The organism is Bradyrhizobium sp. CCBAU 11386, from assembly GCF_028128955.1.
Classification (GTDB): domain Bacteria; phylum Pseudomonadota; class Alphaproteobacteria; order Rhizobiales; family Xanthobacteraceae; genus Bradyrhizobium.
Map to the genome: position 1 here is coordinate 111,744 of NZ_LBKA01000256.1, position 55,910 is coordinate 167,653.

Sequence of the window (55,910 nt, forward strand, 5' to 3'; positions counted from 1 at the left end):
ATCCCGAAGCGTCCGTGAAACTAGCTCAGCGCCTTGTAGGTCATGTAGAGCGCCATCAGCGAGACGAGGGCGATCATGACCCGGCGCAGCACCGATTTGCTGACACCATTGGCCATGCGTGCGCCGAGATCGGTGCCGATCCAGAGGCCGGCAACGATGCCGATGACGGCCGGCCAACCGACCATGAGCCCCTTGCTCCAGTAGATCCACGCCGCTGGAATGTTGGTCGGGATCACCGAGAAGACGAGGCTGACGAGTTGCGCCTGATGTTGCGGCACGCGCAGGCCCGCGGCGAGGCCGACAGTGATTGCCAGGCCGCCGCCGATGCCCATGAAGCCGGAGGAAAAGCCGGCCAGCGTGCCGATGAGGAACAGCGGAAGCCACGGCAATTCGGCGGGATCGCCGGCCGCGCCAGCGCCGTCCTTGCGGTCACGGCGCAGCAGCAGTGCCGCGATCAGCAGAGCGAGGTAGACGACGTAGGTCCATTGCAGGACAGCATCGGATACGGCGGCCGCGGCATAGCCGCCGCCCGCGCCACCGACGAGAAATCCGATGCCGATCCAGGCGATCCATTGCAGCGGACTGCGATTGCCGCTCTGCCAGTAGCGGCGCACACCGGCGAGGCCGGTTGGCGGGACCTGCGTGATCAGCGACGTGCCCTGGGCGACATGTTGCTCGGCCCCGAGCAGCAGAACGGAAAAGATCACGAGACCGCCGCCCGGGCTCGTGCCCATGAAGCCCGATGTCACGCCGCCGACGAGGCCGACGCCGATGCCTGCGAGCAGTTCGAAAATCCAGGACATGGCTCAAGCCCGGGTTCGTCGCTTGACGTCCGGCTTCGTCGTGCGGAAGCCGTCGATCACGGCATCGATAGCCGCCATGCAGGCATCGAGGTCAAAGTCCTCGCCCCAGCATTTTTGCAGCACGAAGCCCTGGAAGATCGCGATCAACACGCGCGCGATGGCGTCGGCGCCGAGGTCGCGCTTGACGAGGCCGTCGTGCTGGGCGCGCTCGACCAGCGCCACGATCAGGGCACGCGGCATCTCGATGCCCTCGACGATGCTGGTGCGGACGCGGCGGTTGCGCAGCGCTTCGGCCCAGCCATGGATGCCAACGCGCCGCCGCGCTTCGCCGGCGGGATCGGTGAGCCATTGCGCGTAAACGCGGACCAGGGCGTGAAGTCCTTCGATCGGATCGCCCGATCCCTGCGCGACCGAGTTGAGCACGGCTTCACGGCGATGCCGGTCGTCAGCGAGCGCCTCGATCAGGTCGTCCTTGCTCTGGAAGTAGAGATAGACCGCGCCATGGCTCAGCCCCGACCGCTTCACGATGTCGGCCATGCCGGTCTGGTGAAAACCGTTCTCGGCGAAGCAGGCGAGGGCGGCCTCGAGGATCTGCTGCCGCCGGCCTTCACGCTGCTTGTCGCTGATCTTGGGCATCAGGGCGTCCGTCAATAACTGACTGATCGATCGTTTTAGTGGTTCGTCGGGAACAGCCTGATTGTTGGCTGTTATAATAAAAAACGATCAGTCAGTCATTTTTAAATGAGCGACGGGTTTTGGTCAAGTCCGGATGGCCCCGGGGCCGAAAACCAGGAGGAGTAAACGGCTGGCGAGCCGAAGCGACGGCTCGGCTCGCGATGATGTGCCGCTAGAACAGCCGTCCGCCGTTCGGCACGGGCTGGCCCGGCTGCACCAGCACGACCTTGCCGTCGGCATCGGGGAAACCGAGCGTCAGCACTTCCGACACGACCGGCCCAATCTGGCGCGGGGGAAAATTGACGACGGCCGCGACCTGTTGTCCCACCAGCGTCTCCAGCGGATGGTTCTCGGTGATCTGCGCCGAGCTCTTGCGCACGCCGATCGCCGGGCCGAAATCGATCCACAGCCGCCAGGCCGGCTTGCGCGCCTCCGGAAACGGTTTGGCATCGACGATGGTGCCGACGCGGATATCGACCGCGAGGAAGCTGTTGAAGTCGATGGTCGGCGACGGGGCCGCGCCGGGATCGTGAGTGACGTGCATGGTGTGTCCGTTGGCAGAGTTCGAAAGCTTGGCTCGCAATATTGTCGCGCGAACCGGAGTTTCGTACAACGCCGCAGCCGAAGCATCACGCATGCGCGAGGAACGTCTTGCCCAACATCATCTACGGCATCAAGAACTGCGACACCATGAAGAAGGCGCGCGCCTGGCTCGACAGCCATGGCGTTGCCTATGAGTTTCACGACTACAAGGCGGCCGGCGTCGAGAAGGACAAGCTCAAGCAGTGGAGCGACAAGCTCGGCTGGGAGACGCTGCTCAATCGCGCCGGCACGACCTTCAAGAAGCTGCCCGACGCCGACAGGGAAGGCCTCACCGAGAAGAAGGCGTTGGCATTGATGCTAGCGCAACCATCGATGATCAAGCGTCCGGTGCTGGAAGTCGGCGGCAAGCTGCTGGTCGGCTTCAAGCCGGACATCTACGCCAAGGAAGTCAGGACGAAGTAGGCCGGCGCCAAATCGCGCTGAAGGCTAGTTCAGCTCGATGATCTCGGTGGCGTCGGCGGGGCCGGACCGGTCCGAGAACTCGACGACGTCGGCGGCCGCGATACGGCCGGGGGCGCGATGAAAGAGGTCGCGATCGATCACGGCGCGCAATTTCTGGCGCGGCAGCGCGTCATTTCCGCGCATCAGATTCTTGATCTCGAAGCCGCCGTCCTCGCAGAAGGTCTTGAGCGAGGCGATGATGTGACAGACCTTGCCGTCGGTCAGGAACGGCAGCAGCAGTCGTTCGTAGGCGACGATGCGCCCGTAGATGTCGTCGACATCGGCAACGCTGTAGACCGGAAGCCCGCGCGCGACGCATTCGTAATAGATCGGCATCACGGAGGGCACGAGCTGCGGCCCGATATATTCATCCAGCGGCACGCCCTTGCCGGTGTGTCCATAGGCGCGCGAGATCCGCGTGCCTTCGCTCTGGATGACGAGGCGCGGCGCCGGAGTTGAGGTATCCACCGTGTAATAGATGAGGTCGGACAGCTCTTCCTCGAGCCGCGCGGGCTGGTACTCCCAGATCGCCGGCGCGATCTGCTGGCGCGCATAGAGTCGCAGCCACGTGTTCAGGAGATCACGCTGCCTGATCGACTTGACGACGGAGGGAGCGGCGCTTGCGAAATCCAAAACAATATTCCCGGCAGATCAAAACCCGCGCATCATCCATGCTGCGGGAAAATTTTCTATGAAGGCTGGCGCGCGGGACGAAAGACCGTTAACGACGGCTTGATGACCGGTGCTTTCGCGAACCGGAAGGCCGGGCAGGCGTGACATCAAAACATCTCCGACTAAGGGAGCATTTGTATCCCAGCCGGAGACCTGATCTGCTCAGCTTTCCGCCTTGCCTAACCCCCGTCACCTCCGGCATATTCCGCGCCCGGAGGCGGCGTTCCGGGAAGGCTTCAAGGCCTCCTGAAAGCCGAAGCAACAAGGACAGCCACGCGGGTCGCGCGGGCAGGGGGAAATCTGTTTGGCCGATGAGTTCATTCTCGAAACGGAAGGCTTGACCAAGGAGTTCGCGGGCTTCTTCGCTGTCCGCGACGTTGCGCTCAAGGTCCGCCGTGGGAGCATTCACGCGTTAATCGGCCCGAACGGCGCCGGCAAGACGACGTGCTTCAATCTTCTGACCAAGTTCCTCAAGCCGTCCGCCGGGAAGATCCTGTACAAGGGCCAGGACATCACCGCGATGGCGCCGGCCGACGTGGCCCGCATGGGACTGGTGCGATCGTTCCAGATCTCGGCGGTGTTTCCGCACATGACCGCATTGGAAAACGTTCGCGTCGCGCTCCAGCGCCAGCACGGCAGCTCCTTCGATTTCTGGCGCTCCAAGTCCGTGCTCAACCGCTTCAACGATCGCGCACGTGATCTGCTGAACGATGTCGGCCTCAGCGAGTTTGCCAATACGCCTGCGGTCGAGATGCCCTACGGGCGCAAGCGCGCACTCGAAATTGCAACCACGCTCGCACTCGACCCCGAGATGATGCTGCTGGACGAGCCGATGGCCGGCATGGGCCACGAGGACATCGACAAGATCGCGGCGCTGATCAAGCGCATCTCCGCGAAATACACCATCCTGATGGTCGAGCATAATTTGAGCGTCGTGGCCAATCTCTCCGACATCATCACCGTGCTGACGCGCGGGCAGGTGCTCGCGCAGGGCCATTACAGCGAGCTCACCAAGGACGAGCGCGTCAAGGAAGCCTATCTGGGAGCCGGTCATGCCTGACACTGCGATCGCCGAGGCTCCGGCAAAGGCTGCGAGCGGCGGAAACATCCTCCAGGTCCGCAACCTCGAAGCCTGGTACGGCGAGTCCCACATCCTGCATGGGATCGATTTCGACGTGAACGCGGGCGAGGTCGTCACCCTGCTCGGGCGCAACGGCGCCGGCAAGACGACCACGCTGAAGTCGATCATGGGCATCATCGGCAAGCGCACCGGCTCGGTGAAATTCAACAACCAGGAGATCATTCGCGCGACCTCCGACAAGATCGCGCGCATGGGGATCGCGTTCTGCCCGGAAGAGCGAGGGATATTCGCCAGCCTGGACGTGCGGGAGAACTTGTTGTTGCCGCCGGTCGTCCGCGAGGGCGGACTGCCGCTCGAGCAGATCTTCGACCTGTTTCCGAACCTGAAGGAGCGGCTCAACAGCCAGGGCACCAAGTTGTCCGGCGGCGAGCAGCAGATGCTGGCGATCGCGCGGATCCTGCGCACCGGCGCGAGCTTCCTGATGCTGGACGAGCCGACCGAGGGCCTTGCGCCCGTCATCATCCAGCAGATCGGCCACACCATTGCGCGGCTCAAGAAGGAGGGCTTCACGATTCTCCTCGTCGAGCAGAACTTCCGCTTCGCATCGACCGTGGCCGACCGCTATTACATCGTCGAGCATGGCAAGGTGATCGACGGTTTTGCGAACTCGGAACTGTCTGCGAACATGGACAAGCTGCATACCTATCTCGGCGTCTGACGCCCCGAGGCATTCAATAGAGGATTTCCCGGAGGAAATATGAAACAGCATTTTTCTGCACTTATTCTCGGCATCGCGTTGGGATTCGTCGCAAGCGGCGCGTCGGCACAGGACAAGACCGTCAAGATCGGCGTGCTGACCGATAATTCCGGTCTCTATTCCGACCTCGGTGGCGCGGGCTCCACGCTTGCCGCCCAGATGGCGATCGAGGATTCCGGGCTTGCCGCCAAAGGCTGGAAGATCGACTTGATCTCCGCCGATCATCAGAACAAGCCCGATATCGCCACCACCATCGCGCGCCAATGGATCGACGTCGAGAAGGTCGACATCTTCATGGACGTGCTGAACTCCGGTGTCGCACTCGCGGTCAACAATGTCGTCAAGGAGAAGAATTCGATCCTGATCGACACGGGTGCGGCGACGTCGGATCTGACGAACGCCCAATGTTCGCCGAACACCATCCATTGGGTCTATGACACCTACATGCTGGCCAACAGCACCGGTCAGGCGCTGGTGAAGGCTGGCGGCGATTCCTGGTTCTTCCTGACGGCCGACTATGCGTTCGGCGCGGCGCTGGAGCGCGACACGGCGGCGGTGGTGCAAAAGGCGGGCGGCAAGGTGCTCGGCAGCGTCAAGCATCCACTCAATTCCTCAGACTTCTCCTCGTTCCTTTTGCAGGCACAGGCATCGAAGGCGAAGATCGTCGGACTTGCGAATGCCGGCGGCGATACCACCAATTCGATCAAGCAGGCCGCCGAGTTCGGCATCGTCGCTGGCGGGCAGAAGCTTGCCGGGCTGCTGTTGTTCATCACCGACGTTCACTCGCTCGGCCTGAACGTGGCGCAAGGGCTCAATTTCACCGAAACCTTCTATTGGGATCTCAACGACGGAACGCGGGCCTTCTCCAAGCGCTTTTCGGAGCGCATAAAGAACAAGGCGATGCCTTCGATGGTGCAGGCCGGTGTCTATTCGGGACTGATCCATTACTTCAAGGCGCTGGAGGCGACGGGCGGCAATCCGCATGACGGCGCCAAGGTGGTCGAGAAGATGAAGTCGATGCAGACCGACGATCCGCTGTTCGGTCAGGGCAGTATCCGGGTCGATGGCCGCAAGATTCACCCGGCCTACCTGTTCGAGGTCAAGAAGCCTTCGGAATCGAAGGGGCCGTGGGACTACTACAAGCTGGTGGGCACCGTTCCCGCGGATCAGGCGTTCCGGCCGCTCTCCGAGAGCGTCTGTCCGCTGGTGAAGAAGTAACTCTCGTGGCCCGCCGGGCGGTCGTGCCGCCGGCGGGCTTTCATTTTGGTGGCGGAAGCTAATCCTGATGCAGGCTCTCTACGCACAGCTACTGGTGGGACTGATCAACGGCTCGTTCTACGCGCTGCTCAGTCTCGGGCTTGCCGTGATCTTCGGCATGCTCAACATCATCAATTTCGCCCATGGCGCGCTCTACATGATGGGCGCTTTCGTCGCCTATTTCCTGCTGAACCTCGGCGGCATCAACTACTGGTGGGCGTTGCTGCTGGCGCCTGTCATCGTCGGCATCTTCGGCATGATCCTGGAGCGGACCATGCTGCAATGGCTGACCGGGCTCGACCATCTCTACGGCCTGCTGCTGACCTTCGGCATCGCGCTGATCGTGCAGGGCGTGTTCCAGAACTATTTCGGCTCCTCCGGCCTGCCTTACGCCATTCCGGACGAGCTCAAGGGCGGCATGAATCTCGGCTTCATGTTCCTGCCGATCTATCGCGGCTGGGTCGTCGTCTTCTCGCTGGTCGTGTGTCTGGCGACCTGGTTCCTGATCGAGAAGACGCGGCTCGGCGCCTACCTGCGCGCCGCCACCGAAAATCCGACGCTGGTCCGTGCCTTCGGCATCAACGTGCCGCGCATGATCACGCTGACCTACGGTCTCGGCGTCGGTCTGGCCGCGCTCGCGGGCGTTCTCTCGGCACCGATCAACCAGGTCCGGCCGCTGATGGGCGCCGACCTCATCATCGTCGTGTTCGCCGTGGTGGTGATCGGCGGCATGGGATCGATCATGGGCTCGATCATCACCGGTTTCGCGCTCGGCGTGATCGAGGGCCTGACCAAGTATTTCTACCCCGAGGCCTCCAACACTGTCGTGTTCGTGCTGATGGTGCTGGTGCTCTTGGTGAAGCCAACGGGATTGACGGGAAGGGCGGCCTGATATGACAGCCTTGACAGACGATACGCTGCCGGCGACCCCGCGCGCGATGCGTGACGAGATGATCGTGTTTGTGGTGATGGCGCTGCTGCTGGCGTCGGTGCCGTTCACGGGGGTCTATCCGTTCTTCGTGATGCAGGCGCTGTGCTTCGCGTTGCTCGCCTGCGCCTTCAATCTTCTGATCGGCTATGGCGGCCTGTTGTCGTTCGGCCACGCGATGTTCCTGGGGACGGCCGGCTATTGCAGCGCGCATGCGCTGAAGGTGTGGGCGTTGCCGCCGGAGCTCGGCATCCTCGTCGGTATCGCCGCGGCTTTCGTGCTCTCGATCGTCACCGGCTACATCTCGATCCGCCGCCAGGGCATCTATTTCTCGATGATCACGCTGGCGCTGTCGCAGTTGCTGTACTTCATCTACCTCCAGGCGCCGTTCACCCATGGTGAGGACGGCATCCAGGGCATTCCGCAGGGGCGCATGTTCGGCGTCCTCGATCTCACCAAGCCGACGGTCCTGTACTATGTCGTGCTGGTCGGCTTCCTCGCCGGCTTCCTGCTGATCTTCCGCATCATCAACTCGCCGTTCGGCGAGGTGCTGAAGTCGATCCGCGAGAACGAGCAGCGCGCGATCTCGCTCGGTTACCGGACCGACCAGTACAAGTTCATGGCCTTCGTTCTGTCGGGCACGCTGGCCGGCTTCGCCGGATCGCTGAAGGTGTTCGTGGCGCAGAATGCCTCGCTGACCGACGTACACTGGTCGATGTCGGGCGAAGTCGTGCTGATGACGCTGGTCGGGGGGCTCGGCACCATCTTCGGACCGGTGGTCGGCGCCTTCGTGATCATCGCCATGCAGCAATATCTGGCGAGCTTCGGCCAGTGGGTGACGGTGATCCAGGGCTCGATCTTCGTGATCTGCGTGCTCACCTTCCGCCGCGGCGTCATCGGTGAAATCGCGCATTACTTCCGGCGTTCGCTCTAAGTAGTTGATCTAAGGTCAATTTACCTATTGGGTGAAAGTGGTGGATGATCCGGCTCCGCGGGCGTGAGGTAGTGCGCGCACGGATCGAAAATGGTCTATGACAGTTTTGTGACGGCCCTCCCGGGCCGGGCCATTTCCAACCGGTAGTCTATCCCCATGATGCGATGGTTTCGCGCTTTCCTGCCCAAGGAAGAACGGTTCTTCGACCTGTTCGACCGCCATGCCCAGACCGTGATCCAGGGCTCGATCGCGCTCCAGGGCATGCTCAACGGGGGCGAGGAGACGCCGGTCTATTGCCAGCGCGTCAACCAGTTCGAGAACGATGCCGACAACATCACCCGTGAGGTGCTGACGGCGGTGCGCCGCACCTTCATCACGCCGTTCGACCGCGGCGACATCAAGAACCTCATCACCTCGATGGACGACGCCATCGACCAGATGCAGCAGACCGCCAAGGCCGTGATGCTGTTCGAGGTCCGCGCCTTCGAGCCGCCGATGCGCGAGATCGGCGGACTGCTGATCGAATGCGCCAATCTGGTCGGCCGTGCGCTGCCCCTGATGCAGCAGATCGGCAAGAACGTGGCCATGCTGACCGCGATCACGGAAGAACTGACCAAGCTGGAGGGCCGGGTCGACGATCTCCACGACATCGGGATGAAGGAGCTGTTCCTCAAGCATCGCGACGGCAACGCGATGGATTTCATCGTCGGCGTCGAGATCTACGACCATCTCGAAAAGGTGGCCGATCGCTTCGACGACGTCGCAAACGAGATCAACAGCATCGTCATCGAGCAAGTTTAGGGCAGGGGCCTCGCCGTGGATGCTGCGTTGGGTCTTCCCGTCCTGGTCGGACTGATCGCCGTCGCGCTGCTGTTCGACTTCCTGAACGGCCTGCACGACGCCGCCAATTCGATCGCGACCATCGTCTCGACCCGCGTGCTGCGGCCGCAATTCGCGGTGTTCTGGGCCGCGTTCTTCAATTTCGTTGCCTTCATGGTGTTCGGGCTGCACGTCGCCCAGACCATCGGCACCGGCATCATCGATCCCTCGATCGTCGATGCCCAGGTGATCTTCGCGGCCCTCGTCGGCGCCATCGTCTGGAACCTCGTGACCTGGGCGCTCGGCATCCCGTCTTCGTCGTCGCATGCGCTCATCGGCGGGTTGTTCGGTGCGGGCGTGGCCAAAGCCGGGATTTCGGCGGCGGTCTGGAGCGGATTGTCCAAGACGGTGATCGCCATCGTGCTGTCGCCGCTGGTCGGCTTCCTGCTGGCGATGTTGCTGGTTGCGATCGTGTCCTGGGCCTCGGTGCGCTCGACGCCATTTGCGGTCGACCGCGCCTTCCGCATCCTGCAATTCGCCTCCGCCTCGCTCTATTCGCTCGGCCATGGCGGCAATGACGCGCAGAAGACCATGGGCATCATCGCCGTGCTGCTCTATTCGCAGGGCCAGCTCGGCAGCGAGTTCTCGGTGCCGTTCTGGGTGGTGCTCTCCTGCCAGGCGGCGATGGCGCTGGGCACGCTGATGGGCGGCTGGCGCATCGTCCGCACCATGGGCCTGCGCATCACGAAACTGACGCCGATGCAGGGCTTTTGCGCCGAAACCGGCGGCGCCGCGACCCTGTTCATGGCGACCTTCCTTGGGGTTCCCGTCTCGACCACCCACACCATCACCGGCGCGATCGTCGGCGTCGGCGCGGCCCGCCGCCTCTCGGCGGTGCGCTGGAACGTCGCCAGCTCGATCGTCTATGCCTGGGTGATTACGATGCCGGCCTCGGCGATCGTGGCGGCGCTGACCTGGTGGGCGGTCAGGATTTTCGTCAAGTAACGAGCTTCAGCCCGACAATCCCGGCGACGATCAGCCCGATGCTGGCGAGGCGAAACGCGGTCGCCGGCTCGCCGAACAGGATGATCCCGAGCGTCGCTGTGCCGACCGCCCCGATGCCGGTCCACACCGCATAGGCGGTTCCAATCGGCAGCGATTTGAGGGCCAGCCCGAGCAGGAGGATGCTCCCGGCCATCGCGGCGAGCGTCAGGACCGACGGGACGAGCCTGGTAAAGCCCTCGGTATATTTGAGGCCGATCGCCCAGCTGACCTCCAGCAGACCGGCGACGAACAGGATGCTCCAGGCCATGACGACCCTCCGTGCAAGGCAGGGTCGTCCCCGCGGCTGATATGCTGATGAAAAGGAAGGCCGTCCCTCCCAGGGGCGATATGGGGCTGGCCGAAGGGCTCCGCAATCACCAAATGAGGCTTGATCAGGCCCATTTTCCCTGCCAAACGCTCCCGCCATGTCCGACATCGCCATTTCAGCCGAATCGCCGGCCCGTTCCCCGCTTGCCGCTGAAGTGGCGCGGCGGCGGACCTTTGCGATCATCTCCCACCCCGACGCCGGCAAGACCACGCTGACCGAAAAGCTGCTGCTGTTCGGCGGCGCCATCAACCTCGCCGGTCAGGTCAAGGCCAAGGGCGAGCGGCGCAACACGCGCTCGGACTGGATGAAGATCGAGCGCGAGCGCGGCATCTCGGTCGTGACCTCGGTGATGACCTTCGAGTTCGAGGGCCTGGTGTTCAACCTGCTGGACACGCCGGGCCACGAGGACTTTTCGGAAGACACCTATCGCACACTGACGGCCGTCGACTCCGCTGTGATGGTCATCGACGCCGCCAAGGGCATCGAGGCGCGCACCCGAAAACTGTTCGAGGTCTGCCGCCTGCGCGACATTCCGATCATCACCTTCATCAACAAGATGGACCGCGAGAGCCGCGACGTCTTCGAGCTGCTGGACGAGATCGAGAAGACGCTGGCGCTCGACACCACGCCGATGACCTGGCCGGTCGGCCGCGGCCGCGACTTCCTCGGCACCTATGACGTCGTCAATGGCGGCGTGCGCCTGCTCGAAGGCGGCGGTGCCAAGACCGGCGCGGCGCAGCAGATCGAGATCGAGGAGCTCACCAAGCTCAACGCCAATCTCGACGTCTCCGCGGTGAAGGACGAGCTCGAGCTCGTTACCGAGGCCTCAAAACCGTTCGAGCTGGAGGCGTTTCGCGAGGGCCATCTGACGCCGGTCTATTTCGGCAGCGCGCTGCGTAATTTCGGCGTCGGCGACCTCCTCGAAGGCCTCGGCAAGTTCGCGCCCGAGCCGCGTGCGCAGGAGAGCGACCAGCGCAAGGTCGAGGCGACCGATCCGCGCATGAGCGCCTTCGTGTTCAAGATCCAGGCGAACATGGATCCGAACCACCGCGACCGTATCGCCTTCGCGCGCCTGTGCTCGGGCAAGCTCAGCCGCGGCATGAAGGCAAAGCTCGTGCGCACCGGCAAGAGCATGCCGCTGTCGAGCCCGCAATTCTTCTTCGCGCAAGACCGCTCGGTGGCGGATGAGGCCTTTGCCGGCGATGTCGTCGGCATTCCCAATCACGGCACGCTGCGCATCGGCGATACCCTGACCGAGGGCGAGGATTTCAACTTCGTCGGCGTGCCGAGCTTTGCGCCGGAAATCGTCCGCCGCGTGCGTCTCACCGACGCGATGAAGGCGAAGAAGCTGAAGGAAGCGCTTCAGCAGATGTCGGAAGAGGGCGTCGTGCAGGTGTTTCGCCCGCGCGACGGCGCGCCGGCGCTGGTCGGCGTGGTCGGTGCGCTCCAGCTCGACGTGCTGAAGGCGCGGCTGGAGGCGGAATATTCTCTTCCGGTCGAGTTCGAGGTCAGCGAGTTCCAGCTTGCGCGATGGGTCTCGTCAGACGATCGCAAGAAGCTCGACACCTTCATCGCCGCCAACACCTCGAGCATCGCCGACGACGTCGATGGTGATCCCGTATATCTGGCCAGGAACGAGTTCTATCTCGGCTACACCAGGGAACGCGCCGAGGGCATCGCGTTCACCAACGTCAAGGACGTCAAGAAGAAGGGGTAAGGGCGCGTTTTAGCCCGCACTCCACCCTCCGCTGTCATGCCCCGGCTTGACCAGGGCATCCAGTACGCCGCGGCCCATCGGCTTAATCACAAACGTCTCTGGAATACTGGGTCGCCCGGTCAAGCCGGGCGACGACAGTGTGCCCTGAACGCGAGCATGTGAACGTCGGCAGGGTTGACGCTATCGGGAGCAATGCCACGTTCCCGGTATGTGACATCGCGAGCTCGCATCATGTGGCGCGGCATCCTTGTTTTCCTGCTTCTGGCGATCTCGACGGTCGCCGCCGCCGACGCGCGGCCCCGGCAGATCAATCCGATCCCGTTCGCGCATGAGCCGTGCAGCGTGCTCGACCAACGCCCATGCACGCCGTCTTATTGCAGCCCGCTCGAGCTCGGGCCGTGCATCCCCGAGATCGACTATCCCTACGGCGAAAATCTCCAGCTCACGATCGAGAGCATGCCGTCCGAGGCCGACCGCGCCAAATACCAGAAGCCGGATCACGATCTCGACACGATCGGCGACCTTTTCGCCGCACTGCGCACCTGCTGGTCTCCGCCATCGGACCATGCGCGGGAGGGCATGCAGATGTCGGTGCGCTTCAGCTTCAACAAGGCGGGCGGCCTGATCGGCCCGCCTCGCCTCACATACGCCACCGCGGGCGTTCCGGCGGACACACGCACGACCTATCTGAACGCCATCAATGCATCGCTGAAGGCCTGTCTGCCGCTGAAATTCACCAGCGGTCTCGGCGGCGCCCTGGCGGGGCGGCCGATCGCGATCCGCTATGTGGACAATCGGGAGCTGGGCAAGTAGCGCATCGGTTGCGACCGGAGGCCAATCGATGATACCTCAGAGGCGGGGCTGCTTGAGGGGAGGATGTCGTGGGTCTGCTGGTCATGATCCTGGGGCTGGTGCTGTTTTTCGCGGCCCATGTTTTCACAACGAAACGCGAGACGCGCGCGCAGGCGATCGCAAGGCTGGGCGAGGGGACCTACAAGATCCTCTATTCGCTCGTCTCGCTCGCGGGGCTCGCGCTGATCATCTGGGGCTTTGGCCATTACCGTGCGACCGGCTGGATCGACGTCTGGTATCCGCCGAAGGCGATGAAGCACATCACGCTCGCGCTGATGCTGCCCGCGGTCATCCTGGTGGTCGCCTCTTATCTGCGCGGCCGCATCTATGCGACGCTGAAACATCCGATGCTGGCCGGCATCAAGCTGTGGGCGGCCGCGCATCTTCTCGCAAATGGCGATCTCGGCTCCATCATCCTGTTCGGCTCGTTCTTGGGCTGGGCGGTGTATGACCGCATTTCGTTGAAGCATCGCACCGACAGTGGCGGCCCGCCGATTCCGGTGGGTGGCGTCACCAACGACCTGATCGCGGTTGCCGTCGGCGTGGTTGCGTATCTGGCGCTGGCGTTTGCGTTCCATCCTGTCGTGATCGGAGTTCCTGTCGTGGGGGTCTAGCCGATCGGCACAAGACAGGACCCGCATGTCCGTGCGCGGAAGGTAACAAGAGCAACAAGCTTAGGGCATTCCGATGGACTGGTCGCAATCTCAGATCCCGCCGATGCGGTTCGAGGCGCGCTTTGGCGATCGGGTAGTCCCGGCGTTCTGCGACCGGCCGGCCACTCTCTGGGCGATGATCGCAGAGGCCCGCGCACGCAACGGCGACGGCGAAGCGCTGATCGCAGGCAATGTCCGGCTGAGTTGGCGGCAGGCGGTGGAGCAGGCTGCGCGGATCGCGGCGGGCTTTCGCAAGCTCGGCTTGCACCGCGGCGATCGTGTCGCGATCCTTCTGGGCAACCGCATCGAGTTTCCGCTGCTGCTGTTTGCCGCCGCGCATGAGGGCCTCGTCACGGTGCTGCTCAGCACGCGCCAGCAGAAGCCGGAGATCGCCTATGTGCTCACCGATTGCGGCGCCAAGATCCTGATCCACGAGGCTGGGCTCGCCGGGCGGCTGCCGGATGCGCGGGATGTGCCCGATGTGATCCACCGCGTTGCCGTCGACGATGACCCGGATGTGTCGCGCTTCGCGGTGCTCGCAGACAACGCCGAGGCCGCCGCGCCGGTCGACGTGCACGAAGAGGACACGGCGATGATCCTCTACACGTCGGGCACGACAGGCAAGCCGAAGGGCGCGATGCTGGCCCATTGCAATATCGTCCATTCCTCGATGGTGTTCGCGTCCTGCCTGCAATTGACGGAAACAGACCGTTCGATCGCGGCCGTGCCGCTCGGTCACGTCACCGGTGTCGTCGCCAACATCACGACCATGATCCGCTGCGGCGGCGCGCTGATCATCATGCCGGAGTTCAAGGCCGCCGATTATCTCAAGCTCGCCGCGCGCGAGCGCGTCACCTACACCGTGATGGTGCCGGCGATGTACAATCTCTGCCTGCTCCAGCCCGATTTCGACAGCTATGATCTGTCGAGCTGGCGCATCGGCGGTTTCGGAGGTGCGCCGATGCCGGTCGCGACCATCGAGAAGCTCAAGACGACGATTCCCGGCCTGAAGCTGATGAACTGCTACGGGTCGACCGAGACGACATCGCCCTCGACGATCATGCCTGGCGAACTGACGGCAAGCCATATCGACAGCGTCGGCCTGCCGTGTCCCGGTGCGCGCATCGTCGCGATGGGACCGGATGGGCGCGCGCTGCCCCATGGCGAGATCGGCGAGCTCTGGATCCAGAGCGCCTCCGTCATCAAGGGCTATTGGAACAACCCGAAAGCCACGGCTGAAAGCTTCACCGGTGGATTCTGGCACTCGGGCGATCTTGGGTCGGTCGATGCGGACGGTTTCGTCCGCGTGTTCGACCGGCAGAAGGACATGATCAATCGCGGCGGGCTGAAGATCTATTCCGCGGAGGTCGAATCCGTGCTGGCGGGCCATCCCGCGGTGATCGAGAGCGCGATCATTGCGAGGGCGTGCCCGGTGCTGGGCGAGCGCGTCCATGCCGTGGTGGTGACGCGGACCCCGGTCGCCGCCGACGCCCTGCGGGCCTGGTGCGCGGAGCGGCTGTCCGATTACAAGGTCCCCGAAACCATGGCGATCACCACCGAGCCGCTGCCGCGCAACGCCAATGGCAAGGTGCTGAAGCGGCAGTTGCGGGAGCACTTGGGAACCTGAGCCGGGCAAGCGCTTCTTCCGGGCTCTTCCGGGTGGTTAACGCCTTGATCGGGCTCGCTTTGCCTTGCCACCGCCATATCGTTAGGCTACCTCGCCGCCACGTGGGGGACGGGATTCCTGACGCGAACGCTGTGGCGCGCGCACCCGGACGGGCATGGGATTAGCATAAGTGTCTGAATTATTTGACGAAGTCGACGAGGAAGTACGTCGCGAACAGCTCAAGAAGCTGTGGGATAAATATTCGATCTACTTCATCGCCCTGATGGTGCTGATCGTGGCCGCCGTCGGCGGCTGGCGCGGCTACCAATATCTGGAGGCCAAGAAGGCCGCCGAGGCCGGCGCCGCCTTCGAGAAGGCCGTCGAGCTGTCCGAGCAGAACAAGCATGCGGAGGCCGAGACGGCCTTCACCGAGCTCGCTGCCAAGGCTCCGTCGGGCTATCGCACCCTGGCGCGGCTGCGTGCTGCGGCCGAGGCCGCTAGCCGCGATCCCAAGGCGGCCGCCAAGATGTACGACGACATTGCCGCCGACGTCGGCAGCGAGTGGCAGGATCTGGCGAGGATGCGCGCCGCCGGCCTGCTGATCGACAGCGCCAGCTACGCCGACATCCAGCAGCGGCTGGAGGCTTCCGCCGCGCCCAAATCGACTTTCCGCCATAGCGCCCGTGAGATGCTGGCGCTGTCGGCCTGGCGCAACAACGACACGACCGCGGCCCGCAAATGGCTCGACGCGATCGCCGAGGACGGCGAAACGCCGGCGAGCCTGCGCTCGCGCGCCGAGGCGCTCCAGGCACTGCTGCCGCCCGTCGCCAAAAGCTGACGGTCCCGAGAGCTGAGACGAGACACCGATATGCGCCGCACGCCACGCTTGATCGCAGCCGCCGTCCTGATCGCCTTCACGGGCGTCCTGGGCGGCTGCTCCAGCTTCGATCCGAGTGACCTGCTCGATTTCCTCGACACCAAGAAGAAGCTGCCGGGTGATCGCAAGCCGGTCTTCCCGGAGGGCGTGCCGGGCCTCGAGCAGGGTGTGCCGAAGGAGCTGTACAAGGGCGCGCAACAGCAGCCCGATCCGAATGCACCTGCCGTTGCGGCTTTGCCCGCGGAACCGCCGCCTGAGTCGGCCAAGCCGGCGAAGGGTGCCAAGGCGAAGAAGACCAGGCAGCCGGCTGCCAGCGCGGCCGCGCCCGCCGATGCGGCTGCCGGCGAAGTCGATGGCGAGGCCCAGCCGGAGGCCGCGCCGCCCACCGCCGCGCCGCCGCCCAAGCAGAAGATCGTGCGCAAGCGCACCACCGCGCCGCCGCCCGATCAGCCCGTCCAGCAGGCCCAACCGACCCAGACCACGCAGCAGCAATCGCAGGGCGGCTTCCCGGCGCCACTGCCGAGCGGCAGTTTCTCGCGCTAGAGCATGATCCGGAAAAGTGCGAAGCGGTTTTCCGACAAGATCATGCTTAAACAACAACCTGAAGCGCGATGGGGAATCATTCCGGCCTCATCGCGCTTTAATAATTTCATTGCATTGACAGGCGCGGCCTTCGCAGCGCACGAATGACCGATGTCCTTCACGATCGCCATTATCGGCCGGCCCAATGTCGGCAAATCGACGCTGTTCAACCGCCTGGTTGGGCAAAAGCTCGCGCTCGTCGATGACCTGCCGGGCGTCACCCGCGACCGTCGTGAGGGTGAAGCCAGGCTCGGCGACCTCGAATTCACCATCATCGACACCGCCGGCCTCGACGAGGGTGCCAAGGGCTCGCTGACCGCGCGGATGCAGGAGCAGACCGAGACCGCGATCGCGCAGGCCGACGCGCTGTTCTTCGTCATCGATGCCCGCATCGGCCTCACGCCGACCGACCGCGCCTTCGCCGATTTCGCCCGCAAGGCCAACAAGCCGGTGCTGCTGGTCGCCAACAAGAGCGAAGGCAAGCATGGCGATGCCGGCGCGATGGAAGCCTTCGCGCTTGGCCTCGGCGATCCCATCCAGATCTCGGCCGAGCACGGCGAGGGCATGGGCGAGCTTTATGACGCCCTCGCCAAGTTGATGCCGGAGCCCGTCGACGAAGATGAGGACGAGGACGACGCGCCGCTCTCCGAGGAAGAGGCCGCGACCCGCCCGATCCGGGTCGCCATCGTCGGCCGGCCAAATGCCGGCAAGTCGACGCTGATCAACCATTTGCTCGGCGAGGAGCGCCTGCTGACGAGCCCGGATGCCGGCACCACACGCGATTCCATCGCGGTCGAGATCAACTGGAAGGGCCGCGACTTTCGCGTGTTCGACACCGCCGGCCTGCGGCGTCGCTCGCGCATCGAGGAGAAGCTGGAAAAGCTCTCGGTCGCGGATGCGCTGCGCGCGGTGCGCTTCGCCGAAGTCGTCGTGCTGATGATGGATACGCAGCATCGCTTCGAGGAGCAGGATCTGCGCATTGCCGATCTGGTCGAGCGCGAGGGCCGGGCGCTCGTGCTCGCCGCCAACAAATGGGACCTGATGGAGACCAAGGGCGGCGGCGCGATCTCGGGTCTGCGCCGCGACGCCGACCACTGGCTGCCGCAGGTCAAGGGCGTGCCGATCGTCGCGGTATCAGGCCTGATGGGCGAAGGCATCGATCGCCTGATGCAGGCGATCCAGGATGCCTACGCGGTCTGGAACAGACGCGTGTCGACGTCCGCGCTCAATCGCTGGTTCGAGCAGGCGGTCCAGGCCAATCCGCCGCCCGCCGTGTCCGGCCGCAGGCTGAAGCTGAACTACATCACGCAGACCAAGGCGCGGCCGCCGAGCTTCGTGCTGTTCTGCTCGCGGGCCGACGCGGTGCCGCAGTCGTATTTGCGCTACCTGACCAATTCCATGCGCGAGACTTTCGATCTGCCGGGCACGCCCGTGCGCATCACCTTGCGCGAGAAGGCCAACCCCTTCGCCCACAAGCGCAAGCGGCCGTCGTGAGCAACGATGCCGGCGAGGCGATGGCGCAGGGCGCTGCGCCGGTCCGGCGCGGCGCGGTCGCCTTCATCTTCGTCACCATCCTGCTCGACATGCTCGCACTCGGCGTGATCATGCCGATCCTGCCGAAGCTCATCGAGAGCTTCGTCGACAACGACACCGCGCACGCGGCCCGCATCTTCGGCCTGTTCGGCACCGCCTGGGCGCTGATGCAGTTCGTGTTCTCGCCGGTGCTGGGCGCGCTGTCGGATCGTTTCGGACGGCGGCCGGTGGTGCTGCTGTCGAATTTCGGGCTCGCCGCCGACTACGTGCTGATGGCGCTCGCGCCGTCGCTGACGTGGCTGTTCATTGGGCGCGTGATCTCCGGCATCACCTCGGCCAGCATCTCGACGGCGTTTGCCTATATCGCCGACATCACGCCGCCGGAGCGGCGCGCGGCGATCTTCGGCAGGATTGGCGCGGCCTTCGGCGCCGGCTTCATCCTGGGCCCGGCGCTCGGCGGCCTGCTCGGCGACATCGATCCGCGCCTGCCGTTCTGGGCGTCGGCGGCTTTGAGCTTTGCCAATGCGCTCTATGGGCTCCTGGTCCTGCCGGAATCGCTGGCGCCCGACAAGCGCGCGCCGTTCCGCTGGACCAGCGCCAATCCGGTCGGGGCGCTGCATCTGCTGCGTTCCAACACGATGCTGGCCGCGCTGTCGATCGTCAACTTCATCGCGCAGGTCGCCCATGTCGTGCTGCCGTCGACCTTCGTGCTCTATGCGACCTATCGCTACGGCTGGGATTCCAAGACGGTCGGGCTGACGCTCGCGATGGTCGGCATCTGCGCCATGGTGGTGCAGGGGCTCGCCATCGGCCCGATCGTGCGCGAGCTCGGCGAGCGGAACACACTGTTGCTGGGCCTGTGCTGTGGTGCGATCGGCTTCGTGATCTTCGGCGCTGCGCCGACCGGACCGCTGTTCTGGATCGGCATCCCCGTGATGTCGCTGTGGGGCATCTCGGGCGCCGCGATGCAATCGCTGATGACGCGGCTGGTCGCGCCCGATCAGCAGGGCCAGTTGCAGGGCGCGACCGCGAGCGTGCAGAGCGTGTCGCAGCTCGTCGGCCCGTTCCTGTTCACGCTGACGTTTTCATACTTCATCGGCACCAGCGCGCCGCTGCATCTGCCCGGCGCGCCGTTCCTGCTCGCGGCGGTGCTGATGATGGTATGCGTGGCGATCGCGATGCGGACGGTGGCGACAGTCGCATCCGCCCGGCAGGCTGGTGGCCGCGAATAGGACGGTTGCGACTGTCGCCAATTCGCAACAGAGACTCCGATTCGTCAGAATCTCGCCAGACGTCCGTGCATGGAGCCTTTCGGCGGCGATACTTGGCATATTAAATAAATCTGTTGATTCGTTCTTTTCCAATTGGAAGCCGGGGCCGCCGACGTCTCGGAAGCAAGCCATTCAAATGACGCGCCTGCCGGTTCGGATATGGTGTTTCCCTCGGCAGCGCTCGCTGATTTGGCGAGCTGCCGCTGCAATTGCGATCACGGCTCCCGTTACGCTGGCTCTGATGGGCGGGGCGTATGCGACCTGTTCGCCGGCGGCCGACAATAGCCCCAATCCTCCGCCGGGCACGACCATTACATGCTCGGGCGTGACGACCGATCAGAACGGGACCGTCGGTTACGGGACGGGCAATCAGACCGGTATTACCATCAATGTTGTGAGCGGCGCCGCTGTCACGGGCAGCGCGAGTAGCGGAATCAATATCGGCAGCGCGACGGTCAGCAATTCTGGAAGCATCACCGGCGCAACGAACGGTGTCTTCTCTCAAAATGACGTCACCGTCACCAACAATACCGGCGCCACCATCACCGGCACCGCCGCATCCGGCGTGGGCTCGAACAATGGCAGTGTGATTGTCGTCAACTCCGGCACGATCACGGGCAACGCAAACATTGGTGTATTCGCCTTTGTCAACGCCACGGTTACCAACAATGTCGGCGGCATCATCGCCGGCGATCTCGGCGTCAATTCCGGCTATTCCGCTGTCGGGAATGTCACCAATGCCGGCAACATCATCGGCACCTCTTACGGTGTCATTGCCTACGGGACGGGGATCGTCTCCAACGCTGCGGGCGGCCTGATTTCCGGCGGGATAAGCGGTGTCCAGGCCAACCAAGTGTTGAATGTCACCAACGCCGGCACGATTACCGGCACCGCCAACTATGGTCTGGAGGCAACCGGCAATATGGACGTCACCAACGCGGCCACCGGAACCATTACCGGTGCCACGGATGCCCTCCGCACCAACAGCGGATCGATCACGGCGACAAATTACGGCACAATCTCGAGCACGACCGGCATTGCAGTTTCTGCGCAAGCCAATCTGACGATGACGAACGGCGCCAGTGGAAGCGTGAGCGGTGGAATGGTGGCCAATCTGGGCTCTGCCCACGTTACCAACCTGGGGACCATCGCCGGCCTCAACTACACCGCCATCTATGCCTTTGCCGACATCAATGTCACCAACGGCGTTGGCGCGCAGATCACGAGCCTGATCAACAACGGGATCTATGCCAGCAATGGCGTCGCAACCGTCGTCAATTCCGGAAACATAAGTGTCGGTGGCTCTGGCTACGCCATTCGCGCCGAGACGAGTGCGGTGGTGACCAACAATGCCGGCGCGCAGATCAGTGGCGGCGACACAGGCGTCCGCGCCAGCCTCGGGTCCGTCTCAGTCACCAACTACGGCTCCATTTCCGGCCTCACGGGCAACGGCATCTATGCGGCCGCGGGCGGATCGGCCCTGTTCAATGCGGGGACCATCACTGGAGGGACGGCCGCGATCCAGTTCGCCGGTAGCGGCAACGTTCTCACGCTCGCGCCGGGATCGGTCATATCGGGCAACGTGCTCGGTGGGGGCAGTGATACGTTCCAGCTCGGGGGCAGCGGTAGCGCGACCTTCGATGTCAGCACGTTGGGTGCGGCCGCCCAGTATCGGGGGTTCACGACCTTCAACAAGGTCGACGATTCAGTCTGGACGCTGACCGGCACCGGCTCCTTCTCCGGTAATGTGAATGTCGGGGGCGGTGCGCTGATCGTGAACGGCAATATCGCGTCGGCCAGCAATCTCGTTGTCAATGCCGGCGGCACGTTGGGCGGCAACGGCATCGTCGGCAATACCGTCGTCAACGGCGGCATTCTGTCTCCGGGCAACTCGATCGGGGCTATCAACGTTCAAGGCAGCCTCGTATTCACCGCCGCCGCGACCTACCTCGTGCAGGTGTCGTCGGCGGCTTCCGACCTCACCAATGTGACGGGGGCGGCGACGTTGGCCGGGACGGTTCAGGTTGCGCTCGCCAACGGCACCCTGCGGTTCAATTCGCCCTATACGATCCTGACCGCGGGATCGCTGAACGGTTCGCGCTTTGATTCGGTGGCGACGCCGACGGGAATTTCCGGTTCGCTGACCTACTCGGGCGGCACGGTGCAGCTTGTTCTGGGCTCGGGCCTTGGGGAGATTGCCGGCCTCAACATCAACCAGCGGGCCGTTGCCACCGCGTTCGACAAGGCGTTCAACTCCTTCGGCAGCGTTCCTTCGGCGTTCGGCGGTATCTTCGCCGGCAATGTCCCGGCAAACCTGACACAGGCCTCGGGCGAGCTGGCGACAGGTTCGCAGCAGACAACGTTCGACGCGATGAACCTCTTCGTCAATCTGCTGGCCGATCCGTTTGCCGCGGGCCGCGACGGGACCGCGCCGACGGGCGCCTCATTCGGGGAAGAGGGAGCAGCCGATAGCTATGCCGGCGGTCGCCGCCGGCCCGATGCCGAGCGTGACGCCTACGCCATGATCGCCAAGGCGCCGGGCACTATCAGTTTCGGTCAGCGCTGGAGCGTGTGGGGCGCGGGCTATGGGGGCTCGCAGACCACCGACGGCAATGCCGTACAGGGATCGAACACGTCCACCAGCCGCATCGCTGGCACGGCCGTCGGCGCCGATTATCGGATCTCTCCATTCACGCAGGTCGGGTTCGCCCTGGCCGGCGGCGGCTCCAACTTCGTCGTCGCCAACGGTCTCGGTTCGGGGCGCTCCGACCTGTTCCAGGCCGGCGCATTCGTTCGTCATACGGCCGGCGCCGCGTACTTCTCCGGCGCCCTGGCCTATGGCTGGCAGGATGTCACGACGAACCGAACGGTCACGATTGCGGGCAGTGACCAGTTGCGAGCGCAGTTCAACGCCAATGCGTGGGCGGGGCGTATCGAGGGCGGCTATCGCTTCATCACCCCGTGGGCCGGCATCGGCCTTACACCCTATGCCGCCGCGCAATTCGCAACCTTCGAGCTGCCGGGCTATGCCGAACGGTCCATTGTCGGTGCCAACACCTTTGCGCTGGCCTATGCGGCCAAAACCGCTACCTCGCCGCGCTCCGAACTGGGATTCCGCACCGACCGATCGTTGGCATTGCCGGGGGCGATCCTCACCCTGCGCGGCCGCTTCGGCTGGGCACACGACTACGATATCGATCGCAGCATCGCCGCCACCTTCCAGGCGCTGCCGGGCGCATCCTTCGTCGTGGCCGGTGCATCGCCTGCGCGAAACGCCGCGCTCACTTCGGCAACTGCCGAGGCGAAATGGCTGAACGGCTTCTCGCTCGCCGGGACCTTCGAGGGTGAGTTCTCGAACGTCACCTCAAGCTACTCCGGAAAGGGCGTGGTGCGCTATGCCTGGTAAGAAACGCGCGTCCGCGTTGTAGAGACGCGATGTAGAGAGAAATGGCGCGAGCGGCGCCTTGCCCGCCGGTACCCATGTGCATTGTGCAGGCCCCAAACGTGAATGCCCGGGACATCCAGCGCGAAGACACGCTTCGCACTCTTGCCCGGGCATGTCGTCGTGGAGCTAGTGCGCGACCGCTACGCGGTCACTTCTTCACCAGCGGACACTCGCTGTCCTTGAGCGGCTTGGCCGCATCTTCCGGCGCGATGGTGGCCACCAGCTTGTAGTAATCCCACGGCCCCTTCGACTCTTCCGGCTTCTTCACCTCGAACAGATAGGCCGGGATGAGGCGGCGGCCGTCGGCGCGCAGCGGGCCCTTGCCGAACAGCGGATCGTCGGTCGGGAGCTCCTTCATCTTGGCGACGACCTTGGCGCCATCATGGGGATTGCCGCCGAGTGCGTCCATCGCCTTCAGGTAATGCAGGATTTCCGCATAGAGGCCTGCCACCGTCATCGAGGGCATCGCGCCCTTGGGCGAGACCTTCTGGAAGCGCTTCGACCATTCGCGGGTTTGGTCGTTGAGATCCCAGTAGAAAGATTCGGTGAAGGTCAGGCCCTGCGCGGTCTTCAAGCCGAGCGAGTGCACGTCGTTGATGAACAGCAGGAGCGCGGCCAATTTCTGGCCGCCTGCGACGATGCCGAATTCGGAGGCCTGCTTGATCGCGTTGGTGGTGTCGCCGCCCGCATTGGCGAGGCCGATGACCTTGGCCTTGGACGACTGCGCCTGAAGCAGGAATGACGAGAAGTCCGACGTGTTGAGCGGATGCTTGACGCCGCCGAGCACCTTGCCGCCGGTGGCCGTGACGACGGAGCTGGTGTCGCGCTCCAGGGCATGACCGAACGCGTAGTCCGCGGTCAGGAAGAACCAGCTATCGCCGCCGGCTTTCGTCAGTGCCTTGCCGGTGCCGTTGGCGAGCATGTAGGTGTCGTAGGTGAAGGAGATGGTGTTGGGCGTGCAGGCTTTGCCCGTCAGGTCGGCGGTGGCCGCGCCCGAATTGAGCAGCACCGAGTTCTTATCCTTGACGAGGTTGCTCACCGCAAGCGCAACGCCGGAGCTCGGCGTGTCGGCGATGGCATCGACCTTGTCGGCATCGATCCACTGCCGGGCGATGTTGACGCCAACGTCAGGCTTGTTCTGGTGATCACCCGAGAGGACCTCGATGGTCCAGCCCTTGGCCTTCAGGCCGGAATCTTCGACCGCCATCTTCACCGCGGCGACCGAGTTCGGGCCGCCGATGTCGGCATAGAGGCTCGACATGTCGTTGAGCACGCCGATCTTGATGGTCTTGTCCTGGGCGTAGGCGGACGTGGCAAAACCGAAGGCGGCGCATGCCAGAAGGGCCGCTGAGCGGCGCGCGAACGTCGTCATGAAAAGTCTCCTCCATTGTCAAATATTCGGACGGCTCTCTTGCGGAGCCTTGTTTCCGGCTGATGGCTCTAGCCTGTCCCACGGCCGGCGGCAATGCGCCTAAAGCCGGATGACGCTGCGTCGTAGCGTCATCCGTCGGTTAACTTTTGGGCAAAATGCGTCAGGGCGCTATTTGAGCGCGTCCGACGTCAGCCTGAATTTCTGGATGCGCTTTCCGGTATCGGCCTCGGCGGTATAGACGTTACCCTTGGCATCGATCGCCATGGCATGCACCCAGTGGAATTGACCGGCATTACGGCCGTTGTGGCCGAAGCTGCCGACCACGCTGCCGTCCTCGCGCTTGATGACCCTGATCTCGTTGTTCTCGCCGTCGGCGCTCAGCAGATAAGTCTGCTTCGGATCGGGCCAGATCGCGATGTCCCACACCGCGCCGTTGCCGAGCGTGTTCTTCTCGAAGAAGAACTCCTTCACGAAGGTGCCGTCTTTCCGAAACACCTGGATACGGTTGTTGATGCGGTCGCAGACATAGACCAGCCCGTCATTGGCGAGCTTCACGCAATGGACGGGATTGCCGAATTGCCGGGCAACCGGCGCCTTGGGATCGTAGGGCGCCTGCTTGGTGTCATCAGGCTTGTTGCCATAGGCGCCCCAGTGCCGCTTGTAGGCCAGCGTGCTCGCGTCGAACACGATGACGCGACGGTTGCCATAGCCGTCGGCGACGTAGATTTCGTTCGCGTCCTTGTCGATCGCGGTCTCGGCGGGCTTGCCGAGTTGCGTCGTGTCGTTGCTGCCGAGGCTCGGCGCGATCTTGCCGATCTGGGCGACGAACTTGCCGTCGAGCGTGAACTTCAGAATCGCGTTGTCATTGTCGGCGTTGCCGCCGACCCAGACGAAGCCGCGCTCGTCCACCTCGATGCCGTGCTCGCGACCGACCCATTCGTAGCCTTCGCCCGGACCGCCCCATGAGCGCAGCAGGTTGCCGTCGGCGTCGAATTCGAGCACGGGCGGCGCCGAGACGCAGCATTTCGAGCGTGGCGGGTTGAGGCTCGCGCCTTTCTCGTCATCGGTGAGCGAGCGTGGGCGATGGATCACCCAGATGTGGCCCCGCCCGTCGACGGTGATGCCGCCGGCCTGGCCGAGGATCCAGTTGTTCGGCAGCTGCTTAGGCCAGGAGGGATCGACGGCAAAGGTCGGGACATCGCCGGCGGTCGCAACGCCCGGAAGCGCAAATGCGAGTGCCGCGATCAGGATGGAGAAGGCGTGAGAGACGCGTGCGAGCGCACGGCCAACGCCTGCGCGATCATGCCATGGTGCCATGGCAACCTCCCTTTTTTGGCGTGCGGCTTGCTGCCGCTTGAGCGCGGGCAGTCAATCGCGGGGAGGCGCTCGAGTCAATCAGGCCGGCGAGCGGAAGCTCATCAGGCTGCGCGTCTTGTAGTCGTAGAACTTGCCGGTCTCGGTCCAGTCAGGCGCGCACATCGGCACGATGAATTCGGCGACCTGCTCGGGCGTGTCGAGTGTCGCAGGATCCTCGCCCGGCATCAGCGTGGCGCGCATGCGCGTGCGAACCGGGCCGGGGTTGAACAGGTTGACGCGAAGAGGCGTGTTCGCGGTCTCCTGCGCCCAGGCGCGCGCCAGCGTTTCCAGCGCGGCCTTGGAGGCGGCGTAGGGGCTGACATAGGCGGTCGCCTTGTTGGCGGCGCCCGAGGTGATGAACACGGCGCGGCCGGCGTCGGACTGCTTCAGCAGCGGCTCCATGCAGCGAATGAGCTGGAAGTTCGCGGAGACGTTGACGGCCATGATGTCGTTGAAGGTCTTCAACTCGATATGGCCGACCGGCGAGGAGGGCCCGAGCACGCCGGCATTGCCGACGAGGATGTCGAGCTTGCCATAGCGTTCATGCAGGCCGGCCCCGAGCCGCGCGATGCCGTCGGAATCGGTGAGGTTGAGCGGCACCAGCGTGGCGCTGCCGCCCTCTTTCCGGATCTCGTCGTCGAGCTCTTCCAGCCCGCCCTGCGTGCGCGCCACCGCGACGATGTGCGCACCGGCCTTCGCCAGCGCTCTTGCCGTGGCGAAGCCGATGCCGCGCGAGGCGCCGGTGACGAGAGCGATGCGGTCGGCGAGGGGATTTGTCATGGAACGTCTTTATCCAGCGTCGTCCCGGCGAAGGCCGGGACCCATACGCCGTGACGGTCATGATCGAGGAAGATGGTCGTTGCAACCTTCTTCGCGCCACAGGGAACTGTGGTTATGGGTCCTGGCTCCCGTGCGCAATTGCGCACTAGGCCAGGACGACGAAACCTAGCTCGCCTCAGCCAGCAGCGACAATTGCCGGGGCTGCTGCTCGGTCTGGGTCTGGTCGGTGAGGTGGGTCGGATACGCCCCGGTGAAGCAGTGATCCGAGAATTTCGGATTGGCCGGATCGCGGCCGGGCTCCCCCATGGCGCGGTACATGCCGTCGATCGACAGGAAGGCGAGCGAGTCGGCGCCGATGATCTCGCGCATTTCCTCCAGCGAATGCGTCGCGGCCAGCAGGCCGCCGCGGTCCGGCAGGTCGATGCCGTAATAATCAGGGTAGAGGATCGGCGGCGAGGCGAGGCGGAAATGCACTTCCTTCGCGCCCGCATCGCGCATCATGCGCACGATCTTCTTCGATGTGGTGCCGCGCACCAGCGAGTCGTCGATCAGGATGATGCGCTTGCCTTCGATCGCGGCGCGGTTGGCCGAATGCTTCATGCGCACGCCGGATTCGCGGATCGCCTGCGTCGGCTGGATGAAGGTGCGGCCGACATAGTGGTTGCGGATGATGCCGAGCTCGAACGGCACGCCGGAATGCTGGCTGTAGCCGACCGCGGCGGGCACGCCGGAATCCGGCACCGGCACGACGACGTCGATCGGCACGTGGCTCTCGCGCGCGAGCTGCGCACCGAAGGCTTTGCGCACCTCGTAGACCGAGCGGCCGTGGACGATGGAATCCGGACGGGAGAAATAGATGTACTCGAAGATGCAGGGACGCGGCGCGGTCGGCGGGAACGGCTTGTGGATGTCCTGGCCGTTCTCGTCGAACACGATGACTTCGCCCGGCTCGATGTCGCGGATGAAGCGCGCGCCGATGATGTCGAGTGCGCAGGTCTCGGAGGTCAGGATCGGGCAGCCATCGAGCTCACCGAGCACCAAGGGGCGGATGCCGCGCGGGTCGCGCGCGCCGACCAGCTTCTTGTTGGTGAGCGAGACCAGCGCATAGGCGCCTTCGATCTCGCGCAGCGCGTCGATGTAACGCTCGATGAAGCGGGTGCGCCGGGAGCGCGCGACCAGGTGCAGAATCACCTCGGTGTCGGTGGTCGACTGCATCATCGCGCCGTTCCTCACGAGCTCGCGGCGCAGCGTCAGGCCGTTGGTGAGGTTGCCGTTGTGGGCGACCGCAAGGCCGCCGGCATTGAGCTCGGCGAACAGCGGCTGCACGTTGCGCAGGATGGTGGCGCCGGTGGTGGAATAGCGGACATGGCCGACGGCCATGTTCCCGGGCAGGCGGTCGATCACCTCGCGGCGGGAGAAGGTGTCGCCGACGAGGCCGAGGCGGCGTTCGCTGTGAAAGCGGCTGCCGTCATAGGAGACGATGCCGGCGGCTTCCTGGCCGCGGTGCTGAAGGGCGTGGAGACCGAGGGCAGTGATGGCGGCCGCGTCCGGGTGGCCGTAGATGCCGAAGACGCCGCACTCCTCGCGGAGCGTATCCCCTTCCAGATCGTCCTGAAGCTCCAGCGCGGCCGGGCTCAAACCGGCTTTGGGATCGAGATCAAGTTGGGCGTCCTGGTCAGGGTGTCGCATCTCGTCCGCGCCTCTCTATTAGGGCCTAATCAACGCGCCGTAGGTTTCTCGATCAGCTTTTTCAGGCTGTCACGAGCAGGTTTACTGTATCCGTCGCCACTGCCCGAAGGCTGCTGCTCGGAATCAGCTTGATCATCATCTGGTTTGTTTTTCTTGAATCTCTTCAAGATGGTGTTCTCGGGGTCGTCAGGCAAGAGCGACATCAGCCAATCCCCGGTTCCCTGGAGCACCACGCGGGATTTCGCCCCCGTCACCCAGTCCGGGCGCTGCTTGTCCGGCACCAGCCAGGTGAAGAACAGGAAGGCGACCACGACGATCAAAAGCCCGCGAGCGAGGCCAAACAGGAAGCCGAGGGTGCGGTCCAGCGCCCCGATTCGCGAATCCAGGATCATGTCGGAGATCCGGACGGTGATCACGGAGACCACGACCAGGGTACCGACGAAGACGCCGGCGACCACGACCACGCTCGCGACCGTGTCGTTGTTGAAATAGGTCTTTGCGGTCGGCAGCAGCTTGGAGAAGGAGTACAGCGTCACGACCGCCGCCGCGCCCCAGGCCGCGATCGACAGGATTTCGCGCATGAAGCCGCGGACCATGGCGAGCAGGCCCGAGATCAGCATCACACCGAGCAGGATCAGGTCGAGGAGTGTTACTGGCATCGGCTGGTCTGGTCCGCTCGTACTCTCAAAGGTGCTCAGCGAATCGGTGTTTGGCCGCCGCCCTAAAAGAGGGGCAGACGGCGTTCCCGGCAAGGCCGCAACCACGCAATCCCATGCTGCTTTTGTGACGGGTGTATAGCGGCGGGGGCCGGGGACGTCACCTCCGGCTACCCCTCTCCACGGCGGAATCTTGCCGGTGTGGCATTTTTCTCTGCCGATCCGCCGGATTCGCCCCGACGAGAGCCGCGGGCGGCGATCTCGGCCACCAAGGTCGTCAGGCTGTTCACCGCGTTGAGCGACAGTCCGGCATCGCCGCCGGCTTCGCCCCGGGCCGATTCGGGCAGCACGGCGCGCTGGAAGCCGAGTTTGGCCGCTTCCTTCAGCCGGGCCGGGGTCTGTGCCACCGGCCGGACCACGCCTGAGAGCGAAATCTCGCCGAAATACACTGCGTCCGTGGGTAACTGCGCATTAACCAGCGAGGACACCAGCGCCGCCGCTGCGGCCAGGTCCGCCGCCGGCTCGTGGATGCGCAGGCCGCCGGCGACGTTCAGATAGACGTCGTGGCCGGACAGCTTGACCCCGCAATGGGCCTCCAGCACCGCCAGCACCATCGAGAGCCGGCTCGGGTCCCAGCCGACCACGGCCCGGCGCGGGGTGCCGAGCGAGGTCGGAGCGACCAGCGCCTGCAATTCGACCAGGACCGGCCTTGTGCCCTCGATGCCCGCAAACACCGCGGTGCCCGGCGTGCCGAGATCGCGCTCCGACAGGAACAGCTCGGAGGGGTTGGTGACCTCGCGCAGACCAAGGCCGGTCATCTCGAACACGCCGATTTCGTCGGTCGGGCCGAAGCGGTTCTTCACGGCGCGCAGGATGCGGAATTGCTGCGAGCCTTCGCCCTCGAACGACAGCACCGCGTCGACCATGTGTTCGACCACGCGGGGGCCGGCGATCTGGCCGTCCTTGGTGACGTGGCCGACGAGGATGATGGCGGCGCCGGTCTTCTTGGCGAAGCGGATCAGCGCCTGCGCCGAGGCGCGCACCTGGGTCACCGTGCCGGGCGCGGATTCCACGGTGTCGGTCCACATGGTCTGGATCGAGTCGATCACGATCAGGCGGGGAACCGCGCCCTCCGACAGCGTGGAGACGATGTCCTCGACCGAGGTCTCGGCCGCAAGCTGCACCGGGGCGTCCGACAGGCCGAGCCGCTCGGCGCGCAGGCGCACCTGTGCCACCGCCTCTTCACCGGAGATGTAGACGATGCGGTGGCCCGCGCGCGCCAGCATGCTGGTTGCCTGCGTCAGCAGCGTCGATTTGCCGATGCCGGGATCGCCGCCGACCAGCAGCACCGAGCCGCGGACGAAGCCGCCGCCGGTGACGCGATCGAGCTCGGTCATCCCCGAGGACAGGCGCGGCGCGTCCGGGCTCTTTCCGGCGAGGCTCTCCAGCGCGAACGTCCGGCCCTTGCGCTTGGAGCGGATCGAGACCGGCACGCTGCCGCTCGTGTCCTCCTCGGCGAGCGTATTCCACTCGCCGCAGGACTCGCATTTGCCCTGCCAGCGGTTATAGGCCGCGCCGCAGTTCTGGCAGACGAAGGAAAGCGTGTTCTTGGCCATGGGGACAGTTGAGTCGGAGGTCTTGATGTCAGCTGATAGCACGGAATGGCGGGCCGTGAGGCCGGACCCCCGCGCGCCCAATATCGCAATTCAGCGCAACCGGTACACCCTTTGTTAGCTCTGGGCCGCAGCGCCGCACCGGACTTTGCCAAATGTTAGCGGACGCGGGTCCAGTTTCGGAACGGATACGGGTGGGGAAGAGAATGACGATCATTTTGCGGATATTGCTCGCTGTGGGCATGGCCTGCGGCGTCCTGGCGCCTGCCGGCCGTGTCGTCGCGGCTGACGCCAAATCCCTCAACATCGTCTTCGTGAACCCCGGCAAGACCGGCGAGGTCTATTGGGACATGGTCGCGCAGACCATGCAGGCCGCGGGCCGCAAGCTCGATGCGCATGTCGAGGTGCTGACCAGCGAGCGCAACTACCGCACCATGCAGGAGCTCGGGCTCGGCGTCGTGGCACGTCGCGACAAGCCGGACTTCCTCATTCTCTCGAACGAGGAATCCGCCGCCGTTCCGATCCTGGAGGCGGCCGAGGCTGCGGGCGTCAAGACGCTGCTGCTCTCGAACACGCTGATCGGCGAGGATGCGAGCCGTCTTGGACCGCCGCGCCGGACGCTCAAGACCTGGCTCGGCGATATCACGACCGATCTTCAGACCGCGGGGGCGCGGATGGCGAACGCGCTGATCAGCGCGGCGCGTGCCGAGAAATGGCAGAGCCCGGATGGCAAGATCCACATTCTCGGCATCGGTGGCGACGAGATCACGCCCGCCTCGATCGCCCGCAATGCCGGTCTCCAGCTCGCTGTCGCGGCCGCGCCCGACGTGGTGGTGGACCGGATGCTGTTCGCCAACTGGACGCAGTCGGAGGCCGAGCAGGTCACGGCGAATTATCTGAGCTGGGCCTCGCGCAAGGAGATCCGCCCCGCCGGCATATGGGCCGGAAACGATCCGATGGCGCTCGGCGCGCTTCGCGCGGCGACCGCTGCCGGCCTCATTCCCGGCCGGAATATCCAGGTGGTCGGCCTCAACTGGTCGGAGGACGCGCTACGCGAGATCAGGGCCGGCCGTCTGCTCCTGACCGACGGCGGGCACTTCCTGCTCGGCGGCTGGTCGATCGTCCTGCTCCGCGACTACGCCGATGGCTGCGATTTCGCCGCCGTCTCACCCCGCGTCGAGGTCAAGACATCCGCGATCACGCGCGACAATCTCGCTCCGGTCGGTGACCTCATCAGGACGCGCGCTTTCGACCGGATCGATTTCGCGCGGTTCCGGGCGAAAGCGGGACGCTGCGGCCAGTATGATTTCTCCGTCGATGCGCTCATCTCGTCCCTGGCGCCTCAAGACAGCGCCGGTGACTGATGCGTCAGGTGAGACGATGACCGGTCCGGATCGCAACGAGCAGGCAGCGCCACCGCGCTTGCGCTCGGTCGTCCGCGCGATGATCTGGGCCACCGTACCCGTTCTGCTGCTGGTGCAACTGCTTGCCTCCGCCGGCGTCGAGGCCTCGAGCTTCTGGTCGCAGATCAGGCAGCTCGACGCCCACATCGCCCGCGTCGCCGAGAGCCGCGCCGAGCTGATCGCCGAGCCGCTCTGGAAGATGCGCTACGACCAGGTCACGAACGTGCTCAACGAGATCATGCACGACGAGACCATCGCGGCGGCGGCCGTCTATGACGACACCGGCGTTGCGATCGCCCGCGTGGTGGCGCGCCCCTCCGGGCAGGCGGTCGCGGAGGTGTCGCGTCCGATCAACTACAGCAACGGCAACATGGCCGTGCAGGCCGGCCGCATCGCGATCGCCTATTCCTACGCAACAGTGTACGCCGACACGGGCAGCCGCCTGATGCGGCTGCTGATCGTCGGCCTGCTCGCAACGCTTGCGACCGTGGTCGCAATGCGGATCTCGGCGAACATCTTTATCGGCAAGCCGCTTGCCGCGATCATGTCGGCGATCCAGCGCAGCAAGCGGGATGGTCGCGCCTATCCGGCGGACATCAGATCGTCGAACGAATTCGGCCAGCTCGCGCACGCCTTCAACGCGATGCAGCACACGACGTCAGGTGCGCTCGACCGGCTCGGGCACATGGCTTCGCACGACCCGCTCACGAGCCTGCCCAACCGCCGCTCGCTGTCCGAGCGCCTGGTGACCTTGAGCAGCGATGCAGGCTCGCCGGATTCCCTGATCGCCTTCTGCTTCATCGATCTGGACGACTTCAAGGGCATCAACGACACCTTCGGTCATGATGCCGGCGACAAGTTCCTGGTCCATATTTCCGGACGCCTCCGCGAGGCGGTCGAGCCGCAGGATTGGGTGGCGCGGCTCGGCGGCGACGAATTCGTGGTGATCCGTCCCGAAGTCAGCAACGAAGCGACCGCGCAAGCCTTCGCGCGCCAGCTGCTGAACGCGATTTCCGAACCGATCCGGCTGCACGACAAGCAGGTCGTGCCGCGGGCCAGCATCGGTCTTGCGGTGCGCCGCGCCGGCGATTCCGAGCTGTCGTACCTGCCGGCGCTCGCCGACATCGCGCTCTACCATGCCAAGACCAAGGCGCCCGGCACCGTCGCGGTGCTGAACGAGGCGCTCCAGCGCGACTACCGCCGTCGCAGGGAGCTCGAGCTTGCCATTCCCGCAGGCTTCGCCGAGGGCCAGTTCGAGGTCTGGTATCAAAGCCAGGTCGACCTCGGGAACCAGGGCATCGTCGGCCTGGAGGCGCTCATTCGTTGGCGCCACCCTGAATATGGCGTGATCGGTCCCGGCGAATTCCTGTCGCTGATCGAGCGCAGCGGCAACAATGCACGGCTGACGCGCTATGTGCTGACCGATGCCTGCCGCGCGCTGCAACATTTGGCTGCCGCCGGCAGGCCGGATATCCGGATCGCGATCAACCTGCCGCCGTCCGAGCTCGCCGACCATTCGCTTGCCGCCGAGCTGCGCGAGACCTGCCTGCGCTTCGGCGTCGCGGCCTCGTCGCTCGAGCTCGAGATCACCGAGGGCTCGCTGATCAACAACATCGCCAGCGCGTCCGAGACGTTGCATCGCCTGCGGCGCCTCGGCGCCACCATCGCGCTCGACGATTTCGGCACGGGCTACAGCTCGCTCGCCCATCTCAGGCGTTTCCCGCTGGACAAGGTCAAGATCGACAAGGCCTTCATCAGCGAGATTCCGGACAGCGCGGAAGACAAGGCGATCGTCGGCGTCATTGCATCGCTTGCCGGCACGCTGGGGCTGACCCTGGTCGCCGAAGGCATCGAGCGGGCCGAGCAGGCCCAGGCCATGCGCGAGATGGGCGTGAGGTTCGGGCAGGGCTTTCTCTATCAGAGGCCGCAGCCGCTCGCGGCCGTGCTGCAATGGCTCGAGGGACAGGCCGGCGAGGGCCGTATTCGCGTCGACAGCCCGCCGCTTGCGCCCGAATTCGCCGCCTGAGGGCGGATCATCACGGCTGGGTCGCGTTCCAGAGCATGGAGAGGCCGGCTGCGATCATGATCGCGTCCATCATCATGCGGAACATGTCCGGCTTCAAATGCAGCACGAAGCGCTTTGCGATGAAGGCACCTGACATCAGCGAGCAACCGGCGATCAGGCCCTTGATGAAGACATCGCCGGTCAGCGCCCCGAAGCGTTCGAAGGTCACGGATTTCGCGAAGTAGAGGCCGAGCGAGGCGGCGGCTTCCGTCGCCAGGAACGCGCCCTTGCTCAAGCCGTAGAACAGGAACAGCGGCACGCTGAGCGGGCCGGTCGAGACCACGATGCCGGTGAGATAGCCGATGACCGCCCCGCCGATTGCGAGGTGCCAGAGATTGGCCTTGAGGTCGTGCCGCGCCAGCCAGTGCCGGACCGGCACCATCGCGATCAGGAAGATGCCGATGGCGAGATCGACGGTTTGCGAGGGCAGCGCCAGCAGCGTGCGCGCGCCAAGCGCCGCGGCCGGAATGCCCGTCACCGAATAGGCCGCGCAGGCCCGCCAGTCGACCTCGCGCCACCAGGCCAGAATCCGCGAGAAATTCGCCATCACGGAGGCCACGGCCATGATCGGCACGGCTTCCTTCGGCCCGTACGCATAGACCAGCACCGGCATCAGCATGATCGACGAGCCGGTGCCGACGATGCCTGAGATGGTGCCGGCGATGAGGCCGACGGTGAGGACGAAGAGGAAGGCCAAGGGCGGGGCTCCGGGAATCGGAGCAGTGTAGCTGGAGGAGGCGTGCAGGGCGAACGATCGGGGCGTTTGTCTCGTCGTTAATCGGCGGTGTTGCGGGAACCGCCAATCCGATCTGCTCGGCGGCCTGATCCTTAGAATTTGAAGCGTATTGATCGGAGCCGGCGCTATCGCGAGCATGTGGCCGCGAATGCCAGGCGGCTGTCCGCGAACGAGACTCCATGACGAATTCCGCTGCTGACAGCATGTTGGCAGCAGGGACCGGCTACGACCCTCTCCTGACAAAACGGAGAGCGGGTCATGCCGATCGAGGCAAGCTGTCATTGCGGTGAGACGGTGTTCGAGGTGACGGAGGCGCCCTCGAGCGTGACGCGCTGCACCTGCTCGCTCTGCGCCAAGCGCGGTGCGTTGTGGGCCTATTACAAGCCGGCGCAGTTTCGCCTGCTGTCGCCGCCGGAAAGCGTCGCGACCTATCTCTGGGGCAGCCGCACCGTCAAACACCATTTCTGTGCAAACTGCGGCTGCGGCACCTATTCGGAGTCGCCGGACTGGTCGACCGGCAAGCCCGACTTCGACAATCCCAGGGTCGGCGTCAACGCGCGCCTGTTCGACGATTTCGATCTGGACGCCGTGCCGGTCAACGTGATCGACGGCAAGAATTTGTGGTGAGTGCCACAGGTTCGCACAATCTATCTCAGCACCGCCCAAGCCGGCGCGTGATCGCTCGCGCCGTCCTCGCCGCGAACCTTCTTGTCGACACCGGCCTTGGCCAGGCGTGAAACGAGGGCAGGGCTGAGCAGCAGATGATCGAGCCGCAGGCCCGCATCGCGCGGCCAGCGGTTCCGCTTGTAGTCCCAGAATGTGTAGATGCGCTTGTCCGGATGAAGCTCGCGGATCGCGTCGCACCAGCCTTGCGCGACCAGCGAGGCAAAGGCCGCGCGGCTCTTCGGCTGGATCAGCGCATCCTTGTCCCAGGATCTCGTCGGATAAATGTCGATCGCCGTCGGTGCCACGTTGTAGTCGCCGGCGAGCACCACGGGCAGGTCCTGCTTGATGAAGGTCTTGGCGTGGCGCTTCAGGCGCGCGAACCAGTCGAGCTTGTAGTCGAATTTCGGCCCCGGCTGGGGATTGCCGTTGGGCAGGTAGATGCTGGTGACGATGATGCCGCGCACGGCGGCCTCGATGTAGCGCGCCTCGTGATCGTCGCGGTCGCCGGGCAGGCCGTCGCGGGTGAGAACGGGCTCGGCATTGCGGGCGAGGATGGCAACGCCGTTCCAGGTTTTTTGTCCACGCCATACTGCGCCATAGCCGGCCTTTTCGATGGCGCCCGCCGGAAATTCGCCATCACTTGCCTTCAATTCCTGGAGCGCGACGACATCAGGCTTCGCTGCGCGCATCCATGCCAGCAGATTGGGCAGGCGGCGGTTGATGTTGTTGATGTTGAACGTCGCGATCTTCATGTAGAGCTGCTGGCTCCTGCCTTCCGACACCGGAGATACAATGTCCAAGTTGAACTTTGCTGCTATCGTCGTCGTTGCCGCGTTCTCCGGAGCGGCTTCGGCACAATCGGCCGATCCGCGCGGCGCGTGCAAGGCGGATTACGACAAATTCTGCGCCGGCCTCGCGCCGGGCGGCGGCATCGTCGCCTGCCTCAACGGCAAGCGCGACCAGCTCAGCGCGACCTGCAAGGCGGCGCTCGACAGCAGGAAGAAGAAGTAAGCGGCTGACAGCTCAGCTCGGCAGCGGCGGCGGGCTCGCCGGCTGCTCGACCGGCGGCGGCGAGGGCGGTTGCTCGGCCGCCTGTGCGGAAGCCGGCTGTGCCAGCGGCTCCACCACATTGCCGCCCTTGTAGACGCGGGCATAGCGGTGGCCGAGGCTGGTCAGCACCTCATAGCCGATCGTGCCGAAATGATGCGCGAGCTCGTCGACGGTGATGCCTTCGCCGATCAGCGTCACCATGTGGCCGCGCCGTGCCGCGTTCGGCGGCAGATCGGTGATGTCGATCGCGATCAGGTCCATGGAGACGCGGCCTGCAACCGGGCAGCGTTTGCCGGCAACGATCACCTCTGCGCCGCGCGTGCCGTCGTTTGAACTGGCGGCGCGGAAATAGCCGTCGGCATAGCCGACCGCGATGATCGCAAGCTTGGTCGGCCGGCGCGCGGTCCAGGTGCCGCCATAGCCGACGCTCTCGCCGCGCTCGACATTGCGGATCTGCACGATGCGCGCCTTGAGGTCGACCACTGGCTGCATCGGATTGTCGGCCTCCGGCGTCGGGTTGACGCCGTAGAGCGCGGCGCCCGGCCGCACCAGGTCGAACTGGAAGGGGGCGCCGAGGAAGATTCCGGACGAATTGGCGAGCGCCGCCGGCACGCCGGAGAATTCGCTGGCGATGCCGCGGAAGGAGGCGAGCTGCTTTGCATTGACCGGGCTGTTGAGCTGCTCGGCCGAGACCAGATGGCTCATCACCAGCGTGATGCCGTGATCGCCGGCATTGATGCGGGGAATGATGGCCTGCGCTTCCGAAAGCGTCAGCCCCAGCCGGTTCATGCCGGTGTCGATGTGAACAGCGGCGCCTCCGTTCCAGCCGGTGCGGCGGCAGAACACGTCCCATTCGGCGAGCTCGTTGAGATCGCCGATCACCGGACGGCAATTGATCTGGGCGTAGTGCTCGCCGGTGTTCTGGAAATAGCCGCCGAGCACGTAGATGGTCGGCTCCGGGACGGCGGCGCGCACCTTGCGCGCCTCCTCGATGGTGGCGACGAAGAAGGTCTTGCAACCGGCCTTGCTGAGGGCACGCGAGACCTGCGCGGCGCCGCAGCCATAGGCATCGGCCTTGATCACCGCCGAGCATTCGGCCGGCACCGCCGTCTTCTCGAGCTTGCGCCAGTTGGCGATGATCGCGTCGAGGTCGACGGTGAGCACGCCGCCAAAGGCTGCGAGCGCGGCAGCCTTGTTGGCCTCCGCGGAGAGAAGGCCGGATTGCGGGATCATTTTCGGGTCGGACGCCATTGTCATGGCGCCGTTTTACGCAAGAGCTCCGCGCGGTTCAACCCGTGGAACCCAGCAAGGAGCCTAGTACTCGCTGCGATCCGGCAACTGGCCGTCATGCGCGAGGTCACCGAAGCGCGTGACCGAGGCGTCGAAGTGCAGCTCGACGGTGCCGGTCGGACCGTGGCGCTGCTTGCCGATGATGACTTCGGCCCGGCCGACCGTGCGTTCCATGTCGGCCTGCCATTTGGCGTGTTCCTCGGTGCCGGGGCGCGGCTCCTTCATGGCGAGGTAATATTCCTCGCGGAACACGAACAGCACGACGTCGGCGTCCTGCTCGATCGAGCCGGATTCACGCAGGTCCGAGAGCTGCGGCCGTTTGTCCTCGCGCGATTCCACCTGGCGCGAGAGCTGCGACAGCGCGATCACGGGGACATTGAGCTCCTTCGCCAGCGCCTTCAGACTGGTCGTGATCTCGGTGATTTCCTGCACGCGGCTGTCGCTGGCGCGCTTGCCCGAGCCGGACAGCAGCTGGATGTAGTCGATCACGAGGAGATCGAGGCCCTTCTGCCGCTTCAGCCGGCGTGCGCGCGCCATCAGCTGCGCGATCGACAGACCGCCGGTTGCGTCGACATAGAACGGCAATGATTGCAGCTCGATCGAGACCTGCCGGATTTTCTCGAAATCGGCCTCGGAAATGCCGCCGCGGCGGATGTGGGAGGAGGGGATGCCGGTGCGCTCGGCCACGATACGCGTGGCGAGCTGGTCGGCCGACATTTCGCAGGAGAAGAAGCCGATCACGCCGCCATTGGCGGCCTTCATGGTGCCGTCGGCCTGGAGCTCCGGCACGTAGGCTTGTGCGACGTTGTAGGCAATGTTGGTCGCCAGCGACGTCTTGCCCATGCCGGGACGTCCCGCGACGATGATGAGGTCGGAGTGCTGCAAACCGCCCATCTTGGTGTCGAGGTCGCGCAGGCCCGTCGAGATGCCCGACAGCTTTCCGTCGCGCTGGAAGGCCTTCGCCGCGAGATCGACGGCAACCGTCAGCGCCTGCGAGAATTTCTGGAAGCCGCCGTCATAGCGGCCGGACTCGGCGAGTTCGTACAGCTTTCGCTCGGCGTCCTCGATCTGCGCGCGCGGCTGGAAATCGACCGGGGCGTCGTAGGCGACATTGACCATGTCCTCGCCGATGCCGATCAGGTCACGCCGCAGCGACAGGTCGTAGACGGTGCGGCCGTAGTCCTGGGCGTTGATGATGGTGGTCGCTTCGGCCGCGAGGCGCGCCAGATATTGCCCGATGGTCATGCCGCCGACATCGGTATCGGCGGGCAGGAACGTCTTCAGCGTGACGGGCGTGGCGATCTTGCCCATCCGGATCAGGCTGCCGGCGGTGTCGAAGATGGTCTGGTGCAGCGGCTCGAAGAAATGCTTCGCCTCCAGGAAGTCGGAGACGCGGTAGAAGGCATCGTTGTTGACCAGGATTGCGCCCAGAAGGCTCTGTTCCGCCTCGATATTGTGCGGCGCGCTCCGATAGGTCGGAGTTCCTGCGTCAGGCGCGAGTTTGAGAACGTTCGAATCAGTCAGGGCCATGGTCGGACGTGCTTAGCAATTTTCTTGGGCGGATGCGGGGCCGGGATAAAGCGCCGCCTGCGCCCAAAGCGGAAGCAAAAGCTGACCGCTATCAACCGCTCAGTTAAAATGGTGGATGATTAGCAGCCGCAGCGTGCACCGCGCTTGACGGATTTTTTCGGAACCCGCCCCGGCCCGGAAGCGGCCGCGACCGCGCCATGGAAATATCCTGAAACCGTGAACCTAATGGATTGGCGTGCCGACGTATGAAGGGCGCGCGAAATGACGCACGCTGGCCGCTTTCGGCTTGGGCTCAGACCAGCAGGAGGTAGACCAGCGCAACCAGGGCCGCCCCGACGCCGGTAACGATCAGGGCGTAATCGGTGCGGAGGTCGTCCTGCACGTCGAATGAGGTTTGGGTCTCTTTGCTCATGGCGACGGTCTAGGCCAGGCCCGACCAGACTTATGTGAAGCAGATCACATCTCTCCGGATTCTTTCGGGGGTAGCGCCGGAACGGGCGGGCGGACAGGGGATTGTCCCCGGTAACCCGCCATCAGGGAGACGAGGCAAGCGATGCGGCCAGAACGGCAGCACCAGATCTGGCGAAGCGAGGCAGGCAGCCGGCTTTGGCTGTCCGGGCTGATCGCGGCCATGCAGCACGCCGAGCGCCCCGAAGTGCGCCGCGAGCCGGTCGCGCCCGAGATCCTGGTGGAACTGCGGGCGCAACTGGCGTTAACGGCTTCTTTCCGCTCGTCCCCGATTTCGACCCTGCGTCACTAGACTCTATTCCCCAGCCAGCTTCAGCCTTGGCTTGGCGCCGCCTTCGATGGCCCGCAGGCGGGCTTCTTCGTGTGTGATGTAGTCACGGGTCATCGGCACCACACCCTGACGCTTGGTGAGCTGGATCTGGAAGTTCATCATGTGCTGCTTGCGGAACGTCATCTCGCTGGCCGCTAGATAAAACTCCCACATCAGCGCGAAGCGCTCGTCGTAAAGTTGCACGGCCTCCTCGCGCCGCGCCATGAAGCGCTCCCGCCAGGCCTTCAGTGTCTCGGCGTAATGCAGCCGCAGGATCTCGATGTCGCAGACCAGCAGGCCCGCACGCTCGATCGCCGGCAGCACCTCGGACAGAGCGGGGATGTAACCGCCCGGGAAGATGTATTTGGCGATCCAGGGATTGGTGGAATCCGGGCCCTGCGAACGGCCGATCGAATGCAGCAGCATGACACCGTCCTCGCTCAGGAGTTCGGCGCAGCGCTGGAAGTAAGCGTCGTAGAACCTGACCCCGACATGCTCCAGCATGCCGACCGAGACGATACGGTCGAACGGGCCGTCAATGTCGCGATAGTCCTGGAGCAGGAATTTGGCCGATCCGGTCAGGCCCTTTTCGGCCGCGCGCGCATTGGCGGTCTGCAACTGCTCTGTCGACAGCGTGATGCCGGTGACGTCGGCGTCTGCGATCTCGGCGAGATAGATCCCGAGCCCGCCCCAGCCCGAGCCGATGTCGAGCACGCGCTGGCCAGCCGTGACGCGCAGCTTCGCGGCGATGTGCCGCTTCTTGGCGAGCTGCGCATCGTCGAGCGTGCTCTCCGGCGCCTCGAAATAGGCGCAGCTATATTGCTTGTCGGCGTCGAGGAAGAGCGAATAGAGCCGGGCGTCGAGATCGTAGTGATGCGCGACATTGCGACGCGAGCGCGAGCGCGGATTGAACTGCTTCAGATGTCGCGTCAGATAGCGCAGGTGCCACCAGGGTTTTGCCCACTGCGGCAATAGGTCGGGTTGATCGAGCAGGATCGCGAGGGCATCAGCTATGGTGCCGCGCTCGACGACGAACTCGCCGTCCATATAGGCCTCGCCAAGCCCGAGCTCGGGATTGATGAGGATCTTTCGTTCTGCGTCCGCAGTGACGAAACGGACTGCGATCGGCTCGCCCGAGCCGTTGCCGACGGTGAACTTCGCCCCCTTCGCCGTGGTCACCGTCATCGACCCGCGGCGAATGAATTGAGACAGGAATTGACGCAACAAACGGTCCATCGACACCTTCCTCTCGAGCGAACCCGAAGAGATGCGACTAACCCGGCTTTCACATCAGACGCTCAGGTCCCGCTCTGGTTCCTATGCGCTTGCATCTAAATCTAGGGAGGGTCGTCCGCTCCCGCTATTGCGCTGTATTCAAAGCCGATATTCCAAAAGCGCTTAATCACATCCTTGCGCGCGGAGCCTGCTTCCATTCGCGGCTCAATCCGCTAAAAGGTGACCGCCGCCGCGCCGGGATGCCGGCTGCATTCGCGGAAATTCAATGGAGATGATGGGAATGTCGAGCCGAGCGCTCAGCCTCGCGACGGTAGTGCTTCTGATCGGCTTCGGCGCGACCGATGCCGCTCTTGCGCAGGCGACGAACCTCGAGGCCGGCAAGGCCCCATCCCAGCTCTTCGCGCAGACCTGCAATGCCTGCCACAAGAGCCCGAGGGGGCTGCTGAAGACCGTCGCGCCGGGTTCGCTGCCGGGTTTCCTGCGTCAGCACTACACCACCAGCTCCGACATGGCCGGCGTGCTGGCTTCCTACCTTGTTTCGAACGGCGCCACCGACACCCGCTACCAGGCCAAGGATGGTGGCAAGGACGGCAAGGACAAGAAGGACGGCGCCAAGGACAAGGAAGCGAGCACCAATCCTGCGCAGTCGCCCGAACATCAGGGCCGTCGCCAGCGCTCCCAGGAGGCCAAGCCGGAAGGTGAGGCTGCAGCTCCCGCGGCCGAGGGCGCGCGTCAGAAGCGCGCCGCGCGGCCTGCCGAAGAGGGCGCCAGGGAAGGTCTAAAGCCCGAGGGCCAGGCGGCGCCTGAGGGGCGCAAAGCCAAGCGTCGCGGCAAGCCCGGGACCGAGGAAGCGCCGAAGGTCGACGCCGCCGCGCCGGCCACTGAAGAGAAGAAGAGCGAGCCGAAGGCCGAGTCCAAGCCCGAGAGCGCCAAGGTCGAACCCGGTCGTGACGAGTCCAAGCCAGAGAAGGCGACTGAGAAACCCGCCGAGCCGAAGCCGGAGAGCGCCAAGGTCGAGCCGCGCAGCAGTGACGCTCCGGCGCTGCGGCCCGATCCGGTGCCGCAGGTGACGCCGGCCCCGCCGGCGGCCGCTACGAAGCCGGCCGAGCCAGCCGCGCCCAAGGCGGCGGAAGAGGCGGCTCCCAAGCCTGCCGCGCCTGCCGCAAGCTCCGAGCCGGTGGCCAAGCCGCAGGAGCCGGCGCCGCCCGCGACCGCTGCGGCCCCGCCGCCGGCGGAGTCATCAGGACCGCCGGCGCCGCCGATTTCGCGCTAGGCCAACCCGCATTTTCAGATCGCGATGCGAGGGCCGCGTTCACCGCGGCCCTCGCATCGTCTTGACTGTGATTAGAGCATTACTCTAGAGTGATACTCTAGGAGGCGCCGATGTCGGCAAGCATGCGTGACGACCTGTTGGCGGCGGGGCTGTTCGTGTTCGACCGCGCCGGCTTCGAGGCTGCGACGGTGGCTGCGATCCGCGCCAAAGCGCGCGCCTCCAACGGCAGCTTCTTTCATGTCTTCGGGTCGAAGAAGGAGCTGGCCGGCGCGTTGTTCCTGGAGGTGCTGCGGCATTATCACGCCGCAGTGCTGGCCGCGCTCGATCCCGTGCCTGACACCGAACAGGGCATCGATCGCCTGATCCGGGCGCATCTCGACTGGGTCGTGTCGAGCCGGCGCGAGGCCCGCTATCTCTTCGAGATCTCGCGCAGCGAATGGGGCGAGGATGTCCGCGACGCCCAGCGCGCACAGAATGCGCGCCTTGCCGAAGGCATCGAACGCTGGCGCGCGCCGCTGGTTGCCGGCGGCGAGCTTCTGCCGATGACACCGGTGACGTTCATCAGCCAGCTCATCGGCCCGGCGCAGATCTTCTGCCGCGCGTTCCTGTCGGGTCGCGATCGTGCCGATCCGCGGAGCGAGGCCGACACGCTGGTCGCCTGCGCCATCCGCGCGCTGCGGCCGCCCGATCGCATCAACAAGCAATAAGGAGAGGTGTCATGCGAGCCGAAGCAGATCCGGAATTTGCGGCCGTGGCCGAGCGCATCCACGCCAATGTCGGCCGCCAGGGCTTCATGAACCTCGTTGGCGCCGAGCTCTCGGAATTGTCGCGCGGCACCTGCACGATCGCGGTGGAGCGCCGGCCGGAGCTGCTTCAGCAGCACGGCTTCTTTCATGGCGGCGTCACCGCCTTTCTGGTCGACAACGCCACGACGATCGCGGCCGCCACCTCGCGCGGCCGGCCGGCGCTGACGGCGGAGTACAAGCTCAACTTGTTGTCGCCCGCTGTCGGCGAGAAGCTGATCTGCCGGGCAAGAGTGATCAAGCCAGGGCGCCAGGTCTCCGTGGTTGCGGCCGACGTGTTCTGTGTCAGCGACGGTGTCGAGAAGCATACGGCAACCGCGCTCGCCTCGATCGCGATGCTGAGCGAGGATGTCGCCGCCAAAACGAAAAGCCCGGCCGCTTGATGCGGCCGGGCTGATCCACTCTCTCGTCATTGCCGGGCTTGACCCGGCAATCCATCTTCTTGAGCAAAACTCTTTTGATGGATGCGCGGGTCAAGCCCGCGCATGACGAGGTGTGTTGTTGCTTACTTCTCGGTCTCTTCCGCAGCCGGGGCCGGCTCGACGTCGTCGTGCTGGGCTTCCGGATCGAAGAACTCGCCGGCGGCGGCGATCGCCTCGGCGGCCGCGTCGCGGTCCTCGTTGCGGGTCGAGATGTCCTCGCCGCGGTTGATGCGCTCGGCCTCGTCCTGGCTGCGCGCAACCGTGACGGTGATCTCGACCTCGACCTCGGGGTGAACGGCGACGGTGATGGTGTGCTTGCCGATGGTCTTGATCGGTGCGTCGAGCTGGATCTGCGGGCGGGCGAGCGAGATGCCGTCGGCTTCGAACGCGACGACGATGTCGCGCACGTTGACCGAGCCGAACAGCTGGCCGGCTTCCGAGGCCTGGCGGATCACGATGATGTTCTTGCCCTGGATCTTCTCGGCGACCTTGGACGCCTCGGCCTTGGACGCGAGGTTGCGGGCCTCGAGGTCGGCCTTCATGCCGTCGTACTTGGCGCGGTTGTCGGCGGTGGCGCGCAGCGCCTTGCCGCGCTTGAGCAGGAAATTACGGGCGTAGCCGTCGCGAACCTTCACGACTTCGCCCATCTGGCCGAGCTTGTTGACGCGTTCCAGCAAAATGACTTCCATATTCGTTCTCCTTTGAAGTGCTCTGTGAGTTCTGGGTTTCAGGGTTGGACTTAAGGGGTCGGCAGCGGCGGCGGCTGGCGGCTGCGCAGGAAGCGCTCGCGGAAGCCGAACACGGCATCCGCAAGGCCCAGGATCACCATCGCGATGACAGGCCATCCGAACACGACGACGACGGCGTAGGTCGAGCCGAGCCAGAACGTGCGGCTCTTCAGTGCGAGCGTCAGCGTATGCAGCACGGCAAAGCCGGTGAGCGCGTAACTCATCATCAGCGCCGCCGTTGTGATCTGCGCGACGATCGCCAGCAGCCCGCCGGTGAAGCAGAAGGCGAGCGCGATGCAGAGCGCCACGAGCGTCATCGGCGGCAGCTCGGCCGTCATCAGATCCGGCCAGGGGCGGCGCAGCCGGCCCGACGTCGCCGTCACCTTGGCGCTGAGCCAGAGGTTGAGGGTCAGCGTCATCATTGCGACGATGGTGGCGGCGGCTGGCGCGATGCGCACCAGCGCGTCGACGAACTGGTCGGCTTCACCGGAGGCTTGCGGATCGGTGGCGCGGAGGATGCGCATCAGGCCGCGCCGCAGCGTGCCCATGATGGTGTCGGCGTCGGTGCCGAGCGTGAGCAGGGCGGCGATTGTGGTCAGGGTGGCGAAGCCCGCGATCCACAGCAGGATGCGGCCGACCGGGTACCACTCGAGCTCAGGCCCGGCCGGCGGCTCGGTCGCGGCGTCCGGCGTGACATGTCCCACCTGCCGGCTGAGCAGGACGAGATGGCCGAGCCACCAGGCCGGCAGCGCGACGGTGACGGCGAAGGCGATGCAGTAGGGCAGGCCGAACAGGGCGCCGAGGCCGATCGCGGCGGCGATGCCGCCAAGGCTCGCGCAAAGCGGTCCCCAGCCGATCGCGGCGACCATCAGCGGCAGCGGTGCGAGATAGAACAGGACGAGCGAGATCAGCGCGCCCGACACGATCGAGGCGAACATCAGGGCCGACGCAGCGCCGGCGATCAGGGCTATCAGTCCAAAGGCCATCATCAGCTGTCCCGCTCCCTTCGAGCGGTTAGAGGCGTCTCGCCCCAACCATCGGCGACCGGACGACCCGGAAGCCTTATGAAACTTAGAGAGTGCGGCCGGCGGCGATGTCGCCGCCGGCCGAGTTCGTCTTAGCGAATGACGTAGGGCAGCAGGCCCAGGAAGCGCGCGCGCTTGATGGCGCGGGCGAGCTCACGCTGCTTCTTCGCGGACACTGCGGTGATGCGGCTCGGCACGATCTTGCCGCGCTCGGAGACGTAACGCATCAGCAGCTTGGAGTCCTTGTAGTCGATCTTCGGAGCATTGGCGCCCGTGAACGGGCAGCTCTTGCGACGACGGAAAAACGGACGGCGTGCACCAGCTTCAGCCATTGATCTTACTCCCCATCCGTCGTGGTTTCGGCTTCTTCGCGCGGACGGCGCGGACCGCGGTCACCGCGGAAGCCACCACCGTCGCGATCGCCGCCACGAAAACCACCCTCGCGGTCACCACGGAAGCCGCCTTCGCGCTCGCCGCGGAAGCCGCCGCCACGGTCGTCACGCTCGCGGTCGCGGTCGGCCTTGCGCATCATCGCGGACGGGCCTTCCTCGAGCTCCTCGACGCGGACGCTGAGATAGCGGATCACGTCTTCGCTGATGCGCTCCTGGCGCTCGATCTCGGCGATCGCCGCGGACGGCGCGTCGATGTTGAGCAGCACGAAGTGCGCCTTGCGGTTCTTGTTCATGCGGTAGGTGAGGGAGCGAACGCCCCAGTTCTCGGTCTTGGTGATCTTGCCGCCGAGACCCTCGACGATACCGCTCATCTGCGCAGTCAGCTCTTCGACCTGCTGCGGGCTCGCGTCTTGGCGCGCGAGAAAAACATGCTCGTAAAGAGGCATGGAAGTCCTTTCCTCATGTTGGCGCATCGCCCGGCGTCAAGCCCTTAAGAGACCTTCGGAAAGGACTCTGGGATTAAGCTCAGAAGGCGGAAACACGGGACGACGGGCCGACTGGCCCTGCCACACCAAAATCACGAATGATTTGTTGAGACCGTCCGTTCAGCTCCCGGCCGGGGTCTGCGGATGCGCGCCTTATACGGATTTTGACCGGCTTTGCAAGGTTGGAGGGCCAGGTTTCGGCCCTTGGCGCCCGCCTGGGCGCGGGCGAGCCCCCTCAACTTGATTTATTTGTTTGTATGGCATACAAATAAATCGACGGGAGGATCCAATGGCAGACAAATCTGCCCACGCCCCATCCGAGACGGCGGCCGGCGACCCCAGGCATGCGGCGCGCGCCACACGCTCGGCCGGCCGCAAAATGCGCTCGCTGCTGCTGGATGCGGCCAGCCCGCTGTTCCGGGAGCGGGGACTGTCGGGCGCCTCGATCACCGACATCGCGGCCGCCGCGGACGCATTTCCGAGCCAGATCACCTACTATTTCCGCACCAAGGAGGCGCTGTTCGTCGAATGCGCCTGCCGCGAGCTCCTGTATCTGGCCCGCGCGACCGAGCAGGCGGCGCTGAAGGCGCGCACGCCGCGGGACTACACCCACGCTCTGGCCGAGACGGTGACGGCGAGCGATTCGGTCGCTTTCTTCGCGGAGGCGTTGACGCTGACGCGGCGTCGCCAGGATCTCGCGCCGCTGGTCGAGCGCACCATCGAGCGTCTGCACGCCGAGGGCGCGCGTGCCTATGCGAGCCAGGTCGCGCGCCATGGCTGGCGTTCCCTGCGCGCGCCCGACGAGAGCTCGCGGCGGTTCTGGGCCGTCGCCATCGGCGTCATCCTCGAAGGCTACGCCATGGGCCGCTCGCCGGATGAACTCTGCGCCGAGATGCTGCGCGTGCTTGGCGAGCAGGCGAAATCCGCCGGCGACGCCGCGCGCCTGCGCCTCGTCGACGACCGCGACGCATCGACCACTTCGGATGAGGAGAGCTAGGCCATGACCGCGCTTCGCATGCGTGCCCGCGATTTCCTGACCGAGGACCAGCTCGTCGACGTGCGCCAGCGCGTAACCTGGAAGGGTGTCGCACTGATCGCGCATGCCTGGGCGCTGATCATTGGCGCGATCGCGCTGGTCGCGTGGTGGCCCAATCCGCTGACTTATATCTTCGCCGTCGCCATTGTCGGCTCGCGCCAACTGGGCCTGTCGATTCTCATGCACGACGGCGCGCATGGTTGTCTCTCCGCCGACGAGAACACCAATTTGACGCTGAGCCAGTGGTTCTGCGCTTATCCCGTCTTTGCGGAGACGCGCGCCTATCGCCGCTATCACTTGCAGCACCACGCGCGGACCCAGCAGGAGGACGATCCCGATCTCGTGCTGTCGGCGCCATTTCCGATCACGCAGCTGAGCTATCGCCGCAAGTTCATTCGCGACATCACCGGGCAGACCGGCTACCAGCAGCGCAAGGCGCAACTGCTCAACGCCCTCGGCCCGCAGGACTGGCCGTGGCGGCAGCGCGCGGCGCATTTCTGGGAGAAGCTCGGCCCGCAATGCCTCGTCAATGCCGCGATGTTCGCAGCGCTTGCGGCGGCCGGCCTGTGGTGGGCCTATCCGTTGCTATGGCTGGTGCCGCTGCTGACCTGGATGATGGTCATCACCCGCATCCGCAACATCGCCGAGCATGCCGTCGTCCCCGACAGCCGCGATCCCCTGCGCAACACCCGCACCACGCATGCCAATTTTCTCGAGCGCCTGTTCATCGCGCCGTATTACGTGAACTATCACCTCGAGCATCATCTCCTGTTCTACGTGCCCTGCTACAATCTGCCGAAGGTCCATCGCCTGCTCAGCGAGAGCCGGCATGCCGGCCGCATGGAAGTGCAGCCGAACTACGCCGCCGTGCTGCGGCTCGCCACCGCCAGGCCGAATCGTGACGACCGGCCGGGGCAATTGGCCAGCAACGCGCGCCGCGCACGGGCTGGCGCCGAGGTCGGCGCCGATCAGAAGGCGGGTGGGTTTTAAGGGGCGCATCCCCAGTTGAATGCCGGTCGAGGTTCCCATCCTGGCTTGACATTGCAGGCCCGGACGGTGTCTACGGCCCCCTTTGAAGCACGATCCGGAACCATGGCCCAAGGCCGCGCGTAATCGGCTGCCGGTTCTAAGCAGGGATCGTGCTCGACAAGCAGGGAGCGCCGATGACGGCAGCATTCACATTTCCGGGGCAGGGGTCCCAGGCGGTTGGCATGGGCAAGGCCCTGGCCGACGCCTTCCCGGTGGCGCGCGCCGTATTCGACGAGGTCGATGCAGCGCTTGGGGAGAAGTTGACGGCCACCATCTGGGATGGCCCGGCCGAAACCCTCCAGCTCACCGAAAACGCCCAGCCGGCGCTTATGGCGGTTTCCGTTGCGACCCTGCGCGTGCTCGAGGCTGAAGCCGGTTTTTCCGTGGGGCGGGACGCGGCCTTTGTCGCCGGCCACTCGCTGGGTGAATATTCGGCGCTGGCCGCGGCCGGCAGCCTGACTGTTTCCGACACCGCGCGGCTGCTTCGCACCCGCGGTCTCGCAATGCAAAAAGCCGTGCCGGTCGGCGCCGGCGCCATGGCCGCGCTGCTCGGTCTCGATTACGAGGCCGCCATGGACGTCGCCAATGCGGCGGCGCAGGGTCAGGTCTGCCAGGCCGCCAACGACAATGGCGGCGGGCAGGTGGTCGTCTCCGGCGACAAGGCGGCGGTCGATCGCGCCGTCGAGATCGCCAAGGCCAAGGGGGCCAAGCGCGCGATGCTGCTGCCGGTGTCCGCACCCTTCCATTGCAAGCTGATGCAGCCGGCTGCCGACGCCATGGCGGAGGCGCTGGCCAAGGTCACGATCAAGGCCCCGGCAGCCCCGCTGGTATCGAATGTGCTGGCAACCGCCATCACCGATCCCGACGAGATCCGCCGCCGCCTGGTCGAGCAGGTCACCGGAACGGTGCGCTGGCGCGAGTCGGTTGCCTATATGGCAGGGCAGGGCGTTACCCGTTTCTTCGAGATCGGCGCCGGCAAGGTGCTGACGGGTCTCGTCAAGCGTATCGCCGACGGCGCCGTCGGTGTCGCCGTGGGCGGGCCGAACGACATTGCGGCCGCCAAGGATGCACTGGCCGCTGCGAAGCAGGCCTGAAGCGCGATGATTCGTCATCGCGCTCTGGTTCTTTAAGTTTGCGCACGATCTTTCCGGAAAACCGCTGCGCACTTTTCCGGATCGTGCTTTGAAGGAGTTATCGATGTTCGATCTGACTGGCAAAAAGGCGCTCGTCACCGGCGCGACCGGCGGCATCGGCGGCGCAATCGCGCAGGCGCTGCACGCGCAGGGCGCCACGGTCGCGATATCAGGGACGCGGAAGGAAGTGCTGGATGAGCTTGCCGGCAAGCTCGGCGAGCGCACCTTCGTGCTGCCGTGCAATCTGTCCAAGGCCGACGAGGTCGAGGCGCTGGTGCCCGCCGCGGAAGCCGCGATGGGCCAGGTCGACATCCTCGTCGCCAATGCCGGCATCACCCGCGACAATCTCTTCGTGCAGCTTCGCGACGAGGATTGGGAGGAGGTCATCAACGTCAACTTGACCGCGACCTTCCGCCTGGCGCGCGCCGCCACCAAATTGATGATGCGCAAGCGCTTCGGCCGCATCATCGCCATCACCTCGGTGGTCGGCGTCACCGGCAATCCCGGGCAGGGCAACTACACGGCGTCGAAGGCAGGCTTGATCGGCATGATCAAGACGCTGGGTGCCGAATACGCCAAGCGCGGCGTCACCGCCAACTGCATCGCGCCCGGCTTCATCAAGACGCCGATGACGGACGCGCTCAATGACAAGCAGCGCGAGACGATTTTGTCCAAGGTTCCGGCAGCCCGGCTGGGGACGCCCGAGGACATCGCGGCCGCCGCCGTCTACCTGAGCTCAAACGAAGCGGCCTACGTCACCGGGCAAACCATCCATGTCAACGGCGGCATGGCCATGATCTGAAGCCCTCGTTCCGTGGCCGCCCACATGGCGGTGCGGGATGCGGCAAACGGCCGTTTCCGGTGCGAAATGAGGCTTGTAGTCAAGGCAGTTGAAGTATGGTAACCGGACCTTCAACGGATGGGCAAAGAACGCCATTGCAGGTTTTTGAAACCCTGTATATTGGCGATGCGGAGCCTTGGCCGTCGTTCGCCGGGCCCTGCATCGGTTAGGATGGGGCCAATCAAAGTTCGTAAGCGAAGGCAGTCAACGACCACGACGGCTCGTATCGTCCCGGGGGGTCGGGTCTACAGGGAACAACACGAGGTTATGCAATGAGTGACATTGGCGAGCGGGTTAAGAAGATCGTGGTCGAACACCTTGGTGTTGAACCCGAGAAGGTTGTCGACGCCGCGAGCTTCATCGACGACCTCGGCGCCGACAGTCTGGACACCGTCGAGCTGGTGATGGCGTTCGAAGAAGAATTCGGTTGCGAGATTCCGGACGACGCCGCGGAAACGATTCTCACCGTCGGCGACGCCACGAAGTTTCTCGAGAAGAACGCGAAGAGCTAAGGCTCTTCATTTTCGCGGGGACAACATTGAAACCGGACGGGCCGCTTCGCAGCGGTCAGCCGGTTTCTTGCTATTGGCCGTGAATCTTTCGATGCGGAGTTTTCGGATATGAGGCGGGTTGTCGTCACGGGTCTCGGCATGGTCTCGCCACTCGGCTGTGGCGTCGAGCCGACCTGGAAACGCATCCTCAACGGCGAAAGCGGTGCGCGCAGGATCGAGAGCTTCGATGTCTCCGATCTTCAGACCAAGATCGCCTGCACGGTGGTGCGCGGCGACGGGTCGAACGACACCTTCAATCCCGACAAGTGGATGGAGCCGAAGGACCAGCGCAAGGTCGACGACTTCATCATCTTCGGCATGGCCGCGGCCGGCCAGGCGCTCGACGATGCCAACTGGCATCCCGAAACCGAAGAGGACAAGTGCGCGACCGGCACCATGATCGGTTCCGGCATCGGCGGCCTCAACGGCATTGCCGAGACCGCGATCCTGCTGAAGGAACGCGGCCCGCGCCGGGTGTCGCCCTTCTTCATTCCGGGCCGCCTGATCAATCTCGCCTCCGGCTATGTCTCGATCGCGCACGGGCTGAAGGGGCCGAACCATTCGGTGGTCACGGCCTGCTCGACCGGGGCACATGCGGTCGGCGATGCCGCCCGCCTGATCGCGCTGGGCGATGCCGACGTCATGGTCGCGGGTGGCGCCGAGTCGCCGATCTGCCGTATCGGCATTGCCGGCTTCAACGCCGCGCGCGCGCTCTCGACCGGTTTCAACGAGACACCCGAGAAGGCTTCGCGTCCCTACGACAAGGATCGCGACGGCTTCGTGATGGGCGAAGGCGCCGGCGTCCTCGTCCTGGAAGAGCTCGAGCACGCCAGGCGCCGCGGCGCCAGGATCTATGCCGAAGTGATCGGCTATGGTCTGTCGGGCGATGCTTATCACATCACCTCGCCGTCGCCCGACGGCGATGGCGGCTTCCGCAGCATGGCGGCAGCGCTGAAGCGCGCCGGCCTCACGGCGTCCGATCTCGACTACATCAACGCGCACGGCACCTCGACGCCGCTCGGTGACGAGATCGAGCTCGGTGCGGTCGAGCGTCTGCTCGGCAATGCCGCCTCCAAGGTCGCGATGTCCTCGACCAAATCGTCGACCGGTCATCTGCTCGGCGCGGCCGGTGCGATCGAGGCGATCTTCGCCATTCTCGCGATTCGCGATAATGTCGTGCCGCCGACCATCAACCTCGACAATCCGTCGGTCGAAACTGCGATCGATCTCGTGCCGCACACGGCGAAGAAGCGAGAGGTCAACGTCGCGTTGTCGAACTCTTTTGGTTTTGGCGGTACCAATGCGTCGGTGATCGTCCGCCGTTTGGTCAATTAGTTTGCGTTTGAAACGAATCCACCGTTTTGCCGTATTCGGCGATAGTCATGGTAGTGGGCGCGTGCATTTGGCAGGGCAAACGATTGTCAGGCCGCGATTGAACCGGCAGGATTCAGGTTGCTTCGATGAGTGAAAGGCCGCCCATTTCGCCCCGGAGTCCGCGGGCAGCGCTCGAGCCCGAGCAGGTCCCGCCGCCGCCGAAGCGATCGGACCGCGCGCGCAATCCCTTTGTGATCGTCGGCAACGCCATCATCACGCTCCTCCTGATCACCATGATCGGTGCGGGCGCCGTCTATTACTACGGCCGGCAGGTGCTCGAAACGCCGGGTCCGCTCAAGGAAGACAAGATCGTCAATATCCCGCAGCGCGCCGGCAAGCGCGACATCGCCGAGACGCTGAACCGGGAAGGCGTGACCGACGTCAACCCGTGGGTGTTCATTGCAAGCGTGGCCGCGCTGAAGGCGAGTTCGGACCTCAAGCCCGGCGAGTATTCGTTCCAGAAGAACGCGTCCTTGCGCGACGTTATCGCCACCATCGTCGAGGGCAAGGTGGTGCAGCATGCGGTTACGATTCCCGAAGGCCTGACCTCCGAGCAGATCGTGGCACGGCTCTCCGACAACGATATCTTCACCGGCAGCGTGCGCGAGCTGCCGCGCGAGGGCACGCTCTTGCCCGAGACCTACAAGTTCCCGCGCGGCACCACGCGCGAGCAGGTGATCCAGCGCATGCAGCAGGCGCACAAGCGCGTGCTGACCGAGATCTGGGAGCGTCGCAGCCAGGACATTCCGGTCAAGACTCCGGAGCAGCTGGTGACGCTGGCCTCGATCGTCGAGAAGGAGACCGGCAAGCCGGACGAGCGCAGCCGCGTCGCCGCCGTGTTCGTCAATCGCCTGAAGCAGAAGATCAAGCTCCAGTCCGATCCGACCATCATCTATGGCCTCGTCGGCGGCAAGGGCACGCTGGGCCGCCCGATCAAGCGCAGCGAGATCACGCAGCCCTCGCCCTACAACACCTATGTGATCGAGGGGCTGCCGCCGGGCCCGATCTCCAATCCCGGCCGCGCCTCGCTCGAAGCCGCCGCCAACCCGGCCCGCACCCGCGACCTCTATTTCGTCGCCGACGGCACCGGCGGACATGCCTTCACCGAGACCTACGACGCGCACCAGAAGAACGTCGCCAAGCTGCGCGCGATGGAGAAGCAGATCCAGAACGACACGGTCGAGCCGGCCGAGGATGCGCAGCCGCCGGCAGCCGCTGCGCCCGGCGCTGCCGACACGCCGACGGCGACCACACCGGCACGGCCGAATCAGCAGAAGAAGCCGCCGGCTGCTCCTCGCCCCGCCAATCCCGCTCCTGCCCGGCAGGGCGCGGTGCAGCCTTCGCCGCCGGTGGTCCAGCGCTAGGCCGCGCGCAGATCTGCCTACGGGACTTTGCGGATTCCACTTTCCGGCAAAATAGTCTTAAGATTCGCGTGCCTTGATGGCCTCGCGAATCCTGTGTTTCTGGAGAATTTGACCTGATGGCGCTGTCGTCCATGACCGGCTTTGCCCGAAGCCACGGCGCTAGCGGGCCGTACACGTTCGAATGGGAATTGAAGTCGGTCAATGCCAAGGGCTTTGACCTCAGGGTGCGGCTGCCGCAGGGGTTTGACGAGCTCGAGGCGTATGCCAAGAAGCGCGCGGGCGAGCTTTTGTCGCGTGGCACCGTCTACGCCAATCTCACCGTCAAGCGCACCAATGCCGCCGCCACGGTCCGCGTCAACGAGGACGTGCTCAACGCCGTCCTGAAGGCCGCTGCCCTGATCGCCGGCAAGGTCGATGCGGTGGCGCCGAGCGTCGACGGCCTCCTTGCCATCAAGGGCGTCGTCGAGGTCGCCGAGCCCGAGGGCGATGAGGAGGAGGACAAGGCGGCGCGCACTGCTGTGGCCGAAGCCTTCGACAAGGCGCTCGCCGATCTCGTCGAGATGCGCAAGCGCGAGGGGACCTCGCTGGGCCAGATCCTGACCCAGCGGGTGGACGAGGTCGAGGTGCTGGCGAAAAAGGCCGAGGCCGCGCCGGGCCGCAAGCCCGAGGCGATCAAGGCCAGGCTCGCCGAGCAGATCGCTGCGCTGCTGGACACCTCCGACCGTTTCGATTCCGACCGCCTGATGCAGGAGGCGATCCTGATCGCGACCAGGGCCGACATCCGCGAGGAGCTCGACCGCATCGCCTCGCATATCGCGCAGGCGCGCGAGCTGATCGGCAAGGGCGGCCCGATCGGGCGCAAGCTCGACTTCCTGGCGCAGGAGTTTCACCGCGAGGTCAACACCTGCTGCTCGAAGTCGAACGACATCGAGCTCACCAATACGGGGCTCGCCATGAAAAACGTGGTCGAGCAATTTCGCGAGCAGGTCCAGAATCTGGAGTGATCGATGACGACGGACGGTCACGGAACTGACGGTGTCGAGCGGCGCGGATTGATGTTCGTGCTGTCCTCGCCGTCGGGCGCAGGCAAGACGACGCTGTCGCGTTTGTTGATCGAGCGCATGCCGGGCCTGCGAATGTCGGTCTCGGCGACCACGCGGCCGATGCGGCCCGGCGAGGTCGATGGCCGCGACTATCTGTTCGTCGACAAGCCCCGCTTCGAGGCGATGGTGAAGGACGACGAGCTGCTGGAATGGGCGACCGTGTTCGATAACCGCTACGGCACGCCGCGCGCGCCGGTCGAGGCGGCGCTATCGGCCGGGCAGGACGTGCTGTTCGACATCGACTGGCAGGGCACGCAGCAGCTGCGCGAGAAGGCGCGCGCCGACGTCGTCAGCGTGTTCATCCTGCCGCCGTCGGCCGGCGATCTCGAGAAGCGGCTGCATTCGCGCGCGCAGGATTCCGACGAGGTGATCCGCAAGCGCATGAGCCGTGCCAGCCACGAGATGAGCCACTGGGCCGAGTACGACTACATCGTGATCAACCACGATGTCGACGAGGCCTTCGCCGAGGTGCAATCGATCCTGAAGGCCGAGCGACTCAAGCGCGAGCGGCGGATTGGCCTCGTTGGTTTCGTGCGAGGTTTGCAAGGCCAGCTCCAAGGTTAGAGCCAGGGTTAGAGCCAGGGTTAGAGCCAAGGCCAGGCTGCTTCAGCCGCGGCCCTTCCTGCAGCAGCCGTTCCAGCATCGTGGTGATGATGTCGATGTTGACCGCATCCTCATCGCGACCAGCCGGCTCTTCATTGCTGTCGGCCTGGTCGGCCGCGAGCCGAGGTGCACGGGCCTCGATCTCGAATTCCCTGTCGAATGCCGCGATCTCGGGCTCGCCGGATTCCGCGACTTCGGTGACGCCAGCCGGCTCGTGCGCTTCGATCATATCGATCTTGCGGTCGATTGCGGCGAGCTGTGCCGCCTGGGGCCGTGCGGCGTCGAAATCGATCGGACGCGGCGGCTGCGCGCGCGGCGTGACGGCCGGCTTCCCTTCGAGCCACGGCGCGCGGCCCTCGTCCCGGTTCTGCGGCTCCCGATCGTCCCAATTCACGCGGCGGTGGTCGTTCGCCTGGACGCGGACGCGCGCGCGCCCGCCGGCGAAGCGGTAGATGACGCTGGCGAGGATGCCGGCGATCGCCAAGGCGCCGCCGATCACGAGCAGGAGCATCTGGAGCGAGCCGGTTGGCTTGTCGGCGGGAATTTCGGCTGCGGCGAGCACCACCGGGGCGCCGGCCTTTGCCGGCTTCGCGCTCGGCTGGGTCGCGGGCGCCGGCTGCGGCGCGGGCGCAGCGGATGTCGTGGAGGCA

General features: G+C 65.1%; 56 protein-coding genes (2 of these 56 cut by a window edge). 35 read left to right on the top strand and 21 right to left on the bottom strand.

All coding sequences use genetic code 11. The annotated features are described in order from the left end of the window. Nucleotides 1-18 carry the final stretch of a glutathione S-transferase family protein gene (locus XI09_RS37555; RefSeq protein WP_271571389.1) on the top strand. 687 nt of this gene lie to the left of the window's left edge, so 18 of the gene's 705 nt are visible here — the last part of the coding sequence; its start codon lies beyond the left edge, outside the window; the stop codon is at nt 16-18. 2 nt (nt 19-20) lie between these two features. Here XI09_RS37555 and XI09_RS37560 read toward each other — a convergent pair whose 3' ends face one another. The 3 genes from XI09_RS37560 to XI09_RS37570 form a co-directional block, all read right to left on the bottom strand. Next, nucleotides 21-803, bottom strand: coding sequence for a sulfite exporter TauE/SafE family protein (locus tag XI09_RS37560; protein ID WP_271571390.1), 783 nt, complete (start codon nt 801-803; stop codon nt 21-23). Between the two features lie 3 nt (nt 804-806). Next, on the bottom strand, nt 807-1,439 hold the full coding sequence (locus tag XI09_RS37565) for a TetR/AcrR family transcriptional regulator (protein ID WP_271571391.1): 633 nt from the start codon (nt 1,437-1,439) through the stop codon (nt 807-809). 211 nt (nt 1,440-1,650) lie between these two features. Further along, nucleotides 1,651-2,022, bottom strand: a complete 372-nt coding sequence (locus XI09_RS37570) for a tRNA-binding protein (protein ID WP_271571392.1) — start codon at nt 2,020-2,022, stop codon at nt 1,651-1,653. A 107-nt stretch (nt 2,023-2,129) separates the two neighbouring features. Between XI09_RS37570 and XI09_RS37575 the strand changes: the two genes are divergently transcribed. Beyond that, on the top strand, nt 2,130-2,483 hold the full coding sequence (locus XI09_RS37575) for an ArsC family reductase (protein ID WP_271571393.1): 354 nt from the start codon (nt 2,130-2,132) through the stop codon (nt 2,481-2,483). Between the two features lie 24 nt (nt 2,484-2,507). On the opposite strand, the gene XI09_RS37580 is transcribed toward XI09_RS37575, so the two are convergent. Further along, complete coding sequence (locus tag XI09_RS37580; protein WP_271571394.1) at nt 2,508-3,155, bottom strand: hypothetical protein; 648 nt, start codon at nt 3,153-3,155, stop codon at nt 2,508-2,510. A gap of 343 nt (nt 3,156-3,498) precedes the next feature. On the opposite strand from XI09_RS37580, the gene XI09_RS37585 reads away from it, so the two are divergent. The 7 genes from XI09_RS37585 to XI09_RS37615 all read left to right on the top strand — a co-directional run bounded on the left by XI09_RS37585 (nt 3,499) and on the right by XI09_RS37615 (nt 9,975). Further along, the gene (locus XI09_RS37585; protein ID WP_027543023.1) at nt 3,499-4,254 is read left to right on the top strand and encodes an ABC transporter ATP-binding protein; all 756 of its coding nucleotides are present in this window, start codon (nt 3,499-3,501) and stop codon (nt 4,252-4,254) included. Then, nucleotides 4,247-4,993: an ABC transporter ATP-binding protein gene (locus XI09_RS37590; RefSeq protein WP_271571395.1), complete on the top strand. Its 747-nt coding sequence runs from the start codon at nt 4,247-4,249 to the stop codon at nt 4,991-4,993. Before XI09_RS37585 ends, XI09_RS37590 begins: the two co-directional genes overlap by 8 nt. 39 nt (nt 4,994-5,032) lie before the next feature. Next, complete coding sequence (locus XI09_RS37595) at nt 5,033-6,250, top strand: ABC transporter substrate-binding protein (protein WP_271571396.1); 1,218 nt, start codon at nt 5,033-5,035, stop codon at nt 6,248-6,250. Between the two features lie 67 nt (nt 6,251-6,317). Continuing rightward, nucleotides 6,318-7,181: a branched-chain amino acid ABC transporter permease gene (locus XI09_RS37600; RefSeq protein WP_271571397.1), complete on the top strand. Its 864-nt coding sequence runs from the start codon at nt 6,318-6,320 to the stop codon at nt 7,179-7,181. A gap of 1 nt (nt 7,182) precedes the next feature. Next, the gene (locus tag XI09_RS37605) at nt 7,183-8,151 is read left to right on the top strand and encodes a branched-chain amino acid ABC transporter permease (RefSeq protein WP_271571398.1); all 969 of its coding nucleotides are present in this window, start codon (nt 7,183-7,185) and stop codon (nt 8,149-8,151) included. A gap of 156 nt (nt 8,152-8,307) precedes the next feature. After that, nucleotides 8,308-8,952: a DUF47 domain-containing protein gene (locus XI09_RS37610; protein WP_011086818.1), complete on the top strand. Its 645-nt coding sequence runs from the start codon at nt 8,308-8,310 to the stop codon at nt 8,950-8,952. 15 nt (nt 8,953-8,967) lie between these two features. After that, a complete protein-coding gene (locus XI09_RS37615; RefSeq protein WP_271571399.1) occupies nt 8,968-9,975 on the top strand; it encodes an inorganic phosphate transporter in 1,008 nt (335 codons plus the stop codon). Here the strand turns inward: XI09_RS37615 and sugE are convergent. Beyond that, complete coding sequence (gene sugE, locus XI09_RS37620; RefSeq protein WP_092182895.1) at nt 9,968-10,282, bottom strand: quaternary ammonium compound efflux SMR transporter SugE; 315 nt, start codon at nt 10,280-10,282, stop codon at nt 9,968-9,970. The genes XI09_RS37615 and sugE overlap by 8 nt on opposite strands. 157 nt (nt 10,283-10,439) lie before the next feature. Here sugE and XI09_RS37625 point away from each other — a divergent pair, with 157 nt between their 5' ends. The 9 genes from XI09_RS37625 to XI09_RS37665 all read left to right on the top strand — a co-directional run bounded on the left by XI09_RS37625 (nt 10,440) and on the right by XI09_RS37665 (nt 22,839). Continuing rightward, nucleotides 10,440-12,059, top strand: coding sequence for a peptide chain release factor 3 (locus XI09_RS37625; RefSeq protein WP_271571400.1), 1,620 nt, complete (start codon nt 10,440-10,442; stop codon nt 12,057-12,059). 231 nt (nt 12,060-12,290) lie between these two features. Beyond that, nucleotides 12,291-12,872, top strand: a complete 582-nt coding sequence (locus XI09_RS37630; protein WP_271571401.1) for a hypothetical protein — start codon at nt 12,291-12,293, stop codon at nt 12,870-12,872. Nucleotides 12,873-12,940: 68 nt separating this feature from the next. Continuing rightward, a complete protein-coding gene (locus XI09_RS37635; RefSeq protein ID WP_271571402.1) occupies nt 12,941-13,525 on the top strand; it encodes an NnrU family protein in 585 nt (194 codons plus the stop codon). A 73-nt stretch (nt 13,526-13,598) separates the two neighbouring features. Then, nucleotides 13,599-15,191, top strand: coding sequence for a class I adenylate-forming enzyme family protein (locus XI09_RS37640; protein WP_271571403.1), 1,593 nt, complete (start codon nt 13,599-13,601; stop codon nt 15,189-15,191). Between the two features lie 169 nt (nt 15,192-15,360). Then, nucleotides 15,361-16,008 carry a tetratricopeptide repeat protein gene (locus XI09_RS37645; RefSeq protein WP_271571404.1) on the top strand — a complete coding sequence of 216 codons (648 nt, stop codon included), beginning with the start codon at nt 15,361-15,363 and terminating at the stop codon, nt 16,006-16,008. 30 nt (nt 16,009-16,038) lie between these two features. After that, nucleotides 16,039-16,590, top strand: a complete 552-nt coding sequence (locus XI09_RS37650) for a hypothetical protein (protein ID WP_271571405.1) — start codon at nt 16,039-16,041, stop codon at nt 16,588-16,590. 150 nt (nt 16,591-16,740) lie between these two features. Then, nucleotides 16,741-18,123 (top strand): ribosome biogenesis GTPase Der, encoded by a 1,383-nt coding sequence (der, locus tag XI09_RS37655; protein WP_271571406.1) that lies wholly within the window; start codon nt 16,741-16,743, stop codon nt 18,121-18,123. Further along, nucleotides 18,120-19,394, top strand: a complete 1,275-nt coding sequence (locus tag XI09_RS37660) for a TCR/Tet family MFS transporter (RefSeq protein WP_271571407.1) — start codon at nt 18,120-18,122, stop codon at nt 19,392-19,394. Before der ends, XI09_RS37660 begins: the two co-directional genes overlap by 4 nt. Before the next feature lie 364 nt (nt 19,395-19,758). Beyond that, the gene (locus XI09_RS37665; RefSeq protein WP_271571408.1) at nt 19,759-22,839 is read left to right on the top strand and encodes an autotransporter outer membrane beta-barrel domain-containing protein; all 3,081 of its coding nucleotides are present in this window, start codon (nt 19,759-19,761) and stop codon (nt 22,837-22,839) included. A 187-nt stretch (nt 22,840-23,026) separates the two neighbouring features. Here the strand turns inward: XI09_RS37665 and XI09_RS37670 are convergent, their stop codons facing one another. From XI09_RS37670 to radA, 6 genes are all read right to left on the bottom strand, one after another. Next, nucleotides 23,027-24,250, bottom strand: a complete 1,224-nt coding sequence (locus XI09_RS37670; RefSeq protein WP_271571409.1) for an ABC transporter substrate-binding protein — start codon at nt 24,248-24,250, stop codon at nt 23,027-23,029. A 168-nt stretch (nt 24,251-24,418) separates the two neighbouring features. Continuing rightward, complete coding sequence (locus XI09_RS37675; RefSeq protein ID WP_271571410.1) at nt 24,419-25,567, bottom strand: hypothetical protein; 1,149 nt, start codon at nt 25,565-25,567, stop codon at nt 24,419-24,421. Nucleotides 25,568-25,645: 78 nt separating this feature from the next. Next, nucleotides 25,646-26,386, bottom strand: coding sequence for an SDR family NAD(P)-dependent oxidoreductase (locus tag XI09_RS37680; RefSeq protein WP_271571411.1), 741 nt, complete (start codon nt 26,384-26,386; stop codon nt 25,646-25,648). 165 nt (nt 26,387-26,551) lie between these two features. Then, a complete protein-coding gene (gene purF / locus XI09_RS37685) occupies nt 26,552-28,075 on the bottom strand; it encodes an amidophosphoribosyltransferase (protein ID WP_271571412.1) in 1,524 nt (507 codons plus the stop codon). A 29-nt stretch (nt 28,076-28,104) separates the two neighbouring features. Further along, nucleotides 28,105-28,734 carry a CvpA family protein gene (locus tag XI09_RS37690; protein WP_271571488.1) on the bottom strand — a complete coding sequence of 210 codons (630 nt, stop codon included), beginning with the start codon at nt 28,732-28,734 and terminating at the stop codon, nt 28,105-28,107. A gap of 167 nt (nt 28,735-28,901) precedes the next feature. Then, entirely contained in the window at nt 28,902-30,347 is a 1,446-nt protein-coding gene (gene radA / locus XI09_RS37695) for a DNA repair protein RadA (RefSeq protein ID WP_271571413.1), read from the bottom strand. Nucleotides 30,348-30,550: 203 nt separating this feature from the next. On the opposite strand from radA, the gene XI09_RS37700 reads away from it, so the two are divergent. Both XI09_RS37700 and XI09_RS37705 read left to right on the top strand, forming a co-directional pair. Next, on the top strand, nt 30,551-31,708 hold the full coding sequence (locus XI09_RS37700; protein WP_271571414.1) for an ABC transporter substrate-binding protein: 1,158 nt from the start codon (nt 30,551-30,553) through the stop codon (nt 31,706-31,708). Nucleotides 31,709-31,724: 16 nt separating this feature from the next. Next, nucleotides 31,725-33,773 (top strand): putative bifunctional diguanylate cyclase/phosphodiesterase, encoded by a 2,049-nt coding sequence (locus tag XI09_RS37705; RefSeq protein WP_271571415.1) that lies wholly within the window; start codon nt 31,725-31,727, stop codon nt 33,771-33,773. Nucleotides 33,774-33,783: 10 nt separating this feature from the next. Here the strand turns inward: XI09_RS37705 and XI09_RS37710 are convergent, their stop codons facing one another. Beyond that, nucleotides 33,784-34,509, bottom strand: a complete 726-nt coding sequence (locus XI09_RS37710) for a sulfite exporter TauE/SafE family protein (RefSeq protein WP_271571416.1) — start codon at nt 34,507-34,509, stop codon at nt 33,784-33,786. 297 nt (nt 34,510-34,806) lie between these two features. Here XI09_RS37710 and XI09_RS37715 point away from each other — a divergent pair, with 297 nt between their 5' ends. Then, nucleotides 34,807-35,175, top strand: coding sequence for a GFA family protein (locus tag XI09_RS37715; protein WP_271571417.1), 369 nt, complete (start codon nt 34,807-34,809; stop codon nt 35,173-35,175). A 20-nt stretch (nt 35,176-35,195) separates the two neighbouring features. Here XI09_RS37715 and XI09_RS37720 read toward each other — a convergent pair whose 3' ends face one another. Further along, nucleotides 35,196-35,966, bottom strand: a complete 771-nt coding sequence (locus tag XI09_RS37720; RefSeq protein WP_271571489.1) for an exodeoxyribonuclease III — start codon at nt 35,964-35,966, stop codon at nt 35,196-35,198. A gap of 40 nt (nt 35,967-36,006) precedes the next feature. Here XI09_RS37720 and XI09_RS37725 point away from each other — a divergent pair, with 40 nt between their 5' ends. Then, the gene (locus XI09_RS37725; RefSeq protein WP_271571418.1) at nt 36,007-36,225 is read left to right on the top strand and encodes a hypothetical protein; all 219 of its coding nucleotides are present in this window, start codon (nt 36,007-36,009) and stop codon (nt 36,223-36,225) included. Nucleotides 36,226-36,237: 12 nt separating this feature from the next. On the opposite strand, the gene alr is transcribed toward XI09_RS37725, so the two are convergent. Next, nucleotides 36,238-37,515 carry an alanine racemase gene (gene alr / locus XI09_RS37730; protein WP_271571490.1) on the bottom strand — a complete coding sequence of 426 codons (1,278 nt, stop codon included), beginning with the start codon at nt 37,513-37,515 and terminating at the stop codon, nt 36,238-36,240. Nucleotides 37,516-37,578: 63 nt separating this feature from the next. Beyond that, nucleotides 37,579-39,084, bottom strand: a complete 1,506-nt coding sequence (locus XI09_RS37735; RefSeq protein ID WP_271571419.1) for a replicative DNA helicase — start codon at nt 39,082-39,084, stop codon at nt 37,579-37,581. 553 nt (nt 39,085-39,637) lie between these two features. Between XI09_RS37735 and XI09_RS37740 the strand changes: the two genes are divergently transcribed. Beyond that, on the top strand, nt 39,638-39,844 hold the full coding sequence (locus XI09_RS37740) for a transcriptional regulator (protein ID WP_271571420.1): 207 nt from the start codon (nt 39,638-39,640) through the stop codon (nt 39,842-39,844). Nucleotides 39,845-39,847: 3 nt separating this feature from the next. Here XI09_RS37740 and XI09_RS37745 read toward each other — a convergent pair whose 3' ends face one another. Then, a complete protein-coding gene (locus XI09_RS37745; protein WP_271571421.1) occupies nt 39,848-41,098 on the bottom strand; it encodes an SAM-dependent methyltransferase in 1,251 nt (416 codons plus the stop codon). A 280-nt stretch (nt 41,099-41,378) separates the two neighbouring features. Here XI09_RS37745 and XI09_RS37750 point away from each other — a divergent pair, with 280 nt between their 5' ends. The 3 genes from XI09_RS37750 to XI09_RS37760 all read left to right on the top strand — a co-directional run bounded on the left by XI09_RS37750 (nt 41,379) and on the right by XI09_RS37760 (nt 43,557). Continuing rightward, on the top strand, nt 41,379-42,371 hold the full coding sequence (locus XI09_RS37750) for a hypothetical protein (protein WP_271571422.1): 993 nt from the start codon (nt 41,379-41,381) through the stop codon (nt 42,369-42,371). Between the two features lie 110 nt (nt 42,372-42,481). Then, the gene (locus XI09_RS37755; RefSeq protein WP_271571423.1) at nt 42,482-43,078 is read left to right on the top strand and encodes a TetR/AcrR family transcriptional regulator; all 597 of its coding nucleotides are present in this window, start codon (nt 42,482-42,484) and stop codon (nt 43,076-43,078) included. A gap of 11 nt (nt 43,079-43,089) precedes the next feature. Continuing rightward, nucleotides 43,090-43,557 (top strand): PaaI family thioesterase, encoded by a 468-nt coding sequence (locus XI09_RS37760; RefSeq protein WP_271571424.1) that lies wholly within the window; start codon nt 43,090-43,092, stop codon nt 43,555-43,557. 122 nt (nt 43,558-43,679) lie between these two features. Here the strand turns inward: XI09_RS37760 and rplI are convergent, their stop codons facing one another. The 4 genes from rplI to rpsF form a co-directional block, all read right to left on the bottom strand. Beyond that, the gene (gene rplI / locus XI09_RS37765) at nt 43,680-44,285 is read right to left on the bottom strand and encodes a 50S ribosomal protein L9 (protein ID WP_011086852.1); all 606 of its coding nucleotides are present in this window, start codon (nt 44,283-44,285) and stop codon (nt 43,680-43,682) included. A gap of 50 nt (nt 44,286-44,335) precedes the next feature. After that, a complete protein-coding gene (locus XI09_RS37770; RefSeq protein ID WP_271571425.1) occupies nt 44,336-45,313 on the bottom strand; it encodes a DUF2232 domain-containing protein in 978 nt (325 codons plus the stop codon). Nucleotides 45,314-45,441: 128 nt separating this feature from the next. Further along, entirely contained in the window at nt 45,442-45,681 is a 240-nt protein-coding gene (gene rpsR / locus XI09_RS37775) for a 30S ribosomal protein S18 (RefSeq protein ID WP_007592020.1), read from the bottom strand. A 5-nt stretch (nt 45,682-45,686) separates the two neighbouring features. Beyond that, the gene (gene rpsF / locus XI09_RS37780) at nt 45,687-46,187 is read right to left on the bottom strand and encodes a 30S ribosomal protein S6 (RefSeq protein WP_271571426.1); all 501 of its coding nucleotides are present in this window, start codon (nt 46,185-46,187) and stop codon (nt 45,687-45,689) included. 328 nt (nt 46,188-46,515) lie between these two features. On the opposite strand from rpsF, the gene XI09_RS37785 reads away from it, so the two are divergent. The 9 genes from XI09_RS37785 (at nt 46,516) to gmk (ending at nt 55,221) form a co-directional block, all read left to right on the top strand. After that, nucleotides 46,516-47,223 (top strand): TetR/AcrR family transcriptional regulator C-terminal domain-containing protein, encoded by a 708-nt coding sequence (locus XI09_RS37785; protein ID WP_271571427.1) that lies wholly within the window; start codon nt 46,516-46,518, stop codon nt 47,221-47,223. A 3-nt stretch (nt 47,224-47,226) separates the two neighbouring features. Then, nucleotides 47,227-48,252 (top strand): fatty acid desaturase family protein, encoded by a 1,026-nt coding sequence (locus XI09_RS37790; RefSeq protein ID WP_271571428.1) that lies wholly within the window; start codon nt 47,227-47,229, stop codon nt 48,250-48,252. Nucleotides 48,253-48,425: 173 nt separating this feature from the next. Then, a complete protein-coding gene (gene fabD / locus XI09_RS37795) occupies nt 48,426-49,385 on the top strand; it encodes an ACP S-malonyltransferase (protein ID WP_271571491.1) in 960 nt (319 codons plus the stop codon). Nucleotides 49,386-49,488: 103 nt separating this feature from the next. Continuing rightward, complete coding sequence (gene fabG / locus XI09_RS37800) at nt 49,489-50,226, top strand: 3-oxoacyl-[acyl-carrier-protein] reductase (protein WP_271571429.1); 738 nt, start codon at nt 49,489-49,491, stop codon at nt 50,224-50,226. Nucleotides 50,227-50,537: 311 nt separating this feature from the next. Further along, nucleotides 50,538-50,777: an acyl carrier protein gene (locus XI09_RS37805; RefSeq protein ID WP_008130699.1), complete on the top strand. Its 240-nt coding sequence runs from the start codon at nt 50,538-50,540 to the stop codon at nt 50,775-50,777. Nucleotides 50,778-50,885: 108 nt separating this feature from the next. Next, nucleotides 50,886-52,151 (top strand): beta-ketoacyl-ACP synthase II, encoded by a 1,266-nt coding sequence (gene fabF, locus XI09_RS37810; RefSeq protein ID WP_271571430.1) that lies wholly within the window; start codon nt 50,886-50,888, stop codon nt 52,149-52,151. Nucleotides 52,152-52,276: 125 nt separating this feature from the next. Further along, nucleotides 52,277-53,554 carry an endolytic transglycosylase MltG gene (gene mltG, locus XI09_RS37815; protein WP_271571431.1) on the top strand — a complete coding sequence of 426 codons (1,278 nt, stop codon included), beginning with the start codon at nt 52,277-52,279 and terminating at the stop codon, nt 53,552-53,554. 116 nt (nt 53,555-53,670) lie between these two features. Further along, complete coding sequence (locus tag XI09_RS37820) at nt 53,671-54,558, top strand: YicC/YloC family endoribonuclease (RefSeq protein WP_271571432.1); 888 nt, start codon at nt 53,671-53,673, stop codon at nt 54,556-54,558. Between the two features lie 3 nt (nt 54,559-54,561). Further along, nucleotides 54,562-55,221, top strand: a complete 660-nt coding sequence (gmk, locus tag XI09_RS37825) for a guanylate kinase (protein WP_027542981.1) — start codon at nt 54,562-54,564, stop codon at nt 55,219-55,221. Here gmk and XI09_RS37830 read toward each other — a convergent pair. Beyond that, nucleotides 55,154-55,910 carry the 3' portion of a hypothetical protein gene (locus tag XI09_RS37830; RefSeq protein ID WP_271571433.1) on the bottom strand. 470 nt of this gene lie beyond the right edge of the window, so only the last 757 of its 1,227 coding nucleotides appear in the window; its start codon lies beyond the right edge, outside the window; its stop codon occupies nt 55,154-55,156. The two genes, gmk and XI09_RS37830, sit on opposite strands and share 68 nt — an antisense overlap.

What these genes read in the sequence shown, in the direction of transcription:
- XI09_RS37560 (WP_271571390.1), bottom strand. Translation starts at nt 803, where the DNA reads ATGTCCTGGATTTTCGAACTGCTCGCAGGCATCGGCGTCGGCCTCGTC.
- XI09_RS37565 (WP_271571391.1), bottom strand. Translation starts at nt 1,439, where the DNA reads ATGCCCAAGATCAGCGACAAGCAGCGTGAAGGCCGGCGGCAGCAGATC.
- XI09_RS37570 (WP_271571392.1), bottom strand. Translation starts at nt 2,022, where the DNA reads ATGCACGTCACTCACGATCCCGGCGCGGCCCCGTCGCCGACCATCGAC.
- XI09_RS37590 (WP_271571395.1), top strand. Translation starts at nt 4,247, where the DNA reads ATGCCTGACACTGCGATCGCCGAGGCTCCGGCAAAGGCTGCGAGCGGC.
- XI09_RS37595 (WP_271571396.1), top strand. Translation starts at nt 5,033, where the DNA reads ATGAAACAGCATTTTTCTGCACTTATTCTCGGCATCGCGTTGGGATTC.
- XI09_RS37600 (WP_271571397.1), top strand. Translation starts at nt 6,318, where the DNA reads ATGCAGGCTCTCTACGCACAGCTACTGGTGGGACTGATCAACGGCTCG.
- XI09_RS37605 (WP_271571398.1), top strand. Translation starts at nt 7,183, where the DNA reads ATGACAGCCTTGACAGACGATACGCTGCCGGCGACCCCGCGCGCGATG.
- XI09_RS37610 (WP_011086818.1), top strand. Translation starts at nt 8,308, where the DNA reads ATGATGCGATGGTTTCGCGCTTTCCTGCCCAAGGAAGAACGGTTCTTC.
- sugE (WP_092182895.1), bottom strand. Translation starts at nt 10,282, where the DNA reads ATGGCCTGGAGCATCCTGTTCGTCGCCGGTCTGCTGGAGGTCAGCTGG.
- XI09_RS37625 (WP_271571400.1), top strand. Translation starts at nt 10,440, where the DNA reads ATGTCCGACATCGCCATTTCAGCCGAATCGCCGGCCCGTTCCCCGCTT.
- XI09_RS37630 (WP_271571401.1), top strand. Translation starts at nt 12,291, where the DNA reads ATGTGGCGCGGCATCCTTGTTTTCCTGCTTCTGGCGATCTCGACGGTC.
- XI09_RS37640 (WP_271571403.1), top strand. Translation starts at nt 13,599, where the DNA reads ATGGACTGGTCGCAATCTCAGATCCCGCCGATGCGGTTCGAGGCGCGC.
- XI09_RS37650 (WP_271571405.1), top strand. Translation starts at nt 16,039, where the DNA reads ATGCGCCGCACGCCACGCTTGATCGCAGCCGCCGTCCTGATCGCCTTC.
- der (WP_271571406.1), top strand. Translation starts at nt 16,741, where the DNA reads ATGTCCTTCACGATCGCCATTATCGGCCGGCCCAATGTCGGCAAATCG.
- XI09_RS37670 (WP_271571409.1), bottom strand. Translation starts at nt 24,250, where the DNA reads ATGACGACGTTCGCGCGCCGCTCAGCGGCCCTTCTGGCATGCGCCGCC.
- XI09_RS37675 (WP_271571410.1), bottom strand. Translation starts at nt 25,567, where the DNA reads ATGGCACCATGGCATGATCGCGCAGGCGTTGGCCGTGCGCTCGCACGC.
- XI09_RS37680 (WP_271571411.1), bottom strand. Translation starts at nt 26,386, where the DNA reads ATGACAAATCCCCTCGCCGACCGCATCGCTCTCGTCACCGGCGCCTCG.
- purF (WP_271571412.1), bottom strand. Translation starts at nt 28,075, where the DNA reads ATGCGACACCCTGACCAGGACGCCCAACTTGATCTCGATCCCAAAGCC.
- XI09_RS37690 (WP_271571488.1), bottom strand. Translation starts at nt 28,734, where the DNA reads ATGCCAGTAACACTCCTCGACCTGATCCTGCTCGGTGTGATGCTGATC.
- radA (WP_271571413.1), bottom strand. Translation starts at nt 30,347, where the DNA reads ATGGCCAAGAACACGCTTTCCTTCGTCTGCCAGAACTGCGGCGCGGCC.
- XI09_RS37700 (WP_271571414.1), top strand. Translation starts at nt 30,551, where the DNA reads ATGACGATCATTTTGCGGATATTGCTCGCTGTGGGCATGGCCTGCGGC.
- XI09_RS37705 (WP_271571415.1), top strand. Translation starts at nt 31,725, where the DNA reads ATGACCGGTCCGGATCGCAACGAGCAGGCAGCGCCACCGCGCTTGCGC.
- XI09_RS37715 (WP_271571417.1), top strand. Translation starts at nt 34,807, where the DNA reads ATGCCGATCGAGGCAAGCTGTCATTGCGGTGAGACGGTGTTCGAGGTG.
- XI09_RS37720 (WP_271571489.1), bottom strand. Translation starts at nt 35,966, where the DNA reads ATGAAGATCGCGACGTTCAACATCAACAACATCAACCGCCGCCTGCCC.
- XI09_RS37725 (WP_271571418.1), top strand. Translation starts at nt 36,007, where the DNA reads ATGTCCAAGTTGAACTTTGCTGCTATCGTCGTCGTTGCCGCGTTCTCC.
- alr (WP_271571490.1), bottom strand. Translation starts at nt 37,515, where the DNA reads ATGGCGTCCGACCCGAAAATGATCCCGCAATCCGGCCTTCTCTCCGCG.
- XI09_RS37735 (WP_271571419.1), bottom strand. Translation starts at nt 39,084, where the DNA reads ATGGCCCTGACTGATTCGAACGTTCTCAAACTCGCGCCTGACGCAGGA.
- XI09_RS37740 (WP_271571420.1), top strand. Translation starts at nt 39,638, where the DNA reads ATGCGGCCAGAACGGCAGCACCAGATCTGGCGAAGCGAGGCAGGCAGC.
- XI09_RS37745 (WP_271571421.1), bottom strand. Translation starts at nt 41,098, where the DNA reads ATGGACCGTTTGTTGCGTCAATTCCTGTCTCAATTCATTCGCCGCGGG.
- XI09_RS37750 (WP_271571422.1), top strand. Translation starts at nt 41,379, where the DNA reads ATGTCGAGCCGAGCGCTCAGCCTCGCGACGGTAGTGCTTCTGATCGGC.
- XI09_RS37755 (WP_271571423.1), top strand. Translation starts at nt 42,482, where the DNA reads ATGTCGGCAAGCATGCGTGACGACCTGTTGGCGGCGGGGCTGTTCGTG.
- XI09_RS37760 (WP_271571424.1), top strand. Translation starts at nt 43,090, where the DNA reads ATGCGAGCCGAAGCAGATCCGGAATTTGCGGCCGTGGCCGAGCGCATC.
- rplI (WP_011086852.1), bottom strand. Translation starts at nt 44,285, where the DNA reads ATGGAAGTCATTTTGCTGGAACGCGTCAACAAGCTCGGCCAGATGGGC.
- XI09_RS37770 (WP_271571425.1), bottom strand. Translation starts at nt 45,313, where the DNA reads ATGATGGCCTTTGGACTGATAGCCCTGATCGCCGGCGCTGCGTCGGCC.
- rpsR (WP_007592020.1), bottom strand. Translation starts at nt 45,681, where the DNA reads ATGGCTGAAGCTGGTGCACGCCGTCCGTTTTTCCGTCGTCGCAAGAGC.
- rpsF (WP_271571426.1), bottom strand. Translation starts at nt 46,187, where the DNA reads ATGCCTCTTTACGAGCATGTTTTTCTCGCGCGCCAAGACGCGAGCCCG.
- XI09_RS37785 (WP_271571427.1), top strand. Translation starts at nt 46,516, where the DNA reads ATGGCAGACAAATCTGCCCACGCCCCATCCGAGACGGCGGCCGGCGAC.
- XI09_RS37790 (WP_271571428.1), top strand. Translation starts at nt 47,227, where the DNA reads ATGACCGCGCTTCGCATGCGTGCCCGCGATTTCCTGACCGAGGACCAG.
- fabD (WP_271571491.1), top strand. Translation starts at nt 48,426, where the DNA reads ATGACGGCAGCATTCACATTTCCGGGGCAGGGGTCCCAGGCGGTTGGC.
- fabG (WP_271571429.1), top strand. Translation starts at nt 49,489, where the DNA reads ATGTTCGATCTGACTGGCAAAAAGGCGCTCGTCACCGGCGCGACCGGC.
- XI09_RS37805 (WP_008130699.1), top strand. Translation starts at nt 50,538, where the DNA reads ATGAGTGACATTGGCGAGCGGGTTAAGAAGATCGTGGTCGAACACCTT.
- fabF (WP_271571430.1), top strand. Translation starts at nt 50,886, where the DNA reads ATGAGGCGGGTTGTCGTCACGGGTCTCGGCATGGTCTCGCCACTCGGC.
- mltG (WP_271571431.1), top strand. Translation starts at nt 52,277, where the DNA reads ATGAGTGAAAGGCCGCCCATTTCGCCCCGGAGTCCGCGGGCAGCGCTC.
- XI09_RS37820 (WP_271571432.1), top strand. Translation starts at nt 53,671, where the DNA reads ATGGCGCTGTCGTCCATGACCGGCTTTGCCCGAAGCCACGGCGCTAGC.
- gmk (WP_027542981.1), top strand. Translation starts at nt 54,562, where the DNA reads ATGACGACGGACGGTCACGGAACTGACGGTGTCGAGCGGCGCGGATTG.